Source organism: Pseudomonas chaetocerotis (genome assembly GCF_015712105.2).
GTDB classification, from domain to species: domain Bacteria; phylum Pseudomonadota; class Gammaproteobacteria; order Pseudomonadales; family Pseudomonadaceae; genus Aquipseudomonas; species Aquipseudomonas chaetocerotis.
Window position 1 is genome coordinate 171,915 of record NZ_JACFYX020000002.1, and the last position, 57,671, is coordinate 229,585.

Here is a 57,671-nt window from a genome sequence, read left to right on the forward strand (position 1 = left end):
CAGGCGCTGCTCGATCAACCTCAGCGCCAGCAGCTCCAGGCGCTCGCGGGTGTCGCCGACGCTGCGCCACAGGCTGTTATCCACAGACTGCAATGTCTGTGGACGCAGTCCCTCCCAGGGCAGGCCCATGTCGCAATCCAGCGGGTCGAGGCCCAGCTCCAGGCCACGCGCCAGCGCGCGCAGCAAGCTGGCATTGGCGCCCTGGCCATCGCCACGGGGGATGCGTAGCAGCGCCAGCAGGGTGTCACGGCGTAACTGGCCAGAAGGCGACTCGCCGAACACATGCAGGCCGTCGCGTATCTGCGATTCCTTGAGGTCGCACAGGTAAGCGTCGAGCTGTGGCAGCCAGCTGTCGCCGTCATCGTTGAGTTGCAGGCCCAGCTCGCGGTCGAGGCTGGCCTCGCGCACCTTGGTCAGGATCTCGCCACGCAGCTCCACCGCGCGGCGCTGGTCGAGCTGGCTGGCGTCGTAATACTCGTCCGCCAGACGCTCCAGATCGCGCAGCGGGCCGTAACTCTCGGCACGGGTCAGCGGCGGCATCAGGTGGTCGATGATCACCGCCTGAGTGCGGCGCTTGGCCTGCGCGCCCTCGCCCGGGTCGTTGACGATAAAGGGATAGACGTTGGGCAGCGGGCCGATCAGCGCCTGCGGCCAGCAGTTCTCGGACAGGCCGACGCTCTTGCCCGGCAGCCACTCCAGGTTGCCATGCTTGCCGACGTGGATCAGCGCATCGGCGGCGAACGCCTTACGCAGCCAGGCGTAGAAGGCGATGTAACCATGCGGCGGCACCAGATCGGGGTCGTGATAGACCGCCGCCGGGTCGAGCTGATAGCCGCGCGCCGGCTGGATACCGACGAAGGTCAGGCCGAAGCGCAGGCCGGCGACCATCATCCGTCCGCTGCGGAACATCGGGTCGGCCTGCGGCTCGCCCCAGCGCTCGCGTACTGCCTGCTGATTCTGCTCAGGCAGTCTGTGGAAAAACCTCAGGTAGTCGTCCAGCGCCAGGCTTTGCGCGCAGGGCCGCGAATCCAGGTCATCGAGTTCGTTGGTGACGCCGCCGAGCAGGCTGTGGACAAGTTCGGTACCACTACCCGGCAAGTTATCCACCGGATAGCCCTGTGCCTGAAGCGCGCGGAGGATGTTCAGCGCGGCAGCGGGCGTATCCAGACCCACGCCGTTGCCAATGCGGCCATCGCGGGTCGGGTAGTTGGCCAGGATCAGACCAACTCGCTTCTGATCGTTAGCTTTTAGCGCCAACTGACACCAGTTGTTAGCCAGTTCGGCGATGAAAGCCATACCCGACTCGTGTGCCTGGTAGCACACCACGTCACTCTGGCTACGCTCACTGTGCCAGGCCAGGCCCTTGAAGCTGATGGCGGTGCCGATCAGCCGGCCATCCAGCTCGGGCAGCACCACGTGCATGGCCAGGTCGCGCGAGCCCAGGCCCTGGGCGCTGGCCTGCCATTGCGCCTGGTTGTCCAGCGAGCAGATGGCCTGCAGCACCGGGATATCGCGACGGAACACCCGTGCCTGCGGCGCCTCGGGGTTGGATAGAGCGAAGCCGGTGGTGTTGATGATCAGCGCAGCGCTCATCTCGTCCAGCCAGGCCTGTACCTGATCCAGGCAGGCCGACTCCTTGAGGCTGGCCACGGCGATTGGCAGCGGGTTGAGTCCCTGAGCGACGAGGTGCTCGCAGAAGGCATCGACGAAGGCGGTGTTCGCTGACTGCACATGGTTACGGTAGAACAGCAGCGCCACCAACGGTGCGTCGGGTTGCCATTGCGCGTGCCAGTCAGCCAACTGAGCGGGGCTGTGCTGCGGGTGATAGAGACCAACACGCGGCAGCGGCTGCGGCTCCTGCCAGCTGTCAGCTCGGCCCAGCCAGCGGCTGCCGATGCAGCGGAACAACTGGCGGGCGTTATCCAGCCCGCCCTGGCGCAGGTACTGCCAGAGACGCTGGCTGTCTTCTTCCCCGACGTTGCCGAGTGCATTCAGCTCCGGGTCCGGCTTGTCGTCGCCGGGCACCATGATCACCTTGGCGCCACGCGCCCCCAGTTCCACCAGGCGCTCGACGCCATAGCGCCAGTAGCTGACCCCGCCATGCACCGAGATCAGGATGACCCTGGCGTGCTGCAGCACCTGCTCGACGTAGTAGTCCACCGAGGCGTTGTTGCTCAGCTGCGCCGGGCTGGCCAGGCGCAGGCTGGGGTAGTCGTCCGGCAGTTGCCGGGCGGCTTCGGCCAGCAGGGAGAGATGCGAATCACCCGTGCACAGGATTACCAGCTCGGCAGGCGTCTGGCCAAGATCGGCGATGCTGTCGGCCGGCAATTGAGCGCCGGGCTGGGTGCGTAGAAGATGCATATTCGTTCCGTGGCAGGCGCGAATCGTGGGAGGGGCTTTAGCAGCGACTATCCGCGAACCGAATCGCGGCTAAAGCCCCTCGCACAATCACTCAGGCCAGCGCTGCTTGCAGCTCGGCCTCGATAGCCAGGCGGTCGAGCTGCTGGCCGATCACCACCAGACGACTCACTCGCGGCTCGTCGGCCTGCCAGGCGCGGTCGAAATGACGATCGAAGCGCTGGCCAACACCTTGCACCAGCAGACGCATCGGTTTGCCAGGAATGGCCGCGAACCCCTTTACGCGCAGGATGCCGTACTTGGCCACCGCATCCTTCAACGCGGCAAGTAGGCGCGCCTCCTCGGCTTCCGGTAGTTCCACGTGGAACGAGTCGAATTCCTCGTGATCGTGGTCCTCGTCTTCATCGTCATGATGGGTGCGGCGACTGTCGATATGCAGCTCGGTTTCGCTGTTCAGACCCAGCAGCACGTCCAGCGGCAGCTCGCCGCCGTGCGCCTCGATCACCTTGACCGCCGGCGGCAGCTCCTCGGCAACCTCGGCGCGCACCGCAGCCAGCGCCTCGGCGTCGAGCAGATCGGCCTTGTTGAGGATCACCAGGTCGGCGCTGGCCAGTTGGTCGGCGAACAGCTCGTGCAACGGCGATTCGTGATCCAGATTGGGATCGAGCTTGCGCTGCTCGTCCACCTGATCGGGGAAGGCGGCGAAGGTGCCAGCGGCCACAGCAGGGCTGTCGACCACGGTGATCACCGCATCGACCGTGCAGGCGTTGCGGATTTCCGGCCAGTTGAAGGCTTGCACCAAAGGCTTGGGCAGCGCCAGGCCACTGGTCTCGATAAGGATATGGTCGAGGTCGCCACGGCGCGCCACCAGCTCGCGCATCACCGGGAAGAACTCTTCCTGCACCGTGCAGCACAGGCAGCCGTTGGCCAACTCGAAGACACGGCAGTTGGCCTCCTCCTCGCTGCAGCCGATGGAGCACTGCCTGAGGATCTCGCCATCGATGCCCAGCTCGCCGAACTCGTTGACGATCACCGCGATACGGCGGCCGCCGGCATTGGCCAACAGGTGACGCAGCAGGGTGGTTTTGCCGGCACCGAGAAAACCGGTGACGATGGTGACAGGCAGTTTGGCGAGGGTTTTCATGGATGGCCCCGTGGCGTCGGTAAGTTCGGCGGACGGGTACGCGCAGGCGGGCACGCAAGGGCGCGCTGGCCGCGTCGGATCACCCCGTCCGAGCAGTTGGCTGGTCAATCGAGGCAGGTCTCCTGGCTCACGGTCTGCGCGTTGCGCGCCCTTCACCTTCCCGCCAGAGGCAGTGGTATCTCGAAGGGTTTGAGACCGTTCACAGTTGCGGGGGCAGCCAGGGCATAGACCCTGTTCCCTCTTAGCTCCCCGACGCCGTGCCGGGAAGAACCTCGAAAGCGAGAAGGCTACGCAGGCCTTGGCGGCCGGTCAATCGCGGTTGACCGTTGGAATGCGCCATGGTGAGCTACGCCGCTGCACAGCATGAGCTCCCTTGATGATGCCAAGCCCCTCGAACCCCGGCCCTGACGCCTCGCCCATGGTGGTAGCCGGGCTTGGCTGCAGGCGCGATTGCCCCCGGCAAGACCTGCTCGCCCTGCTCATCCACAGCCTGGCACAGCATGGGCTGACTGTGGATAACCTCGCTGGATTGGCCAGCATCGCCCACAAGTGCGACGAACCGGGGCTGCATGAACTGGCCACGCACCTGAATCTGGAGCTGACATTCTTCACCGCCGAAGCGCTTACGCCCCACCAGCCGGAGAAAGCCGGCAGTCCCCTGATCCGATCCGTAACGGGCAGCCCCGCTGTAGCGGAACCCTGCGCTCTGGCGCTGGCAAGGCGACAGGGCACGGCAGCTCAACTACTGGGCGAGAAAACCCGCACGGCCAACGCCACCTGTGCGTTGGCCACCTTCGATAGAGCACCCGTAGCATGACCGTCTATTTCATCGGCGCCGGCCCCGGCGATCCCGAACTGATCACCGTCAAGGGCCAGCGCCTGATCCGCTCGTGCCCGGTCATTCTGTATGCCGGCTCACTGGTGCCCGAGGCAGTCATTGCAGGCAACAGCGCCGAACAGGTGGTCAACACTGCCGAACTTCACCTTGGCGAAATCATCGAACTGCTGCATCAGGCGCACGAACGCGGCCAGGACGTGGCCCGTGTGCATTCCGGCGACCCATCACTGTACGGCGCCATCGGCGAGCAGATTCGTGAACTGCGTGCTCTGGACATTCCCTTCGAGATCATCCCCGGCGTCACTGCCACCGCTGCCTGCGCGGCGCTGCTGGACAGCGAGCTGACCCTGCCAGGCATCGCCCAGACCGTAATCCTCACCCGCTATGGCACCACCTCGCCAATGCCCGACGGTGAGCAACTGCATGACCTGGCGCGGCACCGCGCAACCATGGCCATTCACCTCGGCGTGCGCCAGCTGCCGGCCATAGTCGCCGAACTGCTGCCGCACTACGGCGCCGACTGCCCTATCGCCGTTATCCACAGAGCCAGTTGGCCGGATCAGGACTGGGTACTGGGCACCCTGGCCGATATCCAGGAGAAGGTCGCCGCCAAGGATTTCCGCCGTACGGCGCTGATTCTGGTCGGCCGCGTGCTCGATCCGGGCGCCTTCGCCGAATCGGCGCTGTACGACGCGGCGCATCGCCACCTCTACCGCCGCGGTATTGATTGAGCTTGGCGAGAAACCGTACAAAGCGCTGAAGGCCTTGCCATATAGGGCTTGCAGATACTTATCAACAGGATAGAAAGCCTGTTATCCAAGCACTCTGTGGATAATGGGCATACAGGCGAGCAGTTTCTGTACAAGTCGCTGAAAGCCCCTGTTTATCAGGGCTTTAGCCAGGTATCACAAGGATATCCACACGTTGATCCACGACAACTGTGAGCAACTATTCAGAGCTGCACCTCGACCCGCTTGATACCCAGCACCCGCAGTTCCGGCATCAACTCATCAAGACTGGCAAAGGTCTCGACCTGATCGGCCTCATCCACCAGAAAGAAGCTACGCCCCGCGTCCTTCTTGAAGAATACGATCCACTCAGCGGTATTGGCCGGGTTGACCATGACCTGGGTGTCGAACACAACACCCTCGGTCGTTCTGCGTTTCACATCGCTACGCTTCATCCTCTCTCCTGTTCCAGCGCGACTCAGGCGACCCGACTGCCGCTTATAAGCAGCGGATACGGCCCCCAGTGTAATGGATGAGGGAAGGCACGCCCTGCCGGTTAATGATCGACACGTGATTTCAGGCCCACACTTATATATGATTCATATACGAAACATATATAAGGAGATTTTCATGGGCATCGTCAACATCGATGACGAGCTGCACGAGCAGATACGCAGGGCAAGCAGCGTGTCGGGCCGCTCTATCAATGCCCAGGCAGGTTTCTGGATTCGCATCGGCATGCTCTGCGAGATGAACCCGACGCAGAGCTTCAACGAAGTGATCGCAGCCGAGATGCGTGCAGCTGGCGTGGTGGCTCCGCCAAGAATGGCGGACGCCTCATGAGCAAGACGCCGCAACAGATCACCCTTATGGCGGAGTCCGGCAGATTGCTGGCGTCCGTGTTCGGCTATCTGGATCGCCTGGAACTACTTGGCATGTCCACTCTGCAGGTCAACGACCTTGTGGATAACTACATCGTGGACGAACTCAAGGCGCGCCCGGCGAGCAAGGGACAGTATGGTTTCGCCTACGCCATGAACACGTCGCGCAACGAGGTGGTGTGCCATGGCGTACCCAGCGCCGACGATATCCTGCGCGACGGCGACCTGGTGAACTTCGACATCACCCTGGAGAAGAACGGCTACATCGCCGATTCGAGCAAGACCTATCTGATCGGAGAGGTGTCGGACCAGGCGCGTCAACTGGCCCAGGTCACCTATGAGGCCATGTGCAAAGGCATCGAAGTCGTCAAACCCGGCGCCCGGCTCGGCGATATCGGCCACGCCATCGAACGGCATGCCCGTGCCCATCGCTACTCCGTGGTCAGGGAGTACTGCGGCCACGGCATCGGCCGGGAAATGCACGAGCCCCCCGAAGTGCTGCACTGGGGCAAAGCCGGTACCGGCCTGACGCTGCGCGAAGGCATGACCTTTACCATCGAACCCATGCTCAACCGGGGAACTGAGGATGTACGCACGCTGCGCGACGGCTGGACGGTGGTGACCCGCGACGGCCAGCTCTCGGCGCAATTCGAACACACCGTGGCGGTCACCCGAGACGGCGTTCGCGTACTTACGCTGCGCCCCGAAGAGCTCCACCTGAGCAGGATTTCGGCGTGTTAGAAACGCAAAAGCCCGTCCAGATGGACGGGCTTTTCTTCGCCAGCGGTCTTATTCGACCGTGACGCTCTTGGCCAAATTGCGCGGCTGATCGACGTCGGTGCCCTTGAGTACAGCGACGTAGTACGACAGCAGTTGCAGCGGCACGGTGTAGAGGATCGGTGCGAGCAGGTCATGGATATGCGGCATGGCAACGACGTGGGTGCCCTCACCATTGCTCATGCCGGCCTGCTGGTCGGCGAAGACGATCAGCTCGCCGCCACGGGCGCGGACTTCCTGCAGGTTGGACTTGAGCTTTTCCAGCAGCTCGTTGTTCGGCGCCACGGTAACCACCGGCATGTCGGCATCCACCAGCGCCAGCGGGCCATGCTTGAGCTCACCGGCCGGATAGGCCTCGGCGTGGATATAGGAGATTTCCTTGAGCTTGAGCGCGCCTTCCATGGCCACTGGATACTGCGCGCCACGACCGAGGAACAGGCTGTGGTGCTTCTCGGCGAACAGTTCGGCGATCTTCTCCACGGTCTTGTCCATGGCCAGCGCTTCGCCCAGACGGGTCGGCAGGCGACGCAATTCTTCCACCAGCTCGGCAGCCAGCGCCTTGTCGAGGCTGCCGTGCACCTGGCCGAGGGCCAGGGTCAGCAGCATCAGCCCGACCAGCTGGGTGGTGAAGGCCTTGGTCGAGGCCACACCGATTTCCGGGCCGGCCTGAGTCAGCAGGCACAGGTCGGATTCGCGCACCAGCGAGCTGGTGCCGACGTTGCAGATCACCAGGCTGGCCAGGTAGCCGCCCTGCCCTGGTGCCTTCTCCTTGGCGTTGCGCAATGCGGCCAGGGTGTCGGCGGTTTCACCGGACTGCGAGACACTGACGAACAGGGTATCAGGCTGCACCACCACCTTGCGGTAGCGGAACTCGCTGGCCACCTCGACCTGGCAGGGAATGCCGGCCAGCTCTTCCAGCCAGTAACGGGCAACCATGCCGGCGTGGTAGCTGGTGCCGCAGGCAACGATCTGTACGTTCTTCACCTTGGCGAACAGCTCGGCAGCCTGCGGGCCAAAGGCCTGCACCAGTACGTGATCGCTGCCCAGACGTCCTTCCAGGGTGCGTTGCACCACCTTGGGCTGCTCGTGGATTTCCTTGAGCATGAAGTGGCGGTATTCGCCCTTGTCGGCGGCTTCGGCGCCTTCGTGGTACTGCACCGCTTCGCGCTCTACCGACTGACCGCTAGCGTCCCAGATCTGCACGCCGTCGCGGCGAATCTCGGCGATATCCCCTTCTTCCAGGTACATGAAGCGGTCGGTCACCTGGCGCAGGGCCAACTGGTCGGAGGCGAGGAAGTTCTCACCCAGGCCCAGGCCGATCACCAACGGGCTACCACTGCGGGCGGCGAGCAGGCGATCCGGTTGTTTGGCGCTGATCACCGCCAAACCATAGGCACCATGCAACTCGGGAATCGCGGCCTTGAGCGCGGCAGCGAGATCGCCGAGCTCTCGCAGCTTGTGCTCGAGCAGGTGGACGATGGTTTCGGTGTCGGTATCGGAGGTGAAGACGTAGCCCAGGCCCTTGAGGCGCTCGCGCAGCTCTTCGTGGTTCTCGATGATGCCGTTGTGCACCACGGCCAACTCATGGCCAGAGAAGTGTGGGTGAGCGTTGCGCTCGCTCGGCGCACCGTGGGTGGCCCAACGGGTGTGGGCGATGCCCAGACGCCCCGCCAGCGGTTCGGCCTGCAGCGCGGTCTGCAGTTCGCTGACCTTGCCGACGCGGCGGCGGCGATCCAGCGCGCCCTGCTCGGTCAGCAGTGCTACACCGGCGCTGTCGTAGCCGCGGTATTCCAGGCGCTTGAGGCCTTCCACTAGAACAGGGGTGATATTGCGCTCCGCGATGGCGCCGACGATTCCACACATGGTTTATCTCCTCAAGTTTCCAGCGGCGCGAGAATCAGCTGGATGCCGCGCGCGCTTATCTGTTCGGCAGCCTGGGAATCCAGGCGCTCGTCGGTAATCAAGGTACGGAAGCTGCTCCAGGGCAGTTCCAGATTGGGTATGCGCCGGCCGATCTTGTCGCTCTCGACCATGACGATGACTTCTCGGGCCACTTCGGCCATCACCCGCGACAAACCGAGCAGCTCGTTGAAGGTGGTGGTGCCACGCTCCAGGTCGATGCCATCAGCGCCGATGAACAGTTGGTCGAAGTCGTAGGAACGCAGCACCTGCTCGGCTACCTGGCCCTGGAAGGATTCCGAGTGCGGGTCCCAGGTGCCACCGGTCATCAGCAACACCGGCTCGTGCTCGAGTTCGCGCAGGGCATTGGCGACGCCCAGCGAGTTGGTCATCACCACCAGCCCCGGCTTGTGGCCGAGCTGGGGGATCATCGCTGCCGTGGTGGTGCCGCTGTCGATGATGATGCGCGCGTGCTCGCGAATCCGCGCCACACCGGCACGGGCGATCGCCTGCTTGTAGGGAGAGATGGGCTGCGTCGACTCGCCGATGAGCTCCTGCGGTACTGGCACCGCACCGCCATAGCGACGCAGCAGCAGACCGTTCTTCTCCAGGGCGGCGAGGTCCTTGCGAATCGTCACTTCGCTGGTGGCGAAGTGCTGCGCCAGGGCGTCCACCGACACTTCACCCTGCTCGGCGAGCATGGCGAGGATGGTGTGGCGACGTTGCGGCGTGTTGCGCTTCGACATGTTTAAGTTTCGATTCGAAAGATAATGGCGCGAATCAAAACATATGATCGAAATGCCCGCAAGCGTCCGCTGGTCAGTTCAGCGTCAGTTTGACGCCGAAACCGATCAGGCAAAGCCCAGCAAATTTCTCCAGACCACGCGCGATACGGGGATTTGCGCGCATGCGCTCGGCGAGAAAGTGCGTCAGCAGCACGATCAACAAGCCGTAGAGAAAGGTCAGTGCCATGATGGTCACAGCCATGAAACCGAAAGTAATCAACCCCTGATGGCGCTGCGGATCGATGAACAGAGGGAAGAAGGCCATGTAGAAGATGATGGCCTTGGGGTTGAAGACGGTGATCACCAGGGTTTGCCACAGGTATCGCCGCGGCTTGATGTCCAGCGTCGGCGCCGCACCAGGCTTGGCCAGGATCATGCGCAGGCCGAGGTAGACCAGATAGCCGGCGCCAAGCCACTGCACCACATGGAAGGCTGCCGGATAGGCCTTGAGCAGCGCGGCGACCCCGGCCACCGCCAACCACAGCAGCACCTGGTCGCCGAGCATGATTCCGAAGGTCGAAGCCAGCCCGCCGCGAATCCCGCCCTTGCCCGTGGACAGGATCAACGCCAGGTTACCCGGCCCGGGAATGGCCAGCAGGATGATGAAGGCCACCACGAAGGCGGGGTAATCCGTCACACCGAACATACAGGACTGCCTCCGGCAGGTTATCCACAGGCCTGGTCACCCCCAGGCCAGAGCGGGTTCACTTCTTGGTGGGGCGCTTCCAGCCTTCGATATTGCGCTGCTTGGCACGGCCTACTGCCAGCGTATCCGCAGGCACATCGCTGGTCACTACCGAACCGGCACCGGTGGTCGCGCGGTCGCCCAGCGTAACCGGTGCGACCAGCGCACTGTTGGAACCAATGAAGACATCCTCGCCCATTACCGTGCGGAATTTGTTGGCACCGTCGTAGTTGCAGGTGATGGTGCCGGCACCGATATTCGTCCGCGCACCGATCTCGGCATCGCCCAGGTAGCTCAGGTGACCGGCCTTGGCGCCCTGGCCCAGCACCGCGTTCTTCAGTTCGACGAAGTTACCCACATGGGCCTTGGCGCCCAGTCTGGTGCCCGGACGCAGGCGAGCGAACGGGCCGCAATCGGCGCCCTCGCCCATCTCGGCACCGTCCAGGTGGCTGTTGGCTTTGACGATAGCGCCCCTGCGCAGCACCGAGTCCTTGATCACGCAGTTCGGGCCGATCTGCACATCGTCCTCGATGATCACGCGGCCTTCGAGGATGACGTTGATGTCGATGGTCACGTCGCGGCCGACGCTGACTTCACCACGCACATCGAAGCGATGCGGATCGCGCAGGGTGACGCCCTGGGCCATCAGGCGGCGGGCCATGCGCTGCTGGTAATGGCATTCGAGCTGAGCCAGCTGGATGCGGTCATTTGCACCCAGCACTTCCATTTCGTCGGCAGCGCGCTCAGTGGCCACCACCAGACCGTCGGCCACCGCCATGGCGATCACGTCGGTCAGGTAGTACTCGCCCTGGGCATTGCTGTTGGACAGACGCCCGAGCCAGTCGGCCAGGCGCTTGCCCGGCACGGCGAGGATGCCGGTATTGCCTTCGCGGATCTGCCGTTGCACCTCGCTGGCATCCTTGTGCTCGACGATCGCCTGCACCCCGCCATCGGCGTCACGCACGATGCGGCCGTAGCCCGTCGGGTCGGCCAGCTCGACGGTGAGCAGGCCCAGCTGATCATCGCTGACCAGGGCCATCAGCCGCTGCAGAGTGGCAGTTTCGATCAGCGGTACATCGCCGTAGAGAATCAGTACGGTATCGGCGTTGAGCTGCGGCAGAGCCTGAGCCACGGCGTGACCGGTGCCGAGCTGCTCGGCCTGGATGACGAAATTCAGGTCATCGGCGGCCAGACGCTCACGCACGGTGTCGGCGCCATGACCGATCACCACCTGGATGCTTTGCGGCTGCAGGCTGCGTGCAGTGTCGATGACATGACCCAGCATGGGTTTGTCGGCGACCGGGTGCAGCACCTTGGGCAAAGCGGAACGCATCCGCGTGCCCTGGCCAGCGGCAAGAATGACGATATCCAGACTCATAGAAAGCTCCTTGCTGGGCAAGAGTTGGCCGCGGCCAGAGAGCCGCGCGAAGAAAACGCTATTTTGCCAGAAACGCAAAGGGGCGACCTAAGTCGCCCCTTTGCGTGATACCGCGATACGCGATCAGCGGCTGCGGCCGCCGAACTTCTTGCGCATCTCGTCGATGGTGCGCAGCTGGGCAGCAGCCTCGGCCAGGCGTGCCGAAGCACTGCCGTAGTCGAACTCGGTGCCCTTCTCGCTCAGCGCCTTCTCGGCCGCCTTGCGCGCCTCGATGGCAGCGGCTTCATCCAGGTCGCCGGCACGAACGGCGGTGTCGGCAAGAACCTTCACCATGCTCGGCTGAACTTCCAGGAAGCCACCGGAGATGTAGAACACCTCCTCGGTGCCACCCTGCTTGATCACTCGCACCGGACCCGGCTTGAGATCGGTCAGCAGCGGGGTGTGGCCCGGCAGGATACCCAGGTCACCAAGGTGACCGTGGGCGATGACCATTTCCACCAGCCCCGAGAACAGCTCTTCTTCCGCACTGACGATATCGCAGTGGACTGACATAGCCATAACAATGCCTCGGTTGAGAGGCCGGATCAGGCTGCTGCCCGCTCCGGCCCGGACGCCCCCTGGGGGGCGCACCCGTTACTTACAGTTTCTTGGCTTTCTCGATGGCTTCGTCGATGCCGCCTACCATGTAGAACGCTTGTTCCGGCAGGTGGTCGTAGTCGCCTTTGAGAATGCCGCTGAAGCCGGCAATGGTGTCCTTAAGGGACACGTACTTGCCCGGGGCACCGGTGAAGACTTCAGCCACGAAGAACGGCTGGGACAGGAAGCGCTGGATCTTACGAGCGCGCGATACCAGCTGCTTGTCGTCTTCGGACAGTTCGTCCATACCCAGGATCGCGATGATGTCCTTCAGCTCCTTGTAGCGCTGCAGAACATACTGAACGCCACGAGCGGTCTCGTAGTGCTCCTGGCCGATCACGTTCGGGTCCAGCTGACGGCTGGTGGAGTCCAGCGGGTCAACGGCCGGGTAGATACCCAGGGAAGCGATGTCACGGGACAGAACGACGGTGGCGTCCAAGTGGGCGAAGGTGGTCGCCGGGCTCGGGTCGGTCAGGTCGTCCGCAGGTACGTATACAGCCTGGATCGAGGTGATCGAGCCTTTCTTGGTGGAGGTAATACGCTCCTGCAGAACGCCCATCTCCTCGGCCAGAGTCGGCTGGTAACCTACTGCCGACGGCATACGGCCGAGCAGTGCGGATACTTCGGTACCGGCGAGGGTGTAACGGTAGATGTTGTCGACGAACAGCAGAACGTCACGACCTTCGTCACGGAACTTCTCGGCCATGGTCAGGCCGGTCAGCGCTACGCGCAGACGGTTGCCTGGTGGCTCGTTCATCTGACCGTAGACCAGGGCTACCTTGTCGAGAACGTTGGAGTCCTTCATCTCGTGGTAGAAGTCGTTACCCTCACGAGTACGCTCACCCACACCGGCGAACACGGAATAACCGCTGTGCTCGATGGCGATGTTACGGATCAGTTCCATCATGTTCACGGTCTTGCCGACACCGGCACCACCGAACAGACCGACTTTACCGCCCTTGGCGAACGGGCAGACCAGGTCGATAACCTTGATGCCGGTTTCCAGCAGCTCGTTGGAGCCAGCCTGTTCGGCATAGCTCGGCGCAGGGCGGTGGATTTCCCACTGCTCTTCTTCACCGATGGGGCCGGCTTCGTCGATCGGGTTGCCCAGCACGTCCATGATCCGGCCCAGGGTCGCTTTACCGACCGGTACGGAGATGGCCTTGCCAGAGCTGGTGACGTCCAGGCCACGCTTGAGGCCTTCGGTCGAACCCATCGCAATGGTACGTACCACGCCGTCGCCCAGCTGCTGCTGAACTTCCAGGGTGGTTTCGGCGCCAACTACTTTCAGCGCTTCATAAACACTCGGCACCTTGTCACGCGGGAATTCCACGTCGATGACGGCGCCGATGATTTGAACGATACGTCCGCTACTCATCTTTGGTTCCTCTGAATATTTGAACCGTTCTTAAACCGCGGCAGCGCCGCCGACGATTTCCGAAATTTCCTGGGTGATCGCTGCCTGACGAGCCTTGTTGTAAACCAGCTGCAGGTCTTTGATGAGATCACCGGCGTTGTCGGTGGCGTTCTTCATCGCGATCATCCGCGCAGCCTGTTCGCACGCGCTGTTCTCGACCACGGACTGATAGACCTGCGACTCGACGTAGCGTACCAGCAGCGCATCCAGCAATTGCTGGGCGTCCGGCTCGTACACGTAGTCCCACAGACCTTTCTGTACACCTTGCGCATCGCTTGCGGCCAACGGCAACAACTGCTGCACTTCCGGCTTCTGCGTCATGGTGTTGACGAACTTGTTCGACACCAGATACAGACGGTCGATACGGCCCTCGGCGTAGGCATCCAGCACGACCTTGACACTACCGATCAGGTCGTTGATGGACGGCTCTTCACCCAGCTTGCTGATGGCGGCAACCACATTGCCCCCGTTGCTGCGGAAGAAGCTCGCGCCTTTGCTGCCCACCACGCAGAAATCAGCCTCGACCTTCTGGTCGCGCCATTCCTTCAGGCTTCTGAGCAGCGCCTTGAACAGGTTGATGTTCAAGCCACCACACAGACCACGGTCCGAGGTCACCACGATATAACCGACGCGCTTTACATCACGCTCCACCATGAACGAGTGGCGGTATTCCGGGTTCGCCTTGGCCAGGTGACCGATCACCTGACGAATACGCTCAGCGTAGGGGCGACCGGCAGCCATGCGCTGTTGAGCCTTGCGCATTTTGCTGACCGCCACTTTTTCCATGGCGCTGGTGATCTTTTGCGTGCTTTTGATGCTCGCAATCTTGCTGCGAATCTCTTTTGCGCCTGCCATTTCACACCTTTTGGTTCAAGCAGGCGGGGGCCGAAGCCCCCGCTGCGGTTACCAGGTTTGGGTGGCCTTGAACTTCTCGATACCGGCTTTCAGGCCAGCGTCGATTTCGTCGTTGAAGTCACCCTTCTCGTTGATCTTCGCCATCAGGTCGGCGTGATCACGCTTGAAGAAGGCGATCAGGGCCTGCTCGAAGCTGATGATCTTGGCGACTTCGACGTCCTGCAGGAAGCCGCGCTCGGCTGCGTACAGTGACACCGACATTTCGGCAATGGACATCGGCGCATACTGCTTCTGCTTCATCAGCTCAGTGACGCGCTGACCATGCTCGAGCTGCTTGCGGGTGGCTTCGTCCAGGTCAGAAGCGAACTGGGCGAAGGCCGCCAGTTCACGGTACTGAGCCAGAGCGGTACGGATGCCACCGGAAAGCTTCTTGATGATCTTGGTCTGAGCCGCGCCACCCACACGGGATACCGAGATACCGGCGTTGACGGCCGGACGGATACCCGAGTTGAACATGGCCGATTCCAGGAAGATCTGACCGTCGGTGATCGAGATCACGTTGGTCGGAACGAACGCGGAAACGTCACCGGCCTGGGTTTCGATGATCGGCAGAGCGGTCAGGGAACCGGTCTTGCCCTTCACGGCGCCATTGGTGAACTTCTCGACGTACTCTTCGGAAACGCGGGAAGCGCGCTCCAGCAGACGGCTGTGGAGATAGAACACGTCGCCCGGGTAGGCTTCACGGCCTGGCGGACGGCGCAGCAGCAGGGAGATCTGACGGTAGGCAACGGCCTGCTTGGACAGGTCGTCGTACACGATCAGGGCATCTTCACCGCGGTCGCGGAAGTATTCGCCCATGGTGCAACCGGAGTACGGCGCCAGGAACTGCAGGGCAGCGGATTCGGAAGCCGAAGCTGCAACCACGATGGTGTTGGCCAGCGCGCCAGCTTCTTCCAGCTTGCGTACCACGTTGGCGATGGTCGATTGCTTCTGACCAATGGCGACGTAGACGCAACGGATGCCGCTGTCTTTCTGGTTGATGATGGCGTCGACGGCCAGAGCCGTCTTACCGATCTGACGGTCACCGATGATCAGCTCGCGCTGGCCACGGCCTACCGGGATCATGGCATCGACCGACTTGTAACCGGTCTGCACCGGCTGGTCGACCGACTTACGCCAGATCACGCCCGGCGCAACCTTTTCAACGGCGTCAGTAGCGGCGGCGTTGATCGGGCCTTTGCCATCGATCGGGTTGCCCAGTGCGTCGACCACACGACCCAGCAGCTCCGGACCAACCGGAACTTCAAGGATGCGACCGGTGCACTTGGCGCTCATGCCTTCGGCGAGGGTCAGGTAACCACCCAGTACTACGGCACCTACGGAGTCTTGCTCCAGGTTCAGGGCCATGCCGTACACGCCACCAGGGAATTCGATCATCTCACCGTACATGACGTCGGCGAGGCCGTAGATGCGCACGATACCGTCGGAAACGCTGACGATGGTGCCTTCATTACGGGCTTGAGCGGATACATCAAGCGACTCAATGCGCTGCTTGATGATTTCGCTAATTTCGGAAGGATTCAATTGCTGCATGCCAGTTCCCTCAAATCAGGATTTCAACGCTTCGGCCAGCTTGTTCAGCTTGCCGCGGACCGAACCGTCGATGACCAGGTCACCTGCACGAATGACAACACCGCCGATCAGGGCGGGATTGACCACGGGCGTGGGCTGGACGGTGCGATCGAGCCGCTTGGAAAGGGCGGCAGCCAGAGTTTGCAATTGCTCAGCACTGAGTTCGAAAGCCGACTCGACCTCGACATCGAGGGCGCGTTCGGCTTCAGCCTTCAGTACAGCGAATTGTTCGCGTACTACCGGCAACAGCGACAGTCGGTCGTTGCTGCCCAGCGAGCGCAGGAAGTTGCTGAACGAAGCGTCGATGTGACCGGCACAGAGCTGCGCCAGCACATTGACTTTCTGCTCATCGGTCAACGCCGGGTTGACCAACTGCTGAGCCATGGCCGGCGCTTGAACCGCGGCCGCGGACAGCGACAGCATGTTCAGCCAGGCATCGGCCTGCTGTGCAGCACTGGCAAACTCAAACGCAGCTTTCGCGTAGGGCCGAGCGAGCGTGTTGGTATTGATCATCGCGAGCCTCGCTTAGAGTTGAGAGGCCAGTTTTGCGACCAGATCGTTGTGCGCAGCGCCGTCCACGGAGGACTGCAGGATCTGCTCGGCGCCGGTGACAGCCAGAGCTGCTACCTGCGAACGCAGTTGATCCTTGGCACGGTTCACTTCCAGATCGATTTCGGCTTTGGCGCCAGCGATCAGCTTTTCACCTTCAGAGCGGGCCTGGGCCTTGGCTTCTTCGACGATTGCGTTGGCGGTCTTGTTCGCCCGATCGAGAATCTCGGCAGCTTGCTCTTTGGTTTCACGAAGCATCTGGGCAGCGCGTTCCTGGGCCAACTGCAGATCGCGCTCAGCGCGCCCGGCAGCATCCAGACCTTCTGCGATTTTCTTCTGGCGTTCCTGCATGGCCAGCGTCAGCGGCGGCCATACGAACTTCATGCAGAACCAGACGAAAATAGCGAAGGCAATCGTTTGACCGAACAGGGTCAGGTTAATGTTCACAGCGATTTACCTCGTGCTATCTCGTGTTCAGGGAAGAAAAGCCTGAAGAGGCAGCACTCATCATGCTGCCTCGAACTCAGGAACTCTTAACCCGCGACAACGAAGATCAGGTACATCGCGATACCAACACCGATCATCGGAACGGCGTCGAGCAGACCGGCCATCAGGAAGGTCTTGGTTTGCAGCTGCGGGCCCAGCTCAGGCTGGCGAGCGGTGGATTCCAGCAGCTTGCCGCCCAGCAGGGCGAAGCCGATACCGGTACCCAGGGCACCCAGACCGATCATGATGGCAGCGGCGATGTAGACGAGTTCCATAGTTAGCTCCAGAGTTTTTAGAGGTTAAGGTTACGAGTTAGGGGTTTTCGGGTTTTTCGATGTCGATCAGTGGTGATCTTCGTGCGCAGCACTCAGATAAACCACGGTCAGCACCATGAAAATGAACGCCTGCAGCGGTATGACCAGGATGTGGAAGATAGCCCATGGCACGTTGAGCCCCCACTGAACGTAGAAGGGCAGCAGCGCGATCAGGATAAACACCACTTCACCGGCATACATGTTGCCGAACAGACGCAGGGCCAGGCTCAGCGGCTTGGTCAGCAGGCCGATGATTTCCAGGAACAGGTTGAAAGGAATCAGCGCCCAGTGATTGAACGGGGTGAACGACAGTTCCTTGGTAAAACCACCGATGCCCTTGACCTTGATGCTGTAGAAGATGATCAGCAGGAACACGCCCAGGGAGATACCGAAGGTACCGTTAGGGTCGGCGGTGGGGACGATCTTGAAGTACGGCAGGCCCATGGCATGGGCCAGGCCCGGAATGTAGTCGACCGGGATCCACTTCAGGCTGTTCATCAGGAACACCCAGACGAAGATGGTCAGGGCCAGCGGCGCAACCAGTGGGTTCTTGCCGTGGAAGGTATCCTTGACGATGCCCTGGACGAACTCGATGCACATCTCGGCCATGTTCTGCAGGCCGGTCGGTACGCCGGTAACGGCGCGCTTGGCGGCAATGCGGAACAGGGTGATGAAGATCAGGCCCATGAACAGGGACCAACCCAGAGTGTCCACATGGACAGCCCAGAAGCCCATCGCTTTCACCTCTTCCGGGGTCTGGGCAATGATCCAGCCCTTATCCGGGTGAGAGCCGTAGACCAGGTTCTGCAGGTGATGCTGGATATATTCTGCTGGGGTATCAGCCATAAACGCCTCAAACGGTCCAATGCTTCAGAAAACTTTCATGAGTAGGGGGGCACAGGCTGCAGCCAGAAGGCCAAGCAGGTAACCGATGAACAGCTGCATCGGTGCAAGTGGTTCAACCCCTACGAACGCCAGTGCAAACAGCACTGCCGTGATAATCCATTTACCCATGGCCCCGGCCCAGATCGACTGGACGATGGCTCGGGCCGAACGCGCGCCAAAGTAACGAAAGGCCTTGAATGCGAAATACGCGTTGGCCAGCAGGGCGATCAGCCCTCCCAGCAATGCCGAATAGGCCGCAACCCATCCGCCACTGACGGCAAAAATCACTGCAATCACAGCCGTCACGATGGCCTGAAGAATCAGGATCGGAAAACCTGGCTGACGATGAAACGGGACCTTACTGGGGATGCCCATCGACCTCTCCCTGCAAGGTGCCGAAACTCGGCCCGTAGCCGACAAAATTGCGCGGGGAGTATAGGGTTCAGCCTGCGCCCGATCAACCGTGCTGTAGTAGGAGTGAAGTAGGACTACAGACTGAATTGTTTCAACGAATGTGCGCCAGTACACCCTGCAATTCGTCGAGGGAGCTGTAGCGAATCACCAACTGCCCTTTGCCCTTGCTGCCGTGCTTGATCTGCACGGGCGAGCCCAGACGCTCTGCGAGCTTCTGCTCCAGGCGACTGATGTCCGGGTCTGCCTTGGCCTTGACCGGGGCTGGTTTGGCGCTGAGCCACTGTCGCACCAGTGCTTCGGTCTGACGAACGGTCAGGCCACGTGCGACAACATGTCGCGCAGCTTCAACCTGCTGTTCGAGGGGTAAACCGAGCAGTGCACGGGCATGCCCCATCTCCAGGTCGCCATGCGAAAGCAGGGTCTTGATCTCTTCCGGCAGGGCGATCAGGCGCAGCAGGTTGGTGATGGTGACGCGGGATTTGCCCACCGCATCGGCGACCTGTTGCTGGGTCAGCTCGAATTCCTGCTGCAGACGCTGCAGGGCCACGGCTTCCTCGATCGGGTTGAGGTCTTCGCGCTGGATATTCTCGATCAGCGCCATGGCGATGGCGGCTTCATCCGGCAGTTCACGGACCATGGCCGGAATCTTGTCCTGACCGGCCAGCTGGCTGGCACGCCAGCGTCGTTCACCGGCGACAATCTCGAAACGTCCACCACCGATGGGGCGCAGGACGATGGGCTGCATCACGCCCTGGGCACGAATGGAGGCAGCGAGCTCTTCCAGAGCGGTCTGGTCCATGTCACGGCGAGGCTGGTACTTGCCGCGCTGGATCAGCTCCAGCGGCACGTATTGCAGTTCACGCGTGTCGACCTGAGCGGCCTCTTCCTGCAATGCATTGACGGTGTTGCCGCCAAGCAGTGCGTCCAGACCTCGACCCAGACCTCGTTTCTTCGCAACCATGCGGATGTTCCTTAAGCGGTAGCAGTTTTCGCGGCGGCACGCTGACGGCGCACCAGCTCGCCGGCCAAGGCCAGGTAGGCGATGGCACCACGGGATTGTTTGTCGTAGACCAGCGCCGGCATACCGAAGCTCGGTGCTTCGGCCAGCCGTACGTTGCGCGGTATCACGACGTCATACAGCTTGTCACCGAAGTGCTGCTTGAGCTGAGCCGTGACGTCGTTGGTCAGGCTGATACGCGGGTCATACATGGTGCGCAGCAGACCTTCGATCTGCAGCTTGGGATTGAGCAGCTGGGCGATGCGCTGGATGCTGTTGACCAGATCGGAAAGCCCCTCGAGCGCGTAGTACTCGCACTGCATGGGGATGATCACACCATCGGCAGCGACCAGGGCATTGATGGTCAGCATGCTCAGAGACGGTGGGCAGTCGATGAGGATGTAGTCGTAGTTCTCGCGGATCGGCGCCAGGGCATAACGCAGGCGACTCTCCTTCATCTTCATTTCCAACAGGGCGACTTCGGCGGCCGTCAGATCGCGGTTGGCCGGCAGCAGCTGGTAGCCACCGTGTTCGGAGAACTGCATGGCCTGGCTCAGGTCGCATTCGCCGATCAGTACGTCGTAGATCGAATGTTCGAGTCCATGCTTGTCGACACCGCTGCCCATGGTCGCGTTGCCCTGCGGATCCAGATCGATGAGCAGCACACGGCGTTTGGTCGCTACCAGAGAGGCGGCCAGGTTGATGCACGTCGTGGTTTTGCCCACGCCGCCTTTCTGATTGGCGATCGCGAATACCTTGGCCATCTTCTTTCCCCTTAGACCGAGCGACGCAGTATCAACAGATGGCGCTGGCCTTGGCAACCGGGAACCCGCAACACATGCGTGGCACTGAGACGGAAGTCAGTCGGCAGAGCTTGCAACTCGTCATCCGGGTGCACGCCTTTCATCGCCAGCCAGTGGGTGTCGACGCTGCCGAGGTGACGCGTCCAGTTGCTGAAGTCTTCCAGGCTGCTGAACGCCCGCGAGCTGATACCGTCGAACGGCTGCTCGGGTCGATACGCTTCGACCCGGTTGTGGACAACCTCGAGGTTGGCGAGTTTCAGCTCCAGCTTCACCTGCACTAGAAAACGGGTCTTCTTGCCGTTGGAGTCGAGCAGGGTAAAGCGCCGCTCGGGGAACATGATTGCCAGCGGAACACCGGGCATGCCACCGCCGCTGCCGACGTCCAGCCAGTTATCCCCACGCTCGGCCACGAACGGCACCACCGACAGGCTGTCGAGCAGATGGCGCGAAACCATCTCGTCGGGGTCGCGCACCGCAGTGAGGTTGTAAGCCTTGTTCCACTTGATCAGCAGGCCCAGGTAGGCGAGCAGTTGTTCCTGCTGCTGCGCGCTGAGTTCGATACCGAGCTCGCGGGCACCCTGGATCAGTTCTTCGGCGTGACGCTGAGTGACCGACATCAGGCGCTCTGCTCCAGCTTCTGTCCGGCGCTGCGTTTTTTCAGGTGAATCAGCAGCAGGGAAATCGCCGCCGGGGTGACCCCCGGTATCCGTGAAGCCTGGCCAAGCGTGGCTGGGCGGGTGCTGCCGAGCTTGAACTGGATTTCCTTGGACAGCCCGGAGATCGAGGCATAGTCCAGGTCATCCGGCAGTTTGGTGTCTTCACTGGCACGCAGTTTGGCGATCTCGTCCTGTTGGCGGTCGATATAGCCGGCGTACTTGGTCTTGATCTCGACCTGCTCGGCCACCTGGTTATCCACAACCGGTGCTTCAGTCAGTTCGACCAGCGTGGCGTAATCGATCTCCGGCCGAGCCAGCAGGTTGAGCAGGTTGTATTCGTGAGCCAACGGCGTACCGAAACGCGCGGCAATGGCATCGCCTTGCGGCGTGCCTGGGCGCACCCAGGTGCTCTTCAGGCGCTGCTCTTCCTGCACGATACCTTCACGCTTGGCCTCGAAGGCCGCCCAGCGCTCGTCGTCGATCAGACCCAGCTCGCGGCCTTTCTCGGTCAGGCGCAGGTCGGCGTTGTCCTCACGCAGAATCAGCCGGTATTCGGCACGCGAGGTGAACATGCGGTACGGCTCCTGGGTGCCCAGGGTGATCAGGTCATCGACCAGCACGCCGATGTAGGCTTCGTCACGACGCGGACACCAGGCTTCCTTGCCCTGCGCGCGCAGGGCGGCGTTGCAGCCGGCAAGCAGGCCCTGAGCGCCGGCTTCTTCGTAGCCGGTGGTACCGTTGATCTGGCCAGCGAAGAACAGCCCGCCGATGACCTTGGTTTCCAGGCTGTACTTGAGATCACGCGGATCGAAGTAGTCGTATTCGATGGCATATCCAGGGCGCACGATGTGGGCGTTTTCCATGCCACGGATGCTGCGCACGATCTCCAGCTGCACGTCGAACGGCAGTGAAGTGGAGATGCCGTTGGGGTACAGCTCATGAGTGGTCAGGCCTTCCGGCTCGATGAACACCTGGTGGCTGTCCTTGTCGGCGAAGCGATGGATCTTGTCCTCGATCGACGGGCAGTAGCGCGGGCCTACACCTTCAATCACACCGGAGTACATCGGCGAGCGGTCGAGGTTGGCGGCGATGATCTCGTGAGTACGTGCGTTGGTGTGGGTGATCCAGCAACTGATCTGCTTCGGTTGATGTTCACGCTTGCCGAGGAAGGACATCAGCGGCGTAGGGGTATCACCCGGCTGCTCGGTCATTACCGAGAAATCCACAGAACGACCGTCGATGCGTGGTGGCGTACCGGTTTTCAGACGACCGACGCGCAGTGGCAGTTCACGCAGGCGATGCGCCAGGGCGATGGAAGGTGGATCACCGGCACGACCGCCAGAGTAATTCTGCAGACCAATGTGGATAAGTCCGCCGAGGAACGTGCCTGTGGTCAACACCACGGAATCCGCGTGGAACCTGAGGCCCATCTGGGTAACCACGCCTTTGACTTCAGCGTTTTCCACAATCAGATCATCAGCAGCCTGTTGAAAAATCCACAGGTTGGCCTGGTTTTCCAGAATCTCGCGTACTGCGGCCTTGTACAGCACGCGGTCGGCCTGCGCGCGGGTCGCACGTACGGCTGGGCCTTTGCGGCTGTTGAGAATACGGAACTGGATACCGCCCTTGTCGGTAGCGATGGCCATGGCGCCGCCAAGGGCATCGATTTCCTTGACCAGGTGACTCTTGCCAATACCGCCTATGGCAGGGTTGCAGCTCATCTGGCCGAGGGTCTCGACATTGTGGGTGAGCAGCAGGGTCTTCACGCCCATGCGTGCTGCAGCCAGAGCTGCTTCGGTACCGGCATGACCGCCGCCGATCACGATCACGTCAAAACGGGAAGGGAAATCCACCACGCACCTCGTGCCTGTTGAGAAAGGGATCTTTTGTAGCGTGAAAGTCGCGTAGCGACGCCCTCCATGATGCCCTTCTCCCCGGGGGAGAAGGTGGCGCGTAGCGCCGGATGAGGGCGGGCATGCTGCGAAGCTTCCATCGTTCGGGGGCGCTTGCGCCATGCCCGATCAGAAAGGCGGCAAGTATAGGGGCTTCAGCCTGCTGAATGAAGCCTTCTGCACAAAAAATAGCCAGCTGGTTGGCTATGTTCTGCTCTGCTTGAGCCTTTACCTGATGACCCTATCCAGATGAAAAGTGCGCTCAGGCTTATAAAGAATAGAAAAGAGAGAATTTTTATAAAGCTTGTTCTTTATGTTTATGTATAGAGAGAGCCTTTTCTGTGGATAAAGCTTTCTAAGCCATGCAGCTACTGGTGTACAGCGAATGATAAGCCTGTGTCATTCCTGCTCGGTTCCGCTGGGAAAGCTGCTGAACCACTGTGGATGAAAGGGCCAGTTACCCACAGGGGGAGTTGCGCCCAGCTTTGTCATAGGGTTATGGGCAGGGTTCAGGTGCGGTTTTCCACAGGGTTTATTTCGCGATGAATAAATCTTCAGACCACCTGGAATTCGGCTGAAAGCCGGGCATTGTCACAACGCCGTGTTAGCCCTTGATGGGGCTCAAGCTTATGTAAGGAGGGCTGGGCGAGCCGACGATTGCCATAGGTATCAGTCTGGGACGCAGCCTGCGTCTGGCCTGCAGTTCGTAGCCCGGATGAAATCCGGAAAGGCGGTAAGAGCAGGATTGATGACGCGACCTATGCTCTTCTCGCGGATAAATCCGCTCCTACAGGCTAGCTGTGGATAAGAGGATGGCGAGTGCAGAGCGCCTGAGTATGTGGCTTCACTTGCCGATGCAGAAGCTGGAGAAGATGCGTCCCAGCAGGTCGTCGCTGCTGAAGGCGCCAGTGATCTCACCCAGCGCTTGTTGGGCCATGCGCAGATCCTCTGCCAGCAGCTCGCCCGCGCCCATCAGGGTGAGCTGGTTGCGGCCGTGTTCGAGGTGATGTTCGGCCTTATGCAGTGCTTCGAGATGGCGGCGTCGCGCGCTGAAGCCGCTCTCTGCGGTCTGTTGATAACCCATGCAGGCTTTCAGGTGTTCGCGCAGCAGTTCCAGGCCGTCTGCGGATTTGGCCGACAGGCTGAGGGTGACGTGGCCATCGGCGCTGGTTTGCAGTGTGACTGTCTCACCAGAGAGATCGGCCTTGTTGCGGATCAGGGTGACGCGTGCAGGATCCGGGCGCTGTTCCAGAAACTCTGGCCACAGGGCGAAAGGATCAGCCGCTTCCGGTGCGGTGGAGTCCACCACCAGTAGCACGCGATCAGCCTCGCCAATGGCTTTGAGCGCGCGTTCCACGCCGATGCGCTCGACCTGATCGTCAGTGTCGCGCAGGCCGGCGGTGTCGACCACGTGCAGGGGCATGCCATCGATGTGTATATGTTCGCGCAGCACGTCGCGGGTGGTGCCGGCGATATCGGTGACAATGGCCGCTTCACGCCCGGCCAGTGCATTGAGCAGGCTGGATTTGCCGGCATTGGGCCGGCCGGCGATGACCACGGTCATGCCGTCGCGCAGCAAGGCACCCTGGCCGGCTTCGCGCAGCACTGTGGATAAGTTTGCACGCACGCTGTCGAGCTGGCTTAGCACATGGCCATCGGCGAGAAAGTCGATCTCCTCCTCGGGGAAGTCGATGGCGGCTTCGACGTAGATGCGCAGCTGGATCAAAGACTCGGTCAGTGCATGCACCCGTTTGGAGAACTCGCCCTGCAGCGAACGCAGTGCATTGCGCGCAGCCTGTTCGGAGCTGGCCTCGATCAGATCGGCGATGGCTTCGGCTTGAGCCAGGTCGAGCTTGTCGTTGAGGAAGGCGCGCTCGCTGAACTCACCTGGTCGTGCCAGGCGTGCGCCCAATGCCATGCAACGGCGTAGCAACAGATCGAGCACGACTGGGCCACCGTGGCCCTGAAGTTCCAGTACGTCTTCACCCGTGAAGGAATTGGGACCGGGAAAGTAGATGGCCAGACCTTCGTCCAGCGTCAGCTCGCTCTCGCCATAAAACGGCCCGTGATGAGCGAAGCGTGGCTTCAACTCGCGCCTGCAGATGGCCTGGGCCAATTGACCCGCAAGAGGACCAGATACTCGCACGATACCTACACCACCCCGACCTTGGGCGGTTGCGACGGCAGCGATGGTATCTCGGGCGTGGTTCATGGCGGTTTTCTCGGTGCGTACGACTGAATATAGGAGCGAGGGGAAGCCTGGTTCTCTGCTCGCAAAGCCTGTGGATACAGAGATTCGCGAGCAGAGCTCGCTCCTACGACAAATGCCTGGATAGCAAAACGCCCCAATCATGGGGCGTTTGCTTGATGCTTGGAAGTCTTGGCGAATCAGGCGTTGGCCGGTTTCGCTGCTGCTTCGATCTTGCGCGTAATGTACCACTGCTGGGCGATGGACAGGCAGTTGTTGACTACCCAGTACAGCACCAGACCTGCAGGGAACCACAGGAAGAAGAAGGTGAAGATGATCGGCATCAGCTTCAGCACGCGGGCCTGCATGGGGTCCGGCGGCGTCGGGTTGAGCTGCTGCTGGATGAACATGGTCGCGCCCATGATGATCGGCAGGATGAAGAACGGATCCTTGATCGACAGGTCGGTGATCCACAGCAGCCAGGGCGCCTGACGCATCTCGACCGATTCCAGGAGCACCCAGTACAGGGCGAGGAAGACCGGCATCTGCACCAGGATCGGCAGGCAGCCGCCCAGCGGGTTGATCTTCTCTTTCTTGTACAGCTCCATCATCGCCTGGGACATCTTCTGGCGATCGTCACCGTGCTGTTCTTTCAGCGCCTGCAGTTTCGGCGATACGGCACGCATGCGCGCCATGGAACGGTAACTGGCGGCAGACAGCGGGAAGAAGATCAGCTTGATGATGATGGTCAGGAAAATGATCGACCAGCCCCAGTTGCCGAGCACGCCATGGATCACTTCCAGCAGCCAGAAGATCGGCTGCGCGAGGAACCACAGGAAGCCGTAGTCGACGGTCAGCTCCAGGCCCGGAGACAGGGTGCCCAGGTGCTCTTGCAGCTTGGGACCTGCGTAGAGGATCGCGCCCGTTTCGCCCTGAGCGCCGGCCGCGACCTGTATGGACGGACCAGTGAAGCCGACGATGTAGTTCCCCTGGCTGTCCTTGCGAGTCTGTACCAGATTGGTGCTGTCCTTGTTCGGCACCCAGGCGGTGACGAAGTAGTGCTGCAGCCAGGCGACCCAGCCACCCTGCACGGTTTCCTTGAAGGACTGCTTGTCGATGTCCTTCATCGACACCTTCTTGTACGGCTCTTCGGTGGTCCACAGTGCGGCGCCGAGGTAGGTGGCGGTGCCGGTAGCGGTGGTCGAGGACGGATCGCCGCTGTTGTCGCGTTTGAGCTGGGCGAACAGGTTGCCGCTCCAGGCTTGCTCGCTCTGGTTGTCGATCAGATAGCGCACGTCGACCTGATAGGCGGACGGATCGATGCAGCCAGGCTTCTTCAGTTGTTGCTCACGCGCCGAGCATTGCGGATTGAGACCGCGCTTGAAGCTGTAGCGCTTGATGTAGTTGACGCCGTTCTCGCTGAACGTGAGATCGACCACCAGGCTGTCCTGGCCTTCGGCCAGTTCGTAGCTCTGCTTCTCGCTGCTCCACAGGGAACGACCGCTGGATTTGTCCGGGGCGTTCTGGCCAATCAGGCCGCTCTGCGCCAGGTAGGTACGCTCGTTGCCGTTATCGAACAGCTGGAACGGCACGTCCGGGCGATCCTGACGACGCGGGTACTGCGGTAGACGCAGTTGCACGACATCACCACCACGCGGGTCGATGGCCAGGTCCAGCACATCGGTCTTGACGCGAATCAGCTCGTCGCTGGCAGCAGCGGTAGGCGCAACGGCAGCTGCAGTCGGCTCGGCCACGGCAGTTGGGATGTCGTCGCCGCTGGTGCTGGCGGTTGCAGCGGGTGTGTCGGGCAGGGCAGGCGTCGCAGCGGTCGAGGTACTAACCTCGGCTGGCAGGGCAGCCTGGCCATAGTCCTCGTTCCATTGCAGGACCATGAGGTAGGACACGACTGCCAGGGCGACGATCAGGATCGAACGTTGGATATCCATGATTATTCGGCCATCGAAGGGGAACGGGATGTTTTAACGGGTGGAACCGGATCGAAACCGCCGGCATTCCAGGGATGGCAGCGACCAAGACGGCGTGCTGCCAGCCAGCCACCACGCAGGAAGCCATGTTGCTCGATGGCTTCGTAGGCATAGCAGGAGCAGCTGGGATAGAAGCGACAATGACTGGCCATCAGCGGACTGATGGCGTAGCGATAAACCTGTATACAGGCTAGAGCCGCTTTACGCATGGGGATTGTCGCTTGTCCCGGGGGATAAGTCTGCGTCGCGACTGGGCCGGCTTCGGGCCAAGCGTTTCCAGAGTTTGCCGAACTGCTGAGCGAGCTCGCCATTCCCCAGATCACCTAGCCCTTTGCGGGCGACCACCACGATGTCCCAGCCTGTCAGGTTGTCCTGATTGAGGCGAAAGGACTCGCGGATTTGACGCTTGATGCGGTTGCGCTCGACGGCGAGCTTGACGCTCTTTTTGCCGATCACCAAACCTAGGCGGGGATGATCAAGCTGGTTATCGCGCGCTAGCAACAGGACACTTTTGCCCGGAGCTTTACCGCTTGGGGAGTCGAAGACTGCCTTGAATTGCCGGGGAGTCAGCAGTCGCTTTTCCCGGCCGAAGCCTCGACTCACCACCTGTCTGGATTAATTAGACAGCAAGACGCTTGCGGCCCTTGGCGCGACGACGCGACAGGACGGCACGGCCGTTCTTGGTGGCCATACGGGCACGGAAACCGTGGGTGCGAGCGCGCTTGATGGTGCTGGGTTGGAAAGTGCGTTTCATGGTGCGTTACCTGGGTGATCGACTAGGGTCGGTATGACCCCGGTTTTAAGAGACCGGCAATTCTAGAGAAAGCCGCGCGGTAGGTCAATTTCCAACCAGCCTTATTCGCCAGATAGAAATAGAAAGAAGGAAAAGGGTTTAAAGCTCTTTTTCTATGTTTATGTTGAATGGTGTTGCCAATGTCTGTGGACAACCTTCTGATGGCAGCGCTCTGCTTGCTCATCCGGTAATGATAAGTCTGTCCAAAAGGCGTGGTACGCCTGTGCGTGTCCTGCATACAGCCTGAGGATAGAAAGCCGGGTTACCCACAGCGTGGTTATCCGACCGTTCATCCCCAGGGTTTTGCAGAAGCTTATCGGATGCTTATCCACAAGGCTTATGGGGTGTCTGATAAGCCTGATGAATGGAACTAAGGCTTTGATTTTACTTGGCCATCTACCCTCTGCTATGTGGATAACTCTGTCGTTGGCCGTTACAATGGCTGCTGTTTTTTGCATCGCCGCCTGGATAGGGGATAGTCAGTGTCAGTGGAACTATGGCAGCAATGCGTCGAGCTTTTGCGCGACGAGTTGCCGGCCCAGCAATTCAACACCTGGATACGTCCTCTGCAGGTCGAAGCCGAAGGCGATGAGCTGCGCGTGTATGCGCCGAATCGTTTCGTACTCGACTGGGTCAACGAGAAATACCTGAGCCGTTTGCTTGAGTTGCTCGGTGAGCGTGCCGGCGGTCTGGTACCTGCGCTTTCCTTATTAATAGGTAGCAAACGCGCAGCCACTGCCCGTGTTGCGCCAACGGCCCCGTTGCCTGCTGCTGCACGTGCCGCTCAGGTGCAGGCAGCAGCCGTCAGCAAGCCAGTGCCGCCGCCGGCGCAGCAAGAGCCGTCGCGTGCCAGCTTCGACTCCATGGCAGGCTCAGCGCCGCAACCGCCGACCCCAGCCGTTGCGCCACGCACCGAACGTACCGTACAGGTCGAAGGTGGCCTGAAGCACACCAGCTACCTCAATCGTACTTTCACCTTCGATAACTTCGTCGAGGGCAAGTCGAACCAGTTGGCGCGCGCTGCCGCCTGGCAGGTGGCGGACAACCCCAAGCACGGTTACAACCCGCTGTTCCTTTATGGCGGCGTCGGCCTGGGCAAGACTCACCTGATGCATGCCGTGGGTAACCACCTGCTGGCGAAGAACCCTAACGCCAAGGTGGTTTACCTGCATTCCGAGCGATTCGTCGCCGACATGGTCAAGGCGTTGCAGCTCAACGCCATCAACGAATTCAAGCGCTTCTACCGTTCGGTCGATGCGCTGCTGATCGATGACATCCAGTTCTTCGCCAAGAAGGAGCGCTCCCAGGAGGAGTTCTTCCACACCTTCAACGCGCTGCTCGAAGGGGGTCAGCAGGTGATCCTCACCAGCGACCGCTACCCGAAAGAGATCGAAGGCCTGGAAGAGCGCCTGAAGTCGCGCTTCGGCTGGGGTCTGACCGTGGCGGTCGAACCGCCCGAACTGGAAACTCGCGTGGCAATCCTGATGAAGAAGGCCGACCAGGCCAAGGTCGATCTGCCGCACGATGCCGCGTTCTTCATTGCCCAGCGTATTCGCTCCAACGTGCGTGAGCTGGAAGGCGCGCTGAAACGTGTGATCGCTCACTCGCACTTCATGGGCCGAGACATCACCATCGAACTGATCCGCGAATCGCTCAAGGATCTGCTGGCCCTGCAGGACAAGCTGGTCAGCATCGACAATATTCAGCGCACCACCGCCGAGTACTACAAGATCAAGATCACCGATCTGCTTTCCAAGCGTCGGTCGCGCTCGATCGCTCGGCCGCGTCAGGTGGCCATGGCATTGTCGAAGGAACTGACCAATCACAGCCTGCCGGAAATCGGTGTGGCCTTCGGCGGTCGCGATCACACCACGGTGTTGCACGCATGTCGTAAGATTGCTGAACTTAGGGGATCCGACGCGGACATCCGCGAGGACTACAAGAACCTGCTGCGCACCCTGACTACCTGAACCAGTTAAAGGCTGCTGCGCGTTGGCTCTGCTGCGTTGAAAACAGGCTCGGAATGCTCATGTACAAAAGTACACTCCGCTTCCTCCCCTGTTTTCGCCTTGCATGGCGCTAGCTCGCGAGACTTTTTACAGGTTCTAATTACGACTATCCACGAGGCAAGGGACTAGACCATGCATTTCACCATTCAACGCGAAGCCCTGTTGAAACCCCTGCAACTGGTCGCCGGTGTCGTGGAACGACGCCAGACGCTGCCGGTATTGTCCAACGTGCTGCTGGTGGTTGAAGGCCAGCAGCTGTCGCTTACCGGTACCGACCTCGAGGTCGAACTGGTTGGCCGCGTCACACTCGAAGATGCCGCCGAACCGGGTGAAATCACCGTGCCGGCGCGCAAACTGATGGATATCTGCAAGAGCCTGCCGAGCGACGCGCTGATCGACATTCGTGTCGATGATCAGAAGTTGCTGGTCAAGGCCGGGCGCAGTCGTTTCACTCTGTCGACTCTGCCGGCCAACGACTTCCCCACCGTCGAGGAAGGTCCGGGGTCGCTGACCTTCAACCTGCCGCAAGCCAAGCTGCGTCGTCTGATCGAACGCACCAGCTTCGCCATGGCTCAACAGGATGTGCGCTACTACCTCAACGGCATGCTCCTGGAAGTGCAGAGTGGCCTGCTGCGTGCGGTCGCCACCGACGGTCACCGTCTGGCCATGTGCTCGATGGAAGCGATCATCCAGCAGGAAGGCAAGCATCAGGTCATCGTGCCGCGCAAGGGTATTCTCGAACTGGCTCGTCTGCTCACCGAGCAGGACGCCGAAGTTGCCATCGTTCTCGGTCAGCACCACATCCGTGCCAACACCGGCGAGTTCACCTTCACCTCGAAACTGGTGGACGGCAAGTTCCCGGATTACGAGCGCGTGCTGCCGCGTGGTGGCGACAAGCTGGTGCTGGCGGATCGTCAGGGCCTGCGTGAAGCGTTCAGCCGCACCGCGATTCTGTCCAACGAGAAGTACCGTGGTATTCGCCTGACCCTGGCGTCTGGTCTGCTGAAGATTCAGGCCAACAACCCGGAGCAGGAAGAAGCCGAGGAAGAGATCGTTGTCGACTATGCTGGCAGCGGTCTGGAGATTGGTTTCAACGTCAGCTATCTGCTGGATGTGCTCGGCGTGATGGGCACCGAGCAGGTGCGCCTGATTCTCTCCGACTCCAACAGCAGTGCCCTGTTGCAGGAAGCTGACAACGACGATTCTGCCTACGTTGTCATGCCGATGCGTCTTTAATGTCCCTAAGCCGTATCACGGTCACCGCGGTGCGCAATCTGCACCCGGTGACCCTTTCCCCCTCCTCCCGCATCAACATCCTCCACGGCGCCAACGGCAGCGGCAAAACCAGCGTGCTCGAGGCGATCCATCTGCTCGGGCTTGCACGCTCCTTCCGCAGCACACGTCTGCAGCCAGTCATCCATTACGAGCAGCCCGCCTGCACTATTTTCGGTCAGGTACAGTTGGTCGAAGGTGGTTCCAGCAATCTGGGTATATCGCGCGATCGCCAGGGTGAGCTGCAGATTCGTATCGATGGGCAGAATGCGCGCAGTGCTGCGCAGCTAGCCGATCTGTTGCCGCTGCAACTGATCAACCCAGACAGCTTCCGGCTGCTGGAAGGTGCACCGAAGATCCGCCGACAGTTTCTCGATTGGGGCGTGTTCCACGTGGAACATCGTTTTCTAGGCGCCTGGCAACGTCTGCAGAAAGCCCTGCGGCAGCGGAACTCATGGCTGCGCCATGGTACACTTGACGGTGCTTCGCAGGCCGCATGGGACCGTGAACTGTGCAGTGCTAGCGAGGAAATCGACACCTACCGACGGGCCTACATACAGGCGTTGAAACCGGTGTTCGAACGGACCCTGGCCGAGCTGCTGGAGTTGGAAGGGCTTACCCTCAGTTACTACCGTGGGTGGGACAAGGATCGGGACCTGAGCGAAGTGCTCGCCACATCCCTCCTTCGCGATCAGCAACTTGGGCATACCCAGGCTGGGCCGCAGCGCGCCGATTTGCGCCTACGACTTGCGGGGCACAACGCGGCAGAGGTTCTGTCGCGAGGACAACAGAAATTGGTGGTGTGCGCATTGCGCATCGCCCAAGGCCACTTGGTTAACGAAGCCAAGCGTGGCCAGTGTATCTATCTGGTGGACGACCTACCGTCGGAGCTGGATGAGCAGCATCGCCAGGCATTGTGCCGGTTGCTGGAAGATTTGCGCTGCCAGGTGTTCATCACCTGTGTGGATCATGAATTGTTGAGGGAAGGCTGGCAGACGGATACGCCGGTTGCCATGTTCCACGTGGAACATGGCCGTATCACCCAGACCCAAGACCATCGGGAGTGAAGGCATGAGCGAGAACCAAACGTACGACTCCTCCAGCATCAAGGTGCTGAAAGGACTGGACGCCGTACGCAAACGTCCCGGGATGTACATCGGTGACACTGACGATGGTAGTGGTCTGCACCACATGGTGTTCGAGGTGGTCGACAACTCGATCGACGAAGCGCTGGCAGGCTATTGCAGCGAAATCACCATCACCATCCACCCGGATGAGTCGATCAGCGTGCGTGACAATGGCCGTGGTATTCCGGTCGATATGCACAAGGAAGAAGGCGTTTCGGCGGCCGAGGTCATCATGACCGTGCTGCACGCTGGCGGGAAGTTCGACGACAACAGCTACAAGGTATCCGGCGGCCTGCACGGCGTGGGTGTCTCGGTGGTGAACGCCCTCTCCAAGGAGCTGGTGCTGACCATTCGCCGTAGCGGCAAGATCTGGGAACAGACCTACGTCCACGGTGTGCCGCAAGCGCCTTTGGCCGCTGTCGGTGACACCGACGGTACCGGCACGCAGATTCACTTCAAACCGTCCGAAGAGACCTTCGCCAATATCCATTTCAGCTGGGACATCCTGGCCAAGCGCCTGCGCGAATTGTCCTTCCTTAACTCTGGCGTGGGCATCCTGCTGCGCGACGAGCGTACCGGCAAGGAAGAGCTGTTCAAATACGAGGGTGGCCTGAAAGCCTTCGTCGAATACCTGAACACCAACAAGACGGTGGTCAACCAGGTATTCCATTTCAACATCCAGCGCGAAGAAGACGGCGTCGGTGTCGAAGTGGCTCTGCAGTGGAACGACAGCTTCAACGAGAACCTGCTCTGCTTCACCAACAACATTCCGCAGCGAGACGGTGGTACGCACCTGGCTGGTTTCCGTTCCGCCCTCACCCGCCACCTGAACAACTACATCGAGTCCGAGGGCCTGGCGAAGAAGTTCAAGGTCGCCACCACCGGTGACGATGCCCGCGAAGGCTTGACTGCGATCATCTCGGTCAAGGTGCCGGACCCGAAGTTCAGCTCGCAGACCAAGGACAAACTGGTATCGAGCGAGGTGAAAACCGCGGTCGAACAGGAAATGGGCAAGTACTTCTCCGACTTCCTGTTGGAGAACCCTAACGAAGCCAAGGCCGTGGTCGGCAAGATGATCGATGCCGCTCGTGCCCGTGAAGCGGCCCGTAAAGCGCGTGAGATGACGCGCCGCAAAGGTGCGCTGGACATCGCCGGCCTCCCCGGCAAGTTGGCCGACTGCCAGGAGAAAGACCCGGCACTGTCCGAACTCTACATCGTGGAGGGTGACTCCGCGGGTGGTTCTGCCAAGCAGGGCCGTAACCGCAAGACCCAGGCGATCCTGCCGCTCAAGGGCAAGATCCTCAACGTCGAACGCGCGCGCTTCGACCGCATGATTTCCTCTCAGGAAGTTGGCACGCTGATCACTGCGCTCGGTTGCGGTATCGGTCGTGATGAATACAACATCGACAAGCTGCGCTACCACAACATCATCATCATGACCGATGCTGACGTCGACGGTTCGCACATCCGTACCCTGCTGCTGACCTTCTTCTTCCGCCAGTTGCCGGAGCTGGTCGAGCGTGGCTACATCTATATCGCTCAGCCGCCGCTGTACAAGGTGAAGAAAGGCAAGCAGGAGCAGTACATCAAGGACGACGAGGCCATGGAGGAATACATGACCCAGTCGGCTCTGGAAGACGCCAGCCTGCACGTCAACGAGAACGCTCCAGGTCTTTCTGGCAGCGCGTTGGAAAAGCTCGTCGGCGAATACCGTGGCGTGATGAAGACCCTGGACCGCCTGTCGCGTGTTTATCCCAAGGACATCACCGAACACTTCGTCTATCTGCCCCGTATTTCGGTGGAGCAGCTCGCTGACCAGGCCTTTATGCAGAACTGGCTGGAAGGCTTTGCGGCGCGTCTGAAGACCACCGAGAAGTCTGGCCAGACCTACAGTGCCAGTCTTCGCGAAGATCGTGAACGCCACCTGTGGCTGCCGGAAGTTGAAGTGAAATCTCACGGGCTTTCCAGCTACACCACCTTCAACCGCGACTTCTTCGCCAGCAACGATTACAAGACGGTCACCACCCTGGGTGATCAGTTGAACAGTCTGCTGGAAGAAGGCGCCTACGTGCAGCGTGGCGAGCGCAAGAAACCGGTCAGCACCTTCAAGGAAGCGCTGGACTGGTTGATGACCGAAAGCACCAAGCGCCACAGCATCCAGCGATACAAAGGTCTCGGTGAAATGAACCCGGATCAGCTGTGGGAAACCACCATGGACCCGGAAGTGCGTCGCATGCTCAAGGTGACCATCGAAGACGCCATCGCCGCCGACCAGATCTTCAACACTCTGATGGGCGATGCCGTGGAGCCGCGCCGCGACTTCATCGAGTCCAACGCCCTGGCGGTGTCGAACCTGGACTTCTGATGGCTACTCTGTTGCCAAGTCAGTCATGCTAGTGGGCGTGAAATGAAAAGCCCCTGTCGATGCGAATCGACAGGGGCTTTTCATTTTTAACGGGTGGTCGGACTCCGGTAGCCAGGCTATGGTTAGCGACTCGCTACCCCGCTTTGCCTGCATCCAGATTGAGCTAGCGTTGACGAGCCTTCCTGTAGCGGTCACGCCAAGCCGCACGCTGACCGCGTACTTCCACCATGGCCGTCAGCATGGTGCGGTAACGCTTGCTGTTGAGTGTCAGCAAGGTACCCAATGACAGCAACAGACCGATGGAATACAGCAGATCAGGTGCGCGCCTGCCCCAATGACCGATGATAATCAGTATGCAAGCGGCCATGGCTACCACTATCAGCCATACAGCCCAGGGACGACCGCGAATCACCAGAAGGTTGGCCGCGCACAGGTACAAGGATATCCCGCAGCTGCCCAGCATCATGTAGATGCCATAGTCTTCCAAGCTGGGCGGATAGACCTCGAGCAGCAGAATTTGGCTGACTGCCATGGAGAACAGTGCCAGGAAGAAAGCACAGATGAATATCGAGAAATGTCGACGCAGTATCGTGAGGAAATCGAGTCCCTGGTTCACTCCGATAGCTCCTCGTAAAGACCGATGGCGTAAGTCTGTACCATGCTGCTGCCAAGCAAGCCGATTCCGGCTCCCAACGCATCTCTGATATTGATAGCCAATGTCGATGAGATTTCACTGGTACTGAAGCGTTTCGGAAGCTCGCCGCTGCTCTGCAACGCTTTACGGAGGGCGGGAGTAAGCGCTGGATTGCGATTCTCCAGGATCTCGTTGGTCAAACGTCGCCGTTCCTGACGGCTCAAGCCATTCAGGCTTTGATACCAGCTTCGCCCTGTCATGGCCCTGCGCATGTTCATCACGCGCAAAATCGTTGCTCCTGCCCCGGCTACACCGCCCAGAGAAATGATATCCAGTGCTCTGGACACGTCCTGATACCACTGCTGGCTGTCCAGTCTATCGAGTGCTTCCGGGTTGTTCACTTCGGTATAGACTCGCGCAGCACCGGCTACACATTGCACAGAGCTCGCTGATGCGGCTGCTACGCCCAGTGTCGTGATCACCAGACTCGCCCCTCCGGTGAACGGCACGATGGCCGTACCACCAATGATCGCGATCCATCCCAACACCGCCCCTGCACAGGCCAGGCTGGTGTTGACGCTCTCTGCAACCAGCCGCGACTCGCGCGGATTGGATTGCACCTGCTGGACGAACTGCTGTGGCGAAACATTGCGCTGGGCTTCACGAATGATGATGCGCTTGGGCCTGATGCTGCAGATCGGGGTGAACTCGCGCAGGGTCACCACGTTGAAATTGGCATCGATGTACACCACCCCAGCACCGGAGATGGCGGGGTCGGCATCGATGGCTGAGTAGAGTTTGCGCAGGTCGATCATGGCTTCGATGCGCTGTCGTGCCATGACCTGTGATGGGGTGTTTCTCAACCCGATCAGGTAGTCGGACATTTGCCCTCCTTGGTAGAAACTCCGATAGCCGCTGCTCCGTCTGGAAAGGGCGGACCAGCGGCGCGTCCGGTCAGTCAATCATCCGCAAGGACTCAGACGTTCGGGCAGGGAATCGGTGCCCAGTCGCCCATATCCGGGTTGCTGCACATGCTGTTGACCTGGTTGCTACCGGCTACAGCCACCTGTTGGCTCTTGCTCTGCTTGGCTTCGGCCTGCTGCAGAACGCGCTCGGTAGTGACGGCTTCGGTAGGCACCTTGGTCTGCTTGACCGGCTTGTTGGCAGGGGCCTTGGCGACTGTGGTCACTTCGGCGCGCTCGACGCCAACGTTCTTCAGGTCAGCCTCGTAAGCCTGGGTGTAGTTGCTCAGGTTCTCACTCGCCTTGCCGTTGACGGCGGTGATCAGGTTGTTGGACTCGTTCAGGCCGGCAATGATTTCGGCCAGACGCTTGCGCCCTTCTACATCGTTGATCGCGCCGGACTTACGCTGCTCCAGCAGGCTGGTGAACTCTTTCTGATAGCAGCTCTGCGAGGCTTCGGCGTAGGCAATGCTGCGGTCGAAGGTGCTGGCACTGGCATTGATGTCGGTGGAGTAGGAGCCAATGCGCTGGCGGTCATCGCTGATCTGCTGTTGCTTGGAGGTGTAATAGGCCGCTGCGCCACCGATCAGGGCACCGCCGGCGGCGCCGATGGCAGCGTTACGCGAGCGATCTTCCTTGTCGGCAGTCAACGCGCCGGTCAAGGCGCCGCCGACTGCACCCAGCACGGCGCCGGTAGCGATCGAGCGAGTCATGTTGGAGTCGGTATCGCGCAGGTGCTGGACGGGTTGGTAGCAGCTTGGGTAATAGGTGACCTCGGTGGTTTTACCGACACGGTTGACGGCGGAGGTGGAGCAGCCGCTGACCAGTACGGTCATCGAAGCAAAACCGATAGCGGCGAGTGTCATGACGCGGCCGCGAGGTTGCGAGGTGAGGTTCTTAGTGGATGGACGCATAGCTAGGCTCTCTCTGCTTGTGGTTGATTGATGTCTGGAGATAAAGGCTGGTGCACTCACGGTTGCGGCACCGCCTGCGTTTCCAGCAACTGCTTGAGGATCTCGGCCGGATTGGCACGTTGTTGGGCGCGGTACAGCGCGACGTGATCGACGAACAGGGTGGCGCGGTTGACCAGGCTGTTGCCGATCACAGGCTTGCGCGCGAGTTCTTCCTTGATGCGCTGGAACTGCACCTGGATCACCGCGTTGGTGTACCGGGTACCGCTGGCCATGTTGTCGATGTAGATCGCTACGGCGCCATTGAGCGCCTTGGTGCCGTTCGCAATCGCGCCAGCGAATATCTGCGCAGAGGCAGCGTCATTGTTCTGCTGCGCCTGGCGTTGACTCTTGCGCAGGTTGGTCAGGCGGATGTTGTAGTTGTTGATGGTCTCGGCCACCAGGGCAGCAGACTGGATCAGGTTGCTAGCGGCCTCTTCGCGCTGGCGGGCGATCAGCGAGACGTTGCGCTTGAGCTCTTCATTGACCAGCCCGAGTTCGGCCTGCAGGCGCGGGTCGGCGGTGCTGGCGATGATGCTGTCCAGGCGTTGGGTCGGATCCTCGGCATCGCCGATGTCATCGGTCAGCCCCGCCAGGCGTCCCTGTTTCTGCCATTGGGCGAAGAGCTCGTCGTAGCGCGAGCGTGGGGCGGACAATGCGCCGATCGCCACACGAAAGCCGGTGGTCTCGTTACGCTGCTCGCTGCCATCGGCGCCGAACAGCGGGTACTCGCGGCGCATGCCGGTAAACAGCGTGCCCTCGCCTTCCAGGTAGTTGCCACCCTTGACCACGAAACCGCCATAGGTGCCCTGGCGGCGCCCGGCACTGACCAGCTGGAAAGACTCCTGCACCATCTCGGCGGCGTTGCCGATCACGTCGAACAGCCCCAGCGGGTTGGCCTGCTTGGTGCCGATCGGCATCAGTCGGGGCGCCTGTCCGGTACCGCCGGCCACCTGGTTGAACACGGCCCAGTTGGCCAGCGGGCCATCATCGTCACTGCCCTCGACCGGACGCGGGAAAAGCCGCCCTTCCAGCTCCTGGCGGCTGACCTGCGAGCCACCCCGGGCAGCGAACTCCCATTCCACTTCGGTGGGCAGACGAACGAACGCCGCGCCGCCCTCTTCTGCCTTGCTGCCTTTACCGCTCACGGGTAGCAGATCACGGTGATTGGCCAGCAGCCAGGCGCTGTAGACCGCGGCAAAACGCTCTGCCTCGAAACGCGACAGTTTCACCTGCGGCAGTCGCCCGCTCATATCGGTGACGGGCACACAGGCAGGTGCAGGCTCGCCACTGGCCAGCGCCTGAGCCTGGGCCATGACCTGAGCATACTGACGGGCTGTGACCTCGTACTTGCCGATGAAATACATCATCGGTCTCAACGGGCTGCCGGCGTCGATCCTGGGCAGGTGCTCGGCGATCTGTTTCTGCCACTGCGGCGCCAGGTCCTGAAGGCTGAACTGGCCGTTGATGAAGTCGCGACGATAGCCGGAGATGAAGGATTGCTTGTAGCCAGCCTCACCTTCGCTGAATGGATAGCCCAGGCTGACTTCGCGGTCGTCCAGGCTGCCCTGGGTGAGCACGTAGACATGGCGGAACAGCATTTCGCCGCCACAGGGCAGCGGTAGGCTGACGTCACCGGGTAACGGTTTGGGGTTGTCCAGTCTGGCCAGTTGCTCCGCATCGAGTTTGCGGGGAGCCTCAGCGTTGGACTGCGCAGGTGTGGCGGGTGTGCTGGCCGCTGGTCGCTCATCGCCCGGCGAGCAGGCCGTCAGCGTGAGCGTGGCGAGTATCAGGGCGGAGGCAGCGAAGCGACTGTCAGACATCACGAATTCCTTGAGAGGCGTCGATCCGGGCCACGCGCACGCCTCCCAGCGCAGCGGCAAGGGCGCTGGCCAGCAGAACGGCACCGAGGGCCACCAGGTAATGTTCAGGCAGCAGACGACTGGCGTAATCGCCCGGTACCTGTACGAAAAGATGGTTGAGACCGCCCTCCGCCAGTCGATACAACAGGGCCGACAGGACGCTGGCGAACAGGCCGCTGTAAAGCGCCTGGAGAATCAAAAACAGCAACAACGCGCCGCTGCCGAAGCCCAGCAGGCGCAGCACGGCCAGTTCACGTTGCTTACGCTCGACGGCGGCCAGGGCGCCGGCACTGGTGGCTGCCACCGCGCCGCCAAGAGCCAGGGTGGTAATTAGCCAGAACAGCAAATCGAGGTTGCGGCTCAGTGCCTGCACCTGCGCGATCTGAGCTGCCTGGGTGACGACCTGCACCTGTTGTGCGGTCAGGAACTGGCGCAGTGGTTCGACGTCATCCAGCGCGCGCGCGTACAGACGAAAACCGGGATAGATGCGCGACGCCTGTGTTGCCGCTGCGCCCGGCCAGCCCAGCGCAGGCACAGACAGACCGTCGCGGTAGTCCTCGATGGCTTCCAACAGTGCCGCTTGCGCGAACAGTGCATCGCGCTCGAAGGCGGCCAAAGGCAACACCGCCAGCACCTGCAGGGTGGTCTGTTGCCACTGCAGGTCGCCGCCATGCTGGCGACCGAAGCGTGCCTGCAGCTGGCCTCCGGGCGTGATGCCCAGCTTCTCGGCAGCGCTATGACTAAGCACCACCTGGTGCAGCGTCTGCGGCACCGGCAGGTCCTGCAGCAGCGGATCGCCTGCCGCCGTCGGAAGCATCTCCACGCCTACCCTCGCCTCCCCTGGCGCTACCTGCAATTCGCTGGTGGCGGCGATCTGCCGGGTACGTGGGATGGCGAACGCGACGTCCTCGCGTTGCCCCAGTGCTTCGATGAACTCTGCCTGCAGGCGCGTGCCGCCCAGCGGGATGATTTCGCGTACGGCAGGGTCGCGTTGCAGGCGCTCGGTAAGGCTGCCGACCAAACCGTGCTTGAGGCCGAACAGCACCAGCAGCGGCGCGATCACCGCCACCAGGGCCAGCACGCTGCACGCTGAAAGGCGCGCTTCGCGGCGATAGTCCTGCCAGGCCAGCCCGGCGATCAGCAAGGGGCGCATCAGGCGACCTGCTCCAGATGGGCGCTGACACCGCCATCGGCATCGCGCCGGCAGTTCATGCGCAGGATGGTCAGCCCGGCGCGCTGCGCCAGCGCCTCGTCATGAGTTGCAACGACGCAGGTTGCACCGGTTGTCGTGGCCTGATCGAGCAGCAGCTGCATGACCCGTTCGGCGTTGAGCGGGTCCAGCGCCGCAGTGGGTTCGTCGGCCAGCAGCAATTGCGGCCCGTGAGCCAACGCCCGTGCACAGCTGACGCGCTGGCGCTGGCCGATCGACAACTGAGCGGGATATTTATCCAGCTGCTCCTGCACATCCAGCGCCTGTGCCAGCCGCCGGACCTGACCGCTGTCTGCCATCCCGAGCAATTGCCGGGGCAGAGCGATATTGCGGCGCACATCGAGAAAACCGAGCAGCCCGCCAGCCTGCAGCACGTAACCCAGATAGTGGCTGCGCAGCTGTGCCAGCTGGCTGTGCCGGCCTTGCCGCCATAATCCGGCGATATCACTGATCGAGCCGGACAACTCGAGGCTGAAGGTTTCGGCGGCATCCGGTGCCAGCACCAGGGCCAGCAGATCGAGCAAGGTGCTCTTGCCGCAGCCGCTGGGGCCAACCAGCGCCACCTGCGCGCCGGCCTCAAGCTGTAACTGCTCGATGGCCAGGCTGTAGCGCTGTGCGCCCTGGCCACGTTGCTTGAGGACCTGCTGCAGGCGAATCATCATGGCAGCGTCGACAGCGGGACGCGGTACAGGGCGTCGCCCGGTTCGGCGTTGCCGAAGCGCACCCAGTTGGCCATGTCGTTGTGGAAGGTTTCGTAGAGGCGAATCTTCGACTCCAGCTCGTCGATGAAATCCTCCTGCTCGGCCACCGACAGCGACAACCAGAGGTCCTGGCTCATGCTCAGTGCCTTGCTGCGATACGGCAGGCCGTCGAGGTACTCGCCGAGCACACCGCTCTGCGCCAGATTGGCGCCCTGGCGCAGCGCCGAGGGGTCGCGACTCATGTAGGCGCTGGCGCTGGCGATCTCGCTGAAGAAGTCGGCTGGCGAGGTCCTGGTCTTGCGCGCGGCGTCGACGATCAGCTTGAGCGATTGCTGCAGGTCGTTGAGCTGCAGCTTGGTCAGCATCACGCACACCTGCAGTGTTGGCAGCGTCGGGTTGCTCAGGTCGCGGTCAGCGGTCCAGGCACTGACCAGCTGCGGTGCCTGGCTGGCGCTGCGGCGACCAAGAAAATCCATGTGCATGGCGTAGCCGATGGCCTGTGACTTGGCCGCCAGGTTGACTCCCCCGGACAGTTCCGGGATGACGGGCGCCTGCTGTGCGCGGACCTGCTGCGCCAGTTCGGCGAAGGTCGAGCCGATCTCGCGCACACGCTCACCGAAGGCCCGCACATCACCGCCCGGCACCGAGACGTAGAGGTCGCCGATCTGCGGGTTGCTGTCGGCCGTCAGCACCCGATACTGCAGCTCGGCCGAGGCGTGGTTGGCTTTGCCGGCGGGGGTGCGCAGGTGCAGTGCGAATATCTTGATCTGCTTGCTCAGTGCCGCCTGACGCACCTCGGCCTCGTTCATCGAGGTGCTGCTGTAAGGGTCATTCTTGCGCAGTGCGCCGGCGTCGCTGACCAGCAGGATCAGGCGGCCGCCATAGCTCGACCAGTCCATGCCTTCTACGGCCTGCATGACGCCGGCGAAGGCATCTTCGTTGAAGGAGTGGCTGGACACGGTGGTCGCCTGCACCTGTTCAGCGGTACGCAGGAAACGCTGCGGATCGCTGCCCTCCTCAAGGCTCACCAGGGTCTTGCTCAGGTACTGCAGGCCCGGTGTGCGCGACGTGCTGTTGCGATAGCCGACCAGGCCGAAGCTGACGTTATCCAGCTCACCGCGCGCCTGCAGCTGAGTCTGCAACTCGCTGACCACCTGACGCACGCGGTCGATATAGGGCTGCATCGACACCGAGGTGTCGACCACCAGCACGATGCCGGTCCGGAAGCCCGTGTCGCTGGCAGCGGTCGGCTGTTCGGCAGGCGTCTGGGCGTCGCTGCCGGGGTCGATCGAGGCGATGTTGAGCAACTGCACCGGTTGACCGTCGGCATCGAAGGTTTCGCGGAAGTCGAAGATCGGCATCAGGTAGAACTGGTCCTGCGGAACCGCACTGCTCGTCGGCTCCAGTGCCACCACCTGTGGCACCTGCTCGGGATCGTTCTGTGCCTGCATCAGTAGCTCGCGCGCCTGGCTGGTGCGGTCGATCAGGCGCTCGACGTCGGAGGCCTGTTGCATGAACAGTACCGGCGCCCGCCCGGAACGCTCGGTGAACTTCAGCACCAGGCTCTGTTTCCAGTCAGCAGCCTGGTCGGCGGCGATCCAGCCTTGCACGCGGCCATCGCTGGCCGCACCGACCTGCATCCAGGACTGGCCGTCCTGGTTGCGCCGGGCATACACATAGAGCACCGAGAAGGCCGGCAATGCTTCGCCGGTGGCGGCGCCCGGAGCACTCATCAGCTGCGCCCCGGGCTTGGCCAGGATGCGTTGGTAGAGCGTGGTCTTGCCCGGCATCAGCAGCGGCCGCTCGCCGGCCTCACCGGTATCGTCAGCCAGTGGCGCGACAGCTGCGCCCTGCCCGGTGCTTTGCGGCGAGCTATCCGCAGCCACCACGGCGGATGGCTGGCCGAGCCACCAGTAGGCGCCGCCACCGAGGCCCAGCGCAGCAGCCACGGCTACTGCCAGCAGCGCCATACGTGGCCCCTTGCTGGCAGTGGACGGTCGTGCCGCTGCGCTGCCGGCAGTGGCAGTCGGTGCGGGTGCCACGGTTGGCGCCGGGCTCGGCGTACTGCGTGGAATCTCGATGGATACCGGTTGCAGCTCCCCCAGTTCACTCGTCGAGGGCGCGCCCAGTGTCGCTTGCTGGGTGAACGCTGGACGGATCAGGGTGGCATCCGAGTCGGGTGCTGGCTGGGCATCGAGCGCGGCCAGCAGTTCCCTGGCATCGTTGAAACGCTCATCTGGGTTCTTCGCCAGCAGGCGTTGCAGCAGGGCCTGATAACGGCTGTGCTGCAGCGGCAGATCTGGCAACGGCTGAGTCAGGTGTGCCAGTGCCGTGGACAGTGCGTCGGTGCCCATGTACGGCAGCTCGCCGACCAGTATTTCGTAGAGCACGACGCCGAGGGCGTAGAGGTCGGCGCGGCCGTCGATATCCAGCCCGCGCGCCTGCTCGGGGCTCATGTAGTTGGGCGTGCCAACGGCGAAACCGACCTGGGTGAACTGGGTACGGTCGTCGAGTGACTTGGCGATGCCGAAGTCCGACAGTACCGCCGTGCCGTCGGCGCGAAAGAGGATGTTGGCCGGTTTCACGTCGCGGTGGATCAGCCCCTGGCTGTGGGCATAGCCCAGCGCCGAGGCGATCTGGCGGATGTACTGCAAGCCCTGCTCGGGGCTCAGGCCGGCGGCGATACGCTCACTCAGGGTACCGTTGGGCAGGTACTCCATGGCCATGTAGTAGTGCTCGCCGGCATTGCCGATGTCGTGCACGGTGACGATATGCGGATGCGCCAGACGCGCAAGGGTCTTGCCCTCACGCAGGAAACGTTCGCAGAACGAGGCGTCGGCCGCCAGCGCCGGGGCCATGATCTTCAACGCTACCTTGCGCTCGAGCGAGCGTTGCAGAGCCAGGTAGACGGTGGCCATGGCGCCTTCGCCAATCATTCTGTCGATGTCGAAACCGGGAATGTTCAGGTCCATGAGACGGGCTCGTTCGCCTTGATGACGATGGCGGTGATGTTGTCGGGAGCGCCGCGTGTCAGGCCTAGATGGACCAGGCTGCGCACCACCTGATAGGGGTCGTTGTGCGCCAGCACATCGCGGATCTCGTGGTCTTCGGCCGTGCGGGTAAGGCCGTCACTGCACAACAGCCAGGTGTCGCCGGGCTGGATGTCGAAGACGCTGCAAGCGAGCTCCAGCTGGTCCTGCACGCCTACCGCGCGGGTAACGACGTTGGCGCGCGGGTGCAGGCGCGCCTCGGCTTCGCTGAGCAGGCCGCTGTCCTGCAGGTCCTGCACGTAGCTGTGGTCACGGGAAACGGCCTGCAGCTCGCCTGCCCGTAGTCGGTACAAGCGGCTGTCGCCGGCCCACAGGCACAAGCCCTGGTTACCGCGGGCGACCATCAACACCACGGTGCTACCCATCATGGTCACGCCACGCAAATGGGTTTGCTCGCGCACGGCAGCGTTGATCTGGCTCAGGCTGAGCCGAAGCACATGCTCGTAGTCACTCAGGGTGTCGCTCGCCCTGATGTGACGCAGGCTGTCGACGATCAGGCTGCTGACGTAATCGCCGGCCGCGTGCCCGCCCATGCCGTCGGCCACCACCCAGAGGCCCGCTTCCGGGCGCTCCAGGTAGGCGTCTTCGTTGATCTGACGAACCAGGCCGACATGGCTGTAGGCCGCTGACTGGTAATGCAGTGCAGTCATTACGCGACGACCTCCGGGCCCAGCAGATAAGCCGCGAAGGACTCGGTCGGTGGCAGCCCCTGGCAACGGCGCAATCCGGGCGCGATGCGTTGCGAGCCACGCCCCCACCACAGGCTGGCACCGCTGCAGGCCTCGGCTGCGAGCGCTGCCAGGCGTCCCGGCACATCGACCACCGGCCAATGCTGCAGACCATGCGCCTGGTCGTAGGCGGGCAGCGTCGTAGCCGGCAGGGGCTCCAGGCTCTGCACCGCTGTCTCGAATTCTTCGAAGCGGGCACCCTCTTCCAGGGTGCTCAGCAGCAGGTCCTCGATCCGCTCGAACCACGCTTCGTTCGCCTGCAAGGCCTGCAGCGGCTGCCCGCCAGGAATACGGCAGGCAACCGTCAGCGGAAAGTAGCGGCCAACGCGGTCGATGCTCGGCATCAGCACCCCGGCCATGGCCTCGCCACCGCAGACGCCTGGGGCGAGTGCGAAGCGCCACAGCGGGCTGGTCAGGTAGGCGTCCAACCAGCTTTCGCCGAGCTGGATCTGGCTGCTCTGCAGGCCAGCCGATAGCCAGGCGTCCCAGCCGCGTTGGAAGTCTTTCGTCAGGTTGCGTTCGATGAAGTCGCCGCGACTGGCGACCTTGCCGTAGAAACCCATCATCGTCATAGCCGCTCCGGAAGGGTGAAGCCGGCCACTGCGCGACTCTTGAAAGGATTGAAAGCACTGCTGGCGCGCAGTTCGTAGGCAACGCTGGAGCGGTCCAGGCGTACGCGCAGGTTGAAGCGATCCGGCGAGGCGCCACCAATCAGCTCGGACTGATCGAGCAGGCGGAACCAGGCCCACGGCCCTTCCAGGGTCAGCGCCGAGCGACCGCCCTCGACCGGTGGCGACACCGTGAGGCGCACCACGCCGATGCTGCCGGGGTTCGGCCATTGCACCGCGACCGGCCGGCTTGGGCCGTGGTCGAAGCCGATCAGCTGACCGTCGAGATCGAGCTGCGACTGGCTGATGGTGGCATCCATGCTCACCGGCTTGAGGTCGAAGCGCACGCTGGGTTGCAGGCCGCCACTGCGGAAATACTCGTCGCGGATCAGCGCCGCCCGCTGGAAGGTCTGCAGCACGCCGGCGGAGATGCCCAACTTCTGCGCCGCGCCCGGCTGCCAGCGCCAGTTGCGTGCCGAGGTGTCGACGTAGGGTTGCAGGTACTTGCGGAAATAGCTGTCCATGACCCCGCCGACGCCGAAGAACTGGCCGAAATCATCCAGCGTGGCGTCGCGCTGGCTGCCCGGCACCATTGGGTAGCGGCCGCTCAGCGACTGCCGCCAGACGTTGACCACATCACTTTGCCAGGCGGCGTTGAGCTGGTTGCGTACCCCGCCCATCATGCTGTTGGTGCTGGCGGCGACGACCGAACGGACCAGTCCCTGGACCAATGCGGGCTGGCGTGCGGCGGTCAGGTTGGCCCGCGCTGCTGCGGCGCTGGCCTGATTCTTCGCTTCGCCGAGCAGCGCATCGCCGCTGGCGCCAACCATGCTGCTGAGTTGCACGTAGAGTTCGTTGAGGTCTGCCAGCAGACCATCGATGGCCATCGGCGCCGACGGGTCCTGGCTGACCAGGCTGTTGAGTTCGGCGAAATGTGCGCTGACGGGATCGATCTGCGTAACCGCAGCCACGGCATTGCCGGCCGGGCTCTGGCCGAGCAGCGAGCCGAGTTTCTGCTTGAGTTGCTCGACACCTTCGTCAGTCGTACCGGCCACGCTTTCGGACTCTGGCGCCTGCTGCAGGTCGGTTTCCCGTGCCACCGCGATCAGCAACTGCTTGAGTGGCGAGGATGGTCCGGACAGGATCCGCAGCACGTCTGCGGCCTGAGCCACGCTGGTGATCGACACGAAGTCGAGGTCGGCCAGCAGCGCATCCCACTGCTGCACGTAATCACGCAGGTACAGCTGGCGCACATCGGCGGCCAGGTTCACGGCATCCTGTGTGCTGTCGAGCTGACGGCCCAGTACCCATTGTTCCTCAGCCACGACACTGGCCTGGCTGACGCTAGCGCGCAGAAAGGCTTCGCGGTAGCCACTGCGTGTGTAGAAACCGCTCAGTGGGTCGCTCAGCGCTTTACCGCTCTTGCGCGTGAAGACCAGTGCGGCGTCGCGCCCGGCGGCCTCGCTGAGGCGGAAGTCGTTGACCCCGGCCGGCAGCTTCTGCCGCTTGACCCGGTCATACACACGCTGCGCCAGCGGCAGGCGCTGCAGCTGCATGCGCAACTCGTCGATCAACCGCTGATCCAGGCGCGCATCCGGTGGGCGCCGTTCGAACAGCGCTTGCAGGTGGCCGTCGAGGGCCTGGCGTTGCTCGCCCGACAGATCGCGCGGCAGGCTCTGATCCCAGTCCAGGCCGATCCAGGCCTTGATGAACTCGGCGTCGTACTGCTCGCCGCCACCGAACATCAGGTAGGCCTTGAGCCCTTCGTAGAGGTAGTCGGAACCGCCGCCCGTACGCAGCTGCTCCTCGATTCGGCTGACCAGGCGCGGGGCGAAGGTGGCTACCAGCAAGCGGCGATAGACGCTCGCGGTCTGCTCTTCGAGCATGTCGCCCTGGTACAGACCCAGGCCCTTGGCCCAGTCCGGCGGGTCACCGGCCAGGTTGCGTACGGCGCTGAGCAGGGGCAGCACCGCCAGCACATCGCGTTGCGCCGGGCTGAGGCTGCGTACCTGCTGCTCCAGAGGCGCAGTGCGGGCACCGACCTGGGCGATGTAGTCGCGATTGGCGTTGAAGCTGAGCAGCCACAGCGTGCTCACTACCAGCACCAGCAGCACACTGGCTGCCAGCGAACCGATGGCCAGCCATTTGCGGCGGCGCTCGACTTTTTGGTCGACGCCGACCAGGCCGCGCTCGGCGAATGCGACGCGGCTGAACAGATGCTGGAGGAAGTAGCTGCGACCGCTGCCACTCTGCCGGGCCAGGTGCTGACGGTCGAGGCTCATACTCTGCGCCATGGCGCCGATCAGGCGGTCGATCGGGCTGCCTTCCTGGGTACCGCTGGTGAAGTACACGCCGCGCAGCAGGGTGCGCTCCTCGTAGGCATTGGGTTTGAACACACCATTGAGGAACTCGCCGAGCAGGCTCTTGATCGCGGCGAACTGCTGCGGGAAACCGTAGATCAGGTCGCGTCGGGCCGGGTCGCGTTCGCGCTGCAGACGCTCGACCAGACGTTGATTGAGGCGTTGCTCGAGTGCGACGAACTCGCTGTCGAAACTCTCTAGCGGGCCGCCGACGCTTTTGCCGTCATCCAGGGCGAAGGTGAAGCCCCAGACCTGGGCGCGCTCCTCACGGCTGAGGTCATCGAAGAACTCCATGAAGCCCGGCACCAGGTCGCACTTGGTGAGCATGACGTAGACCGGGAAACGCACGCCGAGCTGGCTGTACAACTCCTGCACCCGCGAGCGGATCGCCGCCACGTGCGCGGCGCGCTCGCTGTCGCTGCTCTGCAGCAGGTCGGACAGGCTGATGGCGATGAAGGCACCATCGATCGGGCGACGCGCGCGCTGGTTCTTGAGCAGGTCGAGAAAGCCGAGCCAGGCGGCCTTGTCCACTTGGGCGTGACTGTCCTGGGTGGTATAGCGCCCGGCGGTGTCAAGCAGCACGGCCTCGTCGGTGAACCACCAGTCGCAATTGCGCGTACCGCCCACACCACGAACGGCGCCTGCGCCCAGCTGGGCCGCGAGGGGGAAATTCAGCCCGGAGTTGACCAGTGCGGTGGTCTTGCCGGAGCCCGGCGGGCCGATGATCACGTACCACGGCAGCTGATACAGGTTGCGCCGCTCATCGCCGCCCAGGCGCGCCTTCTTCAGCAGCGCGAGGGCTTCGTCCATGCGCTGGCGCAGGGTCGCCAGCTCCTCGGCGGTGGCCACGCTGGCCGCGTCCGGCGGCGTTTGCGCGGCCAGGCTGTCGAGCACCTTGCGCTCCTGCTGGCGTTCGCGCAGCAGGCAGAACAGGCGCCAGCCGAGCCACAGTGCGAACAGTACGACGATCAACGTCCAGCGCGTCCAGGCCGGCTGCAGCACGTTGAGCAGCGGTCCGATGAACCAGATGATCAGGCTCAGGGCGATCAGCCCGAGCACAGGGATGACCCAGCGGGTGATGAATCCGAACAGCGCCTTCACTCCACACCCTCCGCCAGTACGGTGATCTCTACGCGGCGATTCTTCGCCCGCCCCTCGGCCGTGGCATTGGAGGCCAGCGGTTCGGTGTCGCTCAGACCCTCGGCACTGAAGCGCTGGGCCTGGCCGGTGCGCGCCGCGAGCATCTGCAGCACCTCCTCGGCACGGGCGCGCGACAGCGCCCAGTTGGACGGGAAGCGCAACGTGGCGATCGGCTGGTTGTCGCTGTGCCCGGTGATGCGCACCTGGCCCTTGACCTTGGCAATCGCCTCGGCGATGCGCAGCAGCAACGGCTGGAAGTCATCGCGGATGCTGGCGCTGCCGGAGCTGAACAGCTCGTCGCCACGGATGGTGACTACCGAACGGTCGACGCCATCCTCGACCGCTACGCGATTGGCGCGAATGTCGTCGGCGAGGAAGGTGGCCAGGCGCGGCCGCTCGACCACGCGCGGCCTGACCACCGCCGGCTCGATGCTCTGCACCGGCACCTCGCCGAGGGCGTGAATCTGCCGGAACACCGGTTCGGCATCGGCCGTCAGCTTCATCCGCAGCACCAGCAGCAACACCAGCAGCAGCGCCAGTGCCACGGCCAGACCGACCCAGGGCGGCAGCAGCCGCGACAGGCGATCCGGTGCAACGCTGACTCCGCGCCAGTGCGGTGACAGCTCGTGTTCGCGTTCGCCACGTACGCTGCGCAGGGTCGCGGCAGTGCGCTCGCGCAGCGCCTCCAGTTGGCTGCGGCCATCGTGCATGACCCGATAACGGCCTTCGAAGCCGAGGCTGGTGCACAGGTACAGCAACTCCAACAGGTCGAGACGTTCGCGCGGGCTTTGCAGGCAGTGTTCGAGCAGCTGGAACACCTTCTCGCCGCCCCAGGCCTCGTTGTGCACGGTGATCAGCAGGCTCTGCTTGCCCCATTCGCTGGTACTGCCCCACGGCGTACTCAGCACCGCTTCATCGAGCGCGGTACACAGCGCGTAGCGCGCCAGCAGCACATCGTTGCGCGGCACGCCGGCGGCTTCGGCGCGTTGCTCGAACTGGCGCAGATAGCCCAGCAGCTGTGCACGCAGGCTGGCCGGTGCGGGATGGGCGAGGGTGCTGCGCAGTCGGGTGAGCATGCTCAGCAGCGGGCCGGCGGCCTGCTCCAGAGGATTCATGCCACGGGCCTGGCCCGCCGGTAGCGGTGCGGCCGGCATCTGCAGCGGTGCAGCCGGTACCTCGGCGGCGGGCTGCGGCCCACGGCCACCCGGGCGCGGCATGAACTGGGTGCGGTCGTTGTTTTGCGGCTGCGCTGCCGGTGGCTTGTTCAGCCAGTCGTCTTGATCCGTCATGGATTAACCCCGTATCGCCCAGAAGGCCAGGTTCAGGCCGGGGTACTCGCCCGCGACGTGGAAGGCGAAGCCGCCGGAATGTGCCAGCTGCTTCCAGTGTTCGCTGCCACGGTCCAGCTCGTAGTAGGTAGAGCCGGCGTGGAACGGGATCTGCCGTGGGGCCACCGGCAGCGGCAGCAGGTTGATGCCCGGCAGCTGCAGGTTGACCAGGTCGCGAATGTGCTCCACCGAGCCGATCTTGCTCTGCTGGCCGAAGCGTCCGCGCAGGGTTTCGGCGGGCATGTCGGCGCGTACCACCAGGACGAAGCTGGCGTTATCCAGCAGGCTGCGGTCGGCCAGCATGGCCACGTGCACACCATAGGCCTTCTCGACGATGGGAATCGGCACGGCCTTGCTGTCGATCAGCATCGACAGCGCTTCACGCAACGCCTGCATCACCGGGGTGAAACAGCTTTGCAAATCGTCGTGCAGGTAGATCGGAAACTCCGACGGGCGCCGCCCGGCGCTTGCAAAGGTGGCGAATTCACCGGCCAGGGCCAGCAATTCGCTGTACAGGCGCTCCGGGTGCAGCGGTTGCAGTTGGGCCAGGTGGGCGAACAATGGTTGGGCGCGGTTGACCAGCTGCAGCAGCATGAAGTCGGCGATCTCCGAGGCGCCGCCGGCGCTGGAGGCCACCACACGCCCGGCGAGTGCTTCGCCGCGCTGATGCAGCAGGCCCAGCAGCTCGCCACGAAATGCTGCCAGCGGCGCACTTGCTGCCACGTCGAGCAGCGGCGCAATGTACTGTTCGTCCAGCACCAGCGCCCGGTCTGCGCGTTTTTCGCGGACTCGCGCGACGCCCAGTACGGCGTATTCCTGCAGGCCGTCGGCGGCGGTCAGCAAACGCAGTGCGCGTTCGCCGACCATCACCGGTACGCGGCTTTCGAATGCGGCGTTGTCGTCACGCACCTCGCGAACCTGGCCACGGTAGCGCGCGCCACCCAGTGCTTCACCCGCTTCGACGGTGTCACGCACACCCGCCCGGCGCAGCGGCAGGGCCAGATAGACCACGCCGTCGCGCAGGTCGTCGGGGATTTCCAGCGGCGCTGGCGCCACGTCGTCCTGCGGGATATTGAACGGCGTGCCGTCGGGTAGCAGACCACGGGCGCTGACGATGGCCAGTTTGCCTTGTGCCAGTAGCCCCATATCGAGTTGCAGGTCGGCGAAGCCCCAGCCAGCCGCTGACAGTGGGCGGCTGCGTGCATCGATCAGCGCCTCCAGGTAGCGGTCGTGCTGCTGGAAATGCTGGGTGCCGATGAACATGCCTTCGGACCAGATCACACGGTTGTTCCAGGACATCAGGGGGCTCCTGTTAGCGAGAATCAAGGCGAGACGGCGCGGCGAGCTCAGCAGCGCTGGCGGCGTTGATCCCGAGGTCGATGCGGTAATGAGTGTGCGTACCCTGCTTCGGCTCCAGCACCAGGCGCCACTGCGCCCGGTCGATTTCGCGGTAGCCGACCACCAGGCCGAGATGACGGGTTGCCGGATCCAGCACACGGGTCAATTCACGGGTCTGGCCGGGATGCACCAGCCATTCATCCTCAGCCACCCGTTCGTTGCCCAGGCTTGCCGCCGCACGTTCGGCGAGGCTGAAGTAATCTGTCCGGCTGAACGCGGCGGCGCTGCGCAGCTCCAGCAGGCGCACGCGTACGGGCGCGCTGTAGCCGTCGGTGGTGGGGTTCAGCTCATCGCCAGCCTGCAGCAGCAGGACTACGGTGGTCGGCTCCTGCGCGGTGTCGGCACTCTCCATCGCGTCCTTGCTGCAACCACTGCTCAGTGCTGCCAGCAGAAGGCCCAACAGAACGGGCCGGGGTGTTCGTTTGCACACGTTGCTCATCCTTGTCTGCGCCCTCAAGGGCGACGTTGACGGGCGATATGTTGCTCATAGGCCCGGCCGAACTCGCGGCCGAACAGGTCCTGAAAATCGTCTTCGGCTTCGCGCGAAAGGGTCGAGTAGAGTTCGACGAACTGCTGCCAGCACTGCGCCTGGCGAGCGTTCGGCAGCAGGCTGGCCAGCCCGCCGCCCTTGCCCATGCGCGCTTCCAGCTCCTGCGGCTCGAAGCGCGCCAGCAGGTGACGAATGGCCGCCTGCACACCTGCCATGACGGCCAACTGATGGGCGCGCAGATCATCGAAGCCGTCCTGCACGGCCTGGTCGGCCGACATGAACGCCGAATTGCCGCCACGCAGCAGCAGGAGCAGGGCCTCTTCCGCGTTGGGCGCGAACTTCAGTGGGTTGTTTTCCACTGGCTGCACCATGGTCTGCTGCAGGCGGAACTCGCCTTTGAGGCTGCTGCGCGCCCGCAGCACGTCGATCAGACCATCGACCATCAGGCGGTAACTGCGTCCGATGCTTTCCATCTGCGCGCCTGCCTGCTGGGTATCCAGGCGCAGGCGCTCCAGCCCGGCACCGCGGAGGAAGGCCTGCAGCAGCATGTCGTCGTTCTGAGCAACCTGCGGCTGACTGGCGGCAGGAGCAGGCGCGGGGGCAGGTACTGCAGGCAGAGGTGGCAAAGGTGCCGGCTCTGCCTGCAGGGCAAGGTCCACGGCTGGCGCTGCTGCCGGGGTTGCCGCGGCAGGTGTGATGTTGTCGAGCAGGTCCCAGTCATCAGGGATCAGGCCTGGCTCGAGGCTTGGTTTCTGCTCGACCGGAGGGGTTCTGACCTCCGGTGGACGGAAGTCATGCTGCTGCGCCGGGACATGATCGGAGACAGGTACTGGCGCCGATGTGCTTGGGCCGAGAAAGTCGAAAAGATCCGGCAATGTCTCGTGTGGGGCGACGCTCTGCAGGTGGGCGCTGGCCGGGGAGTCGAAGGGGGTTGCCGGGGAGCTGAAAGGTTCGGGCGGAGCGTCCTGACGGCTCGCCATCAGGGCTTCGAAACTGCTCCCGGAAGGGACGGCGGAAAACGGTGCGGCGCCTTCTGCAATGGAACTTTCCAGTGCTACCTGAATTTCGTATTCACCGATGCGAATAACTTCGCCGTGATTCAGAAGTTCACTGTTGCCGCGTTGCATGCGTACACCAGCCTTGACCAGCTCCACACCATTGGTGCTGCTGTCGGTGATGTAGTAGCGGCCATCCTTGTTTTGCACAAGGCAATGCTTCGTCGAAACAAGGCGCGACGGGTCCGGTAATACCCAGTCATTATCAGGCCCGCGGCCAATTGCCAGCGAACCATATTCCAGGGTTTTCTCGGGGCATTGACCAGGGGTGATCTTGTGATAGCTGGTGATGATCAAACGCAGCGCCATGTGGCCTCCTTGCCCGGCTTTCGTGAATCCCGCAAAACTCATGAAAGCCTTTATTCATGCGGCTTTCAGACCGCATACAGCCCTCTTCAAAAGTCCATCAAGCGGGCTCTGGAACGCGAAAACACGCGATGTTACCTTTTGCTTCGTGATTCCCGTATGTGCCGAAGCGCGCAACTTCCCGAAACTTTGTCCTCAGTCACAAAGGTCTTGGGTGGGCGCCAGTCTACCTTGACTTTAAACATTTTTAAGTTGAAAAATGCGCGACGCCATCGAAATCGTGTAGTGGCCAATCAATATTAAAGGTTGATTGGCTTAGTGCAAGCCAGGATGAAGCTACTGCACTTTTGTGACACGGTTCAAATCGATAAGGAGATCGAGTACGTGGAGAATTCGTTGTTGCTCACCGCTGTTTCAGATGCGTCGCCATGTGGTGACGATCTGGAATACGACAGCGATTTTCTCCAGCTCGAGCGCGATGCGCTGGGGCGCCCGGAGCGCGCCATGGGTGATTCCATTCAGCCCGCCGAGCCGCCCGAATGGCGCCAGCTGGAACAGGCCTGTCACCTCCTGTTGCAGCGCAGCAAAGACCTGCGCATCACGCGCTACCTGCTGCAAAGTCGCCTGGCACTGCGCGGTCTCGAAGGCCTTGCCGACAGCCTCGAATTGATCTTCGAACTGCTCTCGCGCTACTGGCCCGAGATTCATCCGCAGCTCGATGCCGATGACGACAACGACCCCACCGTCCGCATCAATACCCTCTCCGCGCTGACCTGCGAGACCACCATCGGCCTGCTGCGCAGTGCCGTGCTGGTTCGTTCGCGGGTGTTCGGCAACATCACCTTGCGCGCGGCGCTGAATGCCGCCGGTCTGCACTTGGCCAATAGCGAAAGCCTGAGTGTCGAAGAACTCGGCGGCGCCCTGCAGGATGCCGACAGCGAAGCCTTGCAGCTCACGCACGAAGCCCTGAAGCGTGCGCTGCACAGTTTGAACGCCATCGAGCAACTGGTCAGCGAACAGGTCGGCTCGGCACAGGGCGTGGATTTCTCTGCGCTGCAGCAGCCGCTCAAGCTGGCCCTGCAGGTGCTCGGCGACAGCCCGGTTGGGGCCGCTTCGGAGGATTACCCGGCAGGCGGCGAAGCTGCGCCAGAGCAGCTTGCGCAGCACGCGCCGGTGCCGGTCGCTGCGCGCGCCAGCGGCGAAATCAGCAATCGCGATGATGTGCTCAGAAGCCTCGAGCGGATCCTCACCTATTACGCCCGCCACGAGCCATCCAGCCCGTTGCCGGTGCTGCTTAACCGGGCTCGCAGCCTGGTCAATGCCGACTTCGCGACCATCGTGCGCAACCTGATTCCCGATGGCATGAGCCAGTTCGAAAACCTGCGCGGCCCCGACGCAGACCAGGCCTGATCGGGCCTGGCATGCGGGATCACGCTTCACCGTAGATGGCCGAAGGCCGACACGCCGCGTCGCGTCAGGCGACCAGGAGAAAATCATGGCGAACAGCAGTTCTCAGAAGTTCATCGCGCGCAACCGCGCGCCACGGGTGCAGATCGAGTACGACGTCGAGTTGTACGGCGCCGAGAAGAAGGTGCAGTTGCCGTTCGTCATGGGCGTCATGTCCGATCTCACCGGCAAGCCGGCCGAGCCTTTGGCGCCAGTGGCCGAGCGCAAGTTCCTGGAAATCGACGTCGACAACTTCGACTCGCGCCTCAAGGCGATGAAGCCGCGTGTGGCCTTCAACGTGCCAAACGAGCTGACCGGCGAAGGCAACCTGAGCATCGACATGACTTTCCAGAGCATGGATGACTTCAGCCCGGCCGCCGTGGCGCGCCAGGTCGATGCTCTCAAGCAACTGCTGGAGGCCCGTACCCAGCTGGCCAACCTGCTGACCTACATGGACGGCAAGACCGGTGCCGAGGACATCATCATGAAGGCGATCAAGGACCCTGCACTGCTGCAGGCCCTGGCTAGTGCGCCGAAACCCCAGGACAACGAGCCCCAGGCCTGATTCGGAAGACCACCATGAGCGAACAGTTGCAACAAGACCAGGCCGCACTGGCCAGCACCGAGCAGACCAGCGAATTCGCTTCGCTGCTGATGCAGGAATTCAAACCCAAGACCGAACGTGCCAAGGAAGCGGTGGAGACTGCCGTGCGTACCCTGGCCGAGCAGGCGCTGGCGCAGACGGATCTGATCTCCAACGATGCGATCAAGTCGATCGAGTCGATCATCGCCGCCATCGATGCCAAGCTCACCGCACAGGTCAACCAGATCATCCACCACAGCGATTTCCAGCAGGTGGAAAGTGCCTGGCGTGGCCTGCACTACCTGGTCAACAACACCGAGAGCGACGAGCAGCTGAAGATCCGCGTGCTCAACATCTCCAAGCCCGAGCTGCACAAGACCCTGAAGAAATTCAAGGGCACCGCCTGGGACCAGAGCCCGGTGTTCAAGAAGCTCTACGAAGAGGAATACGGCCAGTTCGGGGGCGAGCCCTACGGCTGCCTGGTCGGCGACTACTACTTCGACCAGTCGCCGCCCGATGTCGAGTTGCTCGGCGAGCTGTCCAAGGTCTGCGCGGCGATGCACGCGCCGTTCATTTCCGCCGCCTCGCCGACCGTGATGGGCATGGGCTCCTGGCAGGAGCTGTCCAACCCGCGTGATCTGACCAAGATCTTCACCACCCCGGAATACGCCGGCTGGCGCTCGCTGCGTGAGTCCGAGGATTCGCGCTACATCGGCCTGACCATGCCGCGCTTTCTCGCGCGCCTGCCCTATGGCGCCAAGACCGATCCGGTGGAGGCTTTCGCCTTCGAGGAAAATACCGACGGCGCCGACAGCAGCAAGTACACCTGGGCCAACGCCGCCTATGCCATGGCGGTCAACATCAACCGCTCGTTCAAGCATTACGGCTGGTGTTCGCGCATTCGGGGCGTGGAGTCCGGCGGCGAAGTGCCGAACCTGCCGGCGCATACCTTCCCCACCGACGATGGTGGCGTGGACATGAAGTGCCCCACCGAGATCGCCATTTCCGACCGTCGCGAAGCCGAGCTGGCGAAGAACGGCTTCATGCCGCTGCTGCACAAGAAGAACACCGACTTCGCCGCCTTCATCGGTGCGCAGTCGCTGCAGAAACCGGCCGAGTACGACGACCCGGACGCCACCGCCAACGCCAACCTGGCCGCGCGCCTGCCGTACCTGTTCGCCACCTGCCGTTTCGCGCATTACCTCAAGTGCATCGTTCGCGACAAGATCGGCTCGTTCAAGGAACGGGACGAAATGCAGCTCTGGCTGCAGGACTGGATCCTCAAGTACGTCGACGGTGATCCGGCTCACTCCACCGAGACCACCAAGGCGCAGCATCCGTTGGCCGCCGCCGAAGTCGTGGTGGAAGAGGTCGAGGGCAACCCCGGTTACTACAACTCGAAGTTCTTCCTGCGCCCGCACTACCAGCTCGAAGGGCTGACGGTGTCGCTGCGGCTGGTTTCCAAACTGCCGTCGGCCAAGGGCGCCTGAGCCCCGGCAGGCATGCGGGTCCTGCCCGGCGGCATCGCCGCATGAGGCCCGCCTGCCTGATACATGGAAAGCCCCGGGCTTTTCGCATTTCCACACCCTCGTGGCGATGACCACACCCAGGAGAAAACATGGCTGTCGATATCTTCATCAAAATCGGTGACATCAAGGGCGAGTCCCAGGACAAGACCCACAAGGACGAAATCGAAGTACTCAACTGGAGCTGGGGCATGTCCCAGTCCGGCAACATGCACACCGGTACCGGCGGTGGCGCTGGCAAGGTGAGCATCCAGGACCTGTCGCTGACCAAGTTCGTCGACAAGGCAACCCCCAACCTGATGATGCATTGCTCCAGCGGCAAGCACGTGCCCAAGGTCACCCTCACCGTGCGCAAGGCGGGCGGCGACGCTCAGGTGGAGTACCTGATCATCAACCTCGAGGAAGTGCTGATCTCCTCGCTGAGCACCGGTGGTTCGGGCAGCGATGACCGTCTGATCGAGAACATCACTCTGAACTTCGCCAAGGTCACCGTCGATTACCAGCCGCAGAAAGCCGACGGCACCAAGGACGGCGGCCCGATCAAGTACGGCTGGAACATCCGCTCCAACGTCAAGATCTGACATCC

The 57,671-nt window shown here is 62.3% G+C and carries 51 protein-coding genes and 1 riboswitch (1 of these 52 only partly in view); of the genes, 12 read left to right on the forward strand and 39 right to left on the reverse strand.

The window, feature by feature from the left end:
* Both cobN and cobW read right to left on the reverse strand, forming a co-directional pair.
* Positions 1-2,361, reverse strand: partial view of a cobaltochelatase subunit CobN gene (gene cobN, locus H3221_RS04765; protein WP_196474386.1) — the 5' portion only. 1,386 nt of this gene lie to the left of the window's left edge; only the first 2,361 of its 3,747 coding nucleotides appear in the window; its start codon is at positions 2,359-2,361; its stop codon lies off the left edge, out of view.
* A gap of 91 nt (positions 2,362-2,452) precedes the next feature.
* On the reverse strand, positions 2,453-3,502 hold the full coding sequence (gene cobW, locus H3221_RS04770) for a cobalamin biosynthesis protein CobW (RefSeq protein WP_196474385.1): 1,050 nt from the start codon (positions 3,500-3,502) through the stop codon (positions 2,453-2,455).
* Between the two features lie 95 nt (positions 3,503-3,597).
* Positions 3,598-3,792, reverse strand: a riboswitch (cobalamin riboswitch).
* Positions 3,793-3,878: 86 nt separating this feature from the next.
* On the opposite strand from cobW, the gene H3221_RS04775 reads away from it, so the two are divergent.
* Positions 3,879-4,319, forward strand: a complete 441-nt coding sequence (locus tag H3221_RS04775; protein WP_196474384.1) for a cobalamin biosynthesis protein — start codon at positions 3,879-3,881, stop codon at positions 4,317-4,319.
* Positions 4,316-5,071 carry a precorrin-4 C(11)-methyltransferase gene (gene cobM / locus H3221_RS04780; protein WP_196474383.1) on the forward strand — a complete coding sequence of 252 codons (756 nt, stop codon included), beginning with the start codon at positions 4,316-4,318 and terminating at the stop codon, positions 5,069-5,071. Before H3221_RS04775 ends, cobM begins: the two co-directional genes overlap by 4 nt.
* 221 nt (positions 5,072-5,292) lie before the next feature.
* Here cobM and H3221_RS04785 read toward each other — a convergent pair whose 3' ends face one another.
* Positions 5,293-5,523, reverse strand: coding sequence for a hypothetical protein (locus H3221_RS04785; RefSeq protein WP_192984214.1), 231 nt, complete (start codon positions 5,521-5,523; stop codon positions 5,293-5,295).
* Between the two features lie 175 nt (positions 5,524-5,698).
* On the opposite strand from H3221_RS04785, the gene H3221_RS04790 reads away from it, so the two are divergent.
* Together H3221_RS04790 and map are read left to right on the forward strand one after the other, a co-directional pair.
* On the forward strand, positions 5,699-5,911 hold the full coding sequence (locus tag H3221_RS04790) for a ParD-like family protein (protein ID WP_192984212.1): 213 nt from the start codon (positions 5,699-5,701) through the stop codon (positions 5,909-5,911).
* Complete coding sequence (map, locus tag H3221_RS04795) at positions 5,908-6,690, forward strand: type I methionyl aminopeptidase (protein ID WP_196474382.1); 783 nt, start codon at positions 5,908-5,910, stop codon at positions 6,688-6,690. Before H3221_RS04790 ends, map begins: the two co-directional genes overlap by 4 nt.
* Positions 6,691-6,738: 48 nt before the next feature.
* On the opposite strand, the gene glmS is transcribed toward map, so the two are convergent.
* The 22 genes from glmS to rpmH form a co-directional block, all read right to left on the reverse strand.
* The gene (glmS, locus tag H3221_RS04800; protein WP_196447277.1) at positions 6,739-8,589 is read right to left on the reverse strand and encodes a glutamine--fructose-6-phosphate transaminase (isomerizing); all 1,851 of its coding nucleotides are present in this window, start codon (positions 8,587-8,589) and stop codon (positions 6,739-6,741) included.
* An 11-nt stretch (positions 8,590-8,600) separates the two neighbouring features.
* Positions 8,601-9,371, reverse strand: a complete 771-nt coding sequence (locus H3221_RS04805) for a DeoR/GlpR family DNA-binding transcription regulator (RefSeq protein ID WP_196447278.1) — start codon at positions 9,369-9,371, stop codon at positions 8,601-8,603.
* Positions 9,372-9,444: 73 nt separating this feature from the next.
* Positions 9,445-10,056 carry a LysE family transporter gene (locus H3221_RS04810; protein WP_192984202.1) on the reverse strand — a complete coding sequence of 204 codons (612 nt, stop codon included), beginning with the start codon at positions 10,054-10,056 and terminating at the stop codon, positions 9,445-9,447.
* Positions 10,057-10,114: 58 nt separating this feature from the next.
* On the reverse strand, positions 10,115-11,473 hold the full coding sequence (glmU, locus tag H3221_RS04815) for a bifunctional UDP-N-acetylglucosamine diphosphorylase/glucosamine-1-phosphate N-acetyltransferase GlmU (protein ID WP_196447279.1): 1,359 nt from the start codon (positions 11,471-11,473) through the stop codon (positions 10,115-10,117).
* A 123-nt stretch (positions 11,474-11,596) separates the two neighbouring features.
* Entirely contained in the window at positions 11,597-12,031 is a 435-nt protein-coding gene (locus tag H3221_RS04820) for a F0F1 ATP synthase subunit epsilon (protein WP_160018698.1), read from the reverse strand.
* Positions 12,032-12,110: 79 nt separating this feature from the next.
* Complete coding sequence (atpD, locus tag H3221_RS04825; protein WP_196447280.1) at positions 12,111-13,487, reverse strand: F0F1 ATP synthase subunit beta; 1,377 nt, start codon at positions 13,485-13,487, stop codon at positions 12,111-12,113.
* A 30-nt stretch (positions 13,488-13,517) separates the two neighbouring features.
* Positions 13,518-14,381: a F0F1 ATP synthase subunit gamma gene (gene atpG, locus H3221_RS04830; protein WP_099525062.1), complete on the reverse strand. Its 864-nt coding sequence runs from the start codon at positions 14,379-14,381 to the stop codon at positions 13,518-13,520.
* A gap of 48 nt (positions 14,382-14,429) precedes the next feature.
* A complete protein-coding gene (gene atpA / locus H3221_RS04835; RefSeq protein ID WP_021487437.1) occupies positions 14,430-15,974 on the reverse strand; it encodes a F0F1 ATP synthase subunit alpha in 1,545 nt (514 codons plus the stop codon).
* A 15-nt stretch (positions 15,975-15,989) separates the two neighbouring features.
* A complete protein-coding gene (locus H3221_RS04840) occupies positions 15,990-16,526 on the reverse strand; it encodes a F0F1 ATP synthase subunit delta (RefSeq protein ID WP_074677173.1) in 537 nt (178 codons plus the stop codon).
* A 12-nt stretch (positions 16,527-16,538) separates the two neighbouring features.
* On the reverse strand, positions 16,539-17,009 hold the full coding sequence (locus tag H3221_RS04845; RefSeq protein WP_072425161.1) for a F0F1 ATP synthase subunit B: 471 nt from the start codon (positions 17,007-17,009) through the stop codon (positions 16,539-16,541).
* An 86-nt stretch (positions 17,010-17,095) separates the two neighbouring features.
* Positions 17,096-17,323, reverse strand: coding sequence for a F0F1 ATP synthase subunit C (atpE, locus tag H3221_RS04850; RefSeq protein ID WP_003241387.1), 228 nt, complete (start codon positions 17,321-17,323; stop codon positions 17,096-17,098).
* 66 nt (positions 17,324-17,389) lie between these two features.
* Positions 17,390-18,208 carry a F0F1 ATP synthase subunit A gene (atpB, locus tag H3221_RS04855; protein ID WP_021487440.1) on the reverse strand — a complete coding sequence of 273 codons (819 nt, stop codon included), beginning with the start codon at positions 18,206-18,208 and terminating at the stop codon, positions 17,390-17,392.
* Positions 18,209-18,232: 24 nt separating this feature from the next.
* A complete protein-coding gene (locus H3221_RS04860; protein WP_045733559.1) occupies positions 18,233-18,622 on the reverse strand; it encodes a F0F1 ATP synthase subunit I in 390 nt (129 codons plus the stop codon).
* 130 nt (positions 18,623-18,752) lie between these two features.
* On the reverse strand, positions 18,753-19,622 hold the full coding sequence (locus tag H3221_RS04865; RefSeq protein WP_196447281.1) for a ParB/RepB/Spo0J family partition protein: 870 nt from the start codon (positions 19,620-19,622) through the stop codon (positions 18,753-18,755).
* A gap of 11 nt (positions 19,623-19,633) precedes the next feature.
* Positions 19,634-20,422: a ParA family protein gene (locus tag H3221_RS04870; RefSeq protein WP_074677179.1), complete on the reverse strand. Its 789-nt coding sequence runs from the start codon at positions 20,420-20,422 to the stop codon at positions 19,634-19,636.
* An 11-nt stretch (positions 20,423-20,433) separates the two neighbouring features.
* Positions 20,434-21,081 (reverse strand): 16S rRNA (guanine(527)-N(7))-methyltransferase RsmG, encoded by a 648-nt coding sequence (rsmG, locus tag H3221_RS04875; RefSeq protein ID WP_196447536.1) that lies wholly within the window; start codon positions 21,079-21,081, stop codon positions 20,434-20,436.
* A complete protein-coding gene (mnmG, locus tag H3221_RS04880; RefSeq protein ID WP_196474381.1) occupies positions 21,078-22,970 on the reverse strand; it encodes a tRNA uridine-5-carboxymethylaminomethyl(34) synthesis enzyme MnmG in 1,893 nt (630 codons plus the stop codon). The genes rsmG and mnmG overlap by 4 nt, the downstream gene beginning before the upstream one ends.
* Before the next feature lie 883 nt (positions 22,971-23,853).
* Positions 23,854-25,221: a tRNA uridine-5-carboxymethylaminomethyl(34) synthesis GTPase MnmE gene (gene mnmE / locus H3221_RS04885; protein WP_196474380.1), complete on the reverse strand. Its 1,368-nt coding sequence runs from the start codon at positions 25,219-25,221 to the stop codon at positions 23,854-23,856.
* A gap of 176 nt (positions 25,222-25,397) precedes the next feature.
* Positions 25,398-27,143 carry a membrane protein insertase YidC gene (yidC, locus tag H3221_RS04890; protein ID WP_196447284.1) on the reverse strand — a complete coding sequence of 582 codons (1,746 nt, stop codon included), beginning with the start codon at positions 27,141-27,143 and terminating at the stop codon, positions 25,398-25,400.
* 2 nt (positions 27,144-27,145) lie between these two features.
* Positions 27,146-27,391, reverse strand: coding sequence for a membrane protein insertion efficiency factor YidD (gene yidD, locus H3221_RS04895; RefSeq protein WP_013717990.1), 246 nt, complete (start codon positions 27,389-27,391; stop codon positions 27,146-27,148).
* Positions 27,384-27,788 carry a ribonuclease P protein component gene (gene rnpA / locus H3221_RS04900; RefSeq protein ID WP_196447285.1) on the reverse strand — a complete coding sequence of 135 codons (405 nt, stop codon included), beginning with the start codon at positions 27,786-27,788 and terminating at the stop codon, positions 27,384-27,386. The genes yidD and rnpA overlap by 8 nt, the downstream gene beginning before the upstream one ends.
* A 13-nt stretch (positions 27,789-27,801) precedes the next feature.
* Positions 27,802-27,936 carry a 50S ribosomal protein L34 gene (rpmH, locus tag H3221_RS04905; protein WP_002551315.1) on the reverse strand — a complete coding sequence of 45 codons (135 nt, stop codon included), beginning with the start codon at positions 27,934-27,936 and terminating at the stop codon, positions 27,802-27,804.
* A 521-nt stretch (positions 27,937-28,457) separates the two neighbouring features.
* Between rpmH and dnaA the strand changes: the two genes are divergently transcribed.
* From dnaA to gyrB, 4 genes are all read left to right on the forward strand, one after another.
* Positions 28,458-29,945, forward strand: coding sequence for a chromosomal replication initiator protein DnaA (gene dnaA / locus H3221_RS04910; RefSeq protein ID WP_196447286.1), 1,488 nt, complete (start codon positions 28,458-28,460; stop codon positions 29,943-29,945).
* A gap of 171 nt (positions 29,946-30,116) precedes the next feature.
* Entirely contained in the window at positions 30,117-31,220 is a 1,104-nt protein-coding gene (dnaN, locus tag H3221_RS04915) for a DNA polymerase III subunit beta (protein WP_160018690.1), read from the forward strand.
* Complete coding sequence (gene recF / locus H3221_RS04920; RefSeq protein WP_196447287.1) at positions 31,220-32,323, forward strand: DNA replication/repair protein RecF; 1,104 nt, start codon at positions 31,220-31,222, stop codon at positions 32,321-32,323. The genes dnaN and recF overlap by 1 nt, the downstream gene beginning before the upstream one ends.
* Positions 32,324-32,327: 4 nt before the next feature.
* Positions 32,328-34,748 (forward strand): DNA topoisomerase (ATP-hydrolyzing) subunit B, encoded by a 2,421-nt coding sequence (gene gyrB / locus H3221_RS04925; protein ID WP_196474379.1) that lies wholly within the window; start codon positions 32,328-32,330, stop codon positions 34,746-34,748.
* A gap of 163 nt (positions 34,749-34,911) precedes the next feature.
* Here the strand turns inward: gyrB and H3221_RS04930 are convergent, their stop codons facing one another.
* The 14 genes from H3221_RS04930 to tagH form a co-directional block, all read right to left on the reverse strand.
* The gene (locus H3221_RS04930; RefSeq protein WP_196474378.1) at positions 34,912-35,364 is read right to left on the reverse strand and encodes a hypothetical protein; all 453 of its coding nucleotides are present in this window, start codon (positions 35,362-35,364) and stop codon (positions 34,912-34,914) included.
* Entirely contained in the window at positions 35,361-36,266 is a 906-nt protein-coding gene (locus H3221_RS04935; protein WP_196474377.1) for an NAD synthetase, read from the reverse strand. The genes H3221_RS04930 and H3221_RS04935 overlap by 4 nt, the downstream gene beginning before the upstream one ends.
* A 92-nt stretch (positions 36,267-36,358) precedes the next feature.
* The gene (tagQ, locus tag H3221_RS04940) at positions 36,359-37,258 is read right to left on the reverse strand and encodes a type VI secretion system-associated lipoprotein TagQ (RefSeq protein ID WP_196474376.1); all 900 of its coding nucleotides are present in this window, start codon (positions 37,256-37,258) and stop codon (positions 36,359-36,361) included.
* Between the two features lie 56 nt (positions 37,259-37,314).
* Positions 37,315-39,117: a formylglycine-generating enzyme family protein gene (locus H3221_RS04945; protein WP_196474375.1), complete on the reverse strand. Its 1,803-nt coding sequence runs from the start codon at positions 39,115-39,117 to the stop codon at positions 37,315-37,317.
* Entirely contained in the window at positions 39,110-40,309 is a 1,200-nt protein-coding gene (locus H3221_RS04950) for an ABC transporter permease family protein (protein WP_196474374.1), read from the reverse strand. Before H3221_RS04950 ends, H3221_RS04945 begins: the two co-directional genes overlap by 8 nt.
* Entirely contained in the window at positions 40,309-41,025 is a 717-nt protein-coding gene (locus H3221_RS04955; protein ID WP_318011423.1) for an ABC transporter ATP-binding protein, read from the reverse strand. The genes H3221_RS04950 and H3221_RS04955 overlap by 1 nt, the downstream gene beginning before the upstream one ends.
* Entirely contained in the window at positions 41,025-44,039 is a 3,015-nt protein-coding gene (locus H3221_RS04960) for a serine/threonine-protein kinase (RefSeq protein ID WP_196474372.1), read from the reverse strand. The genes H3221_RS04955 and H3221_RS04960 overlap by 1 nt, the downstream gene beginning before the upstream one ends.
* Positions 44,030-44,767 (reverse strand): PP2C family protein-serine/threonine phosphatase, encoded by a 738-nt coding sequence (locus tag H3221_RS04965; protein ID WP_196474371.1) that lies wholly within the window; start codon positions 44,765-44,767, stop codon positions 44,030-44,032. Before H3221_RS04965 ends, H3221_RS04960 begins: the two co-directional genes overlap by 10 nt.
* Positions 44,767-45,417, reverse strand: coding sequence for a type VI secretion system-associated protein TagF (tagF, locus tag H3221_RS04970; protein WP_196474370.1), 651 nt, complete (start codon positions 45,415-45,417; stop codon positions 44,767-44,769). Before tagF ends, H3221_RS04965 begins: the two co-directional genes overlap by 1 nt.
* Positions 45,414-48,914, reverse strand: coding sequence for a type VI secretion system membrane subunit TssM (gene tssM / locus H3221_RS04975; RefSeq protein ID WP_196474369.1), 3,501 nt, complete (start codon positions 48,912-48,914; stop codon positions 45,414-45,416). The genes tagF and tssM overlap by 4 nt, the downstream gene beginning before the upstream one ends.
* Positions 48,911-50,242: a DotU family type VI secretion system protein gene (locus H3221_RS04980; protein ID WP_196474368.1), complete on the reverse strand. Its 1,332-nt coding sequence runs from the start codon at positions 50,240-50,242 to the stop codon at positions 48,911-48,913. The genes tssM and H3221_RS04980 overlap by 4 nt, the downstream gene beginning before the upstream one ends.
* 3 nt (positions 50,243-50,245) lie before the next feature.
* The gene (gene tssK, locus H3221_RS04985; RefSeq protein WP_192984163.1) at positions 50,246-51,580 is read right to left on the reverse strand and encodes a type VI secretion system baseplate subunit TssK; all 1,335 of its coding nucleotides are present in this window, start codon (positions 51,578-51,580) and stop codon (positions 50,246-50,248) included.
* Between the two features lie 13 nt (positions 51,581-51,593).
* On the reverse strand, positions 51,594-52,109 hold the full coding sequence (gene tssJ / locus H3221_RS04990; RefSeq protein ID WP_224490499.1) for a type VI secretion system lipoprotein TssJ: 516 nt from the start codon (positions 52,107-52,109) through the stop codon (positions 51,594-51,596).
* A gap of 23 nt (positions 52,110-52,132) precedes the next feature.
* On the reverse strand, positions 52,133-53,533 hold the full coding sequence (tagH, locus tag H3221_RS04995; protein WP_196474366.1) for a type VI secretion system-associated FHA domain protein TagH: 1,401 nt from the start codon (positions 53,531-53,533) through the stop codon (positions 52,133-52,135).
* A 381-nt stretch (positions 53,534-53,914) separates the two neighbouring features.
* On the opposite strand from tagH, the gene tssA reads away from it, so the two are divergent.
* The 4 genes from tssA (at position 53,915) to H3221_RS05015 (ending at position 57,666) form a co-directional block, all read left to right on the forward strand.
* On the forward strand, positions 53,915-54,940 hold the full coding sequence (tssA, locus tag H3221_RS05000; protein ID WP_196474365.1) for a type VI secretion system protein TssA: 1,026 nt from the start codon (positions 53,915-53,917) through the stop codon (positions 54,938-54,940).
* Between the two features lie 85 nt (positions 54,941-55,025).
* Positions 55,026-55,541: a type VI secretion system contractile sheath small subunit gene (gene tssB / locus H3221_RS05005; RefSeq protein ID WP_263482684.1), complete on the forward strand. Its 516-nt coding sequence runs from the start codon at positions 55,026-55,028 to the stop codon at positions 55,539-55,541.
* Positions 55,542-55,555: 14 nt separating this feature from the next.
* Entirely contained in the window at positions 55,556-57,049 is a 1,494-nt protein-coding gene (gene tssC / locus H3221_RS05010) for a type VI secretion system contractile sheath large subunit (RefSeq protein WP_196474364.1), read from the forward strand.
* 128 nt (positions 57,050-57,177) lie between these two features.
* Positions 57,178-57,666 (forward strand): Hcp family type VI secretion system effector, encoded by a 489-nt coding sequence (locus H3221_RS05015; protein WP_196474363.1) that lies wholly within the window; start codon positions 57,178-57,180, stop codon positions 57,664-57,666.
* The last annotated feature ends 5 nt before the right edge of the window (positions 57,667-57,671 follow it).

What these genes read in the sequence shown, in the direction of transcription:
- cobW (WP_196474385.1), bottom strand. Translation starts at nt 3,502, where the DNA reads ATGAAAACCCTCGCCAAACTGCCTGTCACCATCGTCACCGGTTTTCTC.
- H3221_RS04775 (WP_196474384.1), top strand. Translation starts at nt 3,879, where the DNA reads ATGATGCCAAGCCCCTCGAACCCCGGCCCTGACGCCTCGCCCATGGTG.
- cobM (WP_196474383.1), top strand. Translation starts at nt 4,316, where the DNA reads ATGACCGTCTATTTCATCGGCGCCGGCCCCGGCGATCCCGAACTGATC.
- H3221_RS04785 (WP_192984214.1), bottom strand. Translation starts at nt 5,523, where the DNA reads ATGAAGCGTAGCGATGTGAAACGCAGAACGACCGAGGGTGTTGTGTTC.
- H3221_RS04790 (WP_192984212.1), top strand. Translation starts at nt 5,699, where the DNA reads ATGGGCATCGTCAACATCGATGACGAGCTGCACGAGCAGATACGCAGG.
- map (WP_196474382.1), top strand. Translation starts at nt 5,908, where the DNA reads ATGAGCAAGACGCCGCAACAGATCACCCTTATGGCGGAGTCCGGCAGA.
- glmS (WP_196447277.1), bottom strand. Translation starts at nt 8,589, where the DNA reads ATGTGTGGAATCGTCGGCGCCATCGCGGAGCGCAATATCACCCCTGTT.
- H3221_RS04805 (WP_196447278.1), bottom strand. Translation starts at nt 9,371, where the DNA reads ATGTCGAAGCGCAACACGCCGCAACGTCGCCACACCATCCTCGCCATG.
- H3221_RS04810 (WP_192984202.1), bottom strand. Translation starts at nt 10,056, where the DNA reads ATGTTCGGTGTGACGGATTACCCCGCCTTCGTGGTGGCCTTCATCATC.
- glmU (WP_196447279.1), bottom strand. Translation starts at nt 11,473, where the DNA reads ATGAGTCTGGATATCGTCATTCTTGCCGCTGGCCAGGGCACGCGGATG.
- H3221_RS04820 (WP_160018698.1), bottom strand. Translation starts at nt 12,031, where the DNA reads ATGGCTATGTCAGTCCACTGCGATATCGTCAGTGCGGAAGAAGAGCTG.
- atpD (WP_196447280.1), bottom strand. Translation starts at nt 13,487, where the DNA reads ATGAGTAGCGGACGTATCGTTCAAATCATCGGCGCCGTCATCGACGTG.
- atpG (WP_099525062.1), bottom strand. Translation starts at nt 14,381, where the DNA reads ATGGCAGGCGCAAAAGAGATTCGCAGCAAGATTGCGAGCATCAAAAGC.
- atpA (WP_021487437.1), bottom strand. Translation starts at nt 15,974, where the DNA reads ATGCAGCAATTGAATCCTTCCGAAATTAGCGAAATCATCAAGCAGCGC.
- H3221_RS04840 (WP_074677173.1), bottom strand. Translation starts at nt 16,526, where the DNA reads ATGATCAATACCAACACGCTCGCTCGGCCCTACGCGAAAGCTGCGTTT.
- atpE (WP_003241387.1), bottom strand. Translation starts at nt 17,323, where the DNA reads ATGGAACTCGTCTACATCGCCGCTGCCATCATGATCGGTCTGGGTGCC.
- atpB (WP_021487440.1), bottom strand. Translation starts at nt 18,208, where the DNA reads ATGGCTGATACCCCAGCAGAATATATCCAGCATCACCTGCAGAACCTG.
- H3221_RS04860 (WP_045733559.1), bottom strand. Translation starts at nt 18,622, where the DNA reads ATGGGCATCCCCAGTAAGGTCCCGTTTCATCGTCAGCCAGGTTTTCCG.
- H3221_RS04865 (WP_196447281.1), bottom strand. Translation starts at nt 19,622, where the DNA reads ATGGTTGCGAAGAAACGAGGTCTGGGTCGAGGTCTGGACGCACTGCTT.
- H3221_RS04870 (WP_074677179.1), bottom strand. Translation starts at nt 20,422, where the DNA reads ATGGCCAAGGTATTCGCGATCGCCAATCAGAAAGGCGGCGTGGGCAAA.
- mnmE (WP_196474380.1), bottom strand. Translation starts at nt 25,221, where the DNA reads ATGAACCACGCCCGAGATACCATCGCTGCCGTCGCAACCGCCCAAGGT.
- yidC (WP_196447284.1), bottom strand. Translation starts at nt 27,143, where the DNA reads ATGGATATCCAACGTTCGATCCTGATCGTCGCCCTGGCAGTCGTGTCC.
- yidD (WP_013717990.1), bottom strand. Translation starts at nt 27,391, where the DNA reads ATGCGTAAAGCGGCTCTAGCCTGTATACAGGTTTATCGCTACGCCATC.
- rpmH (WP_002551315.1), bottom strand. Translation starts at nt 27,936, where the DNA reads ATGAAACGCACTTTCCAACCCAGCACCATCAAGCGCGCTCGCACCCAC.
- dnaN (WP_160018690.1), top strand. Translation starts at nt 30,117, where the DNA reads ATGCATTTCACCATTCAACGCGAAGCCCTGTTGAAACCCCTGCAACTG.
- recF (WP_196447287.1), top strand. Translation starts at nt 31,220, where the DNA reads ATGTCCCTAAGCCGTATCACGGTCACCGCGGTGCGCAATCTGCACCCG.
- gyrB (WP_196474379.1), top strand. Translation starts at nt 32,328, where the DNA reads ATGAGCGAGAACCAAACGTACGACTCCTCCAGCATCAAGGTGCTGAAA.
- H3221_RS04935 (WP_196474377.1), bottom strand. Translation starts at nt 36,266, where the DNA reads ATGTCCGACTACCTGATCGGGTTGAGAAACACCCCATCACAGGTCATG.
- tagQ (WP_196474376.1), bottom strand. Translation starts at nt 37,258, where the DNA reads ATGCGTCCATCCACTAAGAACCTCACCTCGCAACCTCGCGGCCGCGTC.
- H3221_RS04945 (WP_196474375.1), bottom strand. Translation starts at nt 39,117, where the DNA reads ATGTCTGACAGTCGCTTCGCTGCCTCCGCCCTGATACTCGCCACGCTC.
- H3221_RS04950 (WP_196474374.1), bottom strand. Translation starts at nt 40,309, where the DNA reads ATGCGCCCCTTGCTGATCGCCGGGCTGGCCTGGCAGGACTATCGCCGC.
- H3221_RS04955 (WP_318011423.1), bottom strand. Translation starts at nt 41,025, where the DNA reads ATGATTCGCCTGCAGCAGGTCCTCAAGCAACGTGGCCAGGGCGCACAG.
- H3221_RS04960 (WP_196474372.1), bottom strand. Translation starts at nt 44,039, where the DNA reads ATGGACCTGAACATTCCCGGTTTCGACATCGACAGAATGATTGGCGAA.
- H3221_RS04965 (WP_196474371.1), bottom strand. Translation starts at nt 44,767, where the DNA reads ATGACTGCACTGCATTACCAGTCAGCGGCCTACAGCCATGTCGGCCTG.
- tagF (WP_196474370.1), bottom strand. Translation starts at nt 45,417, where the DNA reads ATGACGATGATGGGTTTCTACGGCAAGGTCGCCAGTCGCGGCGACTTC.
- H3221_RS04980 (WP_196474368.1), bottom strand. Translation starts at nt 50,242, where the DNA reads ATGACGGATCAAGACGACTGGCTGAACAAGCCACCGGCAGCGCAGCCG.
- tssK (WP_192984163.1), bottom strand. Translation starts at nt 51,580, where the DNA reads ATGTCCTGGAACAACCGTGTGATCTGGTCCGAAGGCATGTTCATCGGC.
- tagH (WP_196474366.1), bottom strand. Translation starts at nt 53,533, where the DNA reads ATGGCGCTGCGTTTGATCATCACCAGCTATCACAAGATCACCCCTGGT.
- tssB (WP_263482684.1), top strand. Translation starts at nt 55,026, where the DNA reads ATGGCGAACAGCAGTTCTCAGAAGTTCATCGCGCGCAACCGCGCGCCA.
- tssC (WP_196474364.1), top strand. Translation starts at nt 55,556, where the DNA reads ATGAGCGAACAGTTGCAACAAGACCAGGCCGCACTGGCCAGCACCGAG.
- H3221_RS05015 (WP_196474363.1), top strand. Translation starts at nt 57,178, where the DNA reads ATGGCTGTCGATATCTTCATCAAAATCGGTGACATCAAGGGCGAGTCC.